The 57,671-nt window shown below is 67.3% G+C and carries 50 protein-coding genes, 2 tRNA genes and 1 riboswitch (2 of these 53 running past the window's edge); of the genes, 29 read left to right on the top strand and 23 right to left on the bottom strand.

Going from position 1 to position 57,671, the window contains the following annotated elements; translation table 11 throughout:
* The 4 genes from J2S73_RS10930 to J2S73_RS10915 all read right to left on the bottom strand — a co-directional run.
* A protein-coding gene (locus J2S73_RS10930; protein ID WP_306885557.1) for an adenylate/guanylate cyclase domain-containing protein crosses the window boundary here: on the bottom strand, positions 1-267 show its start. It extends 966 nt beyond the left edge of the window; only the first 267 of its 1,233 coding nucleotides appear in the window; the start codon lies at positions 265-267; its stop codon lies off the left edge, out of view.
* 53 nt (positions 268-320) lie between these two features.
* Positions 321-406, bottom strand: a tRNA-Leu gene (locus J2S73_RS10925).
* 56 nt (positions 407-462) lie between these two features.
* Complete coding sequence (locus J2S73_RS10920) at positions 463-1,677, bottom strand: GGDEF domain-containing protein (RefSeq protein WP_306885556.1); 1,215 nt, start codon at positions 1,675-1,677, stop codon at positions 463-465.
* Positions 1,678-1,833: 156 nt separating this feature from the next.
* Positions 1,834-2,265, bottom strand: coding sequence for a MarR family winged helix-turn-helix transcriptional regulator (locus J2S73_RS10915; RefSeq protein WP_306885555.1), 432 nt, complete (start codon positions 2,263-2,265; stop codon positions 1,834-1,836).
* Between the two features lie 284 nt (positions 2,266-2,549).
* Between J2S73_RS10915 and J2S73_RS10910 the strand changes: the two genes are divergently transcribed.
* From J2S73_RS10910 to J2S73_RS10890, 5 genes are all read left to right on the top strand, one after another.
* Positions 2,550-4,325, top strand: a complete 1,776-nt coding sequence (locus J2S73_RS10910) for an N-acetylglutaminylglutamine amidotransferase (protein WP_306885554.1) — start codon at positions 2,550-2,552, stop codon at positions 4,323-4,325.
* A gap of 16 nt (positions 4,326-4,341) precedes the next feature.
* Positions 4,342-6,147 (top strand): N-acetylglutaminylglutamine synthetase, encoded by a 1,806-nt coding sequence (gene ngg / locus J2S73_RS10905; protein ID WP_306885553.1) that lies wholly within the window; start codon positions 4,342-4,344, stop codon positions 6,145-6,147.
* Complete coding sequence (locus J2S73_RS10900) at positions 6,135-7,289, top strand: osmoprotectant NAGGN system M42 family peptidase (protein ID WP_306885552.1); 1,155 nt, start codon at positions 6,135-6,137, stop codon at positions 7,287-7,289. Before ngg ends, J2S73_RS10900 begins: the two co-directional genes overlap by 13 nt.
* A gap of 74 nt (positions 7,290-7,363) precedes the next feature.
* The gene (rnd, locus tag J2S73_RS10895) at positions 7,364-8,641 is read left to right on the top strand and encodes a ribonuclease D (RefSeq protein ID WP_306885551.1); all 1,278 of its coding nucleotides are present in this window, start codon (positions 7,364-7,366) and stop codon (positions 8,639-8,641) included.
* Between the two features lie 280 nt (positions 8,642-8,921).
* A complete protein-coding gene (locus tag J2S73_RS10890) occupies positions 8,922-10,118 on the top strand; it encodes an amidase (RefSeq protein WP_306885550.1) in 1,197 nt (398 codons plus the stop codon).
* Between the two features lie 24 nt (positions 10,119-10,142).
* Here the strand turns inward: J2S73_RS10890 and J2S73_RS10885 are convergent, their stop codons facing one another.
* The 5 genes from J2S73_RS10885 to J2S73_RS10865 form a co-directional block, all read right to left on the bottom strand.
* The gene (locus tag J2S73_RS10885; RefSeq protein ID WP_442320080.1) at positions 10,143-11,654 is read right to left on the bottom strand and encodes a Ppx/GppA phosphatase family protein; all 1,512 of its coding nucleotides are present in this window, start codon (positions 11,652-11,654) and stop codon (positions 10,143-10,145) included.
* 34 nt (positions 11,655-11,688) lie between these two features.
* Positions 11,689-13,884, bottom strand: coding sequence for an RNA degradosome polyphosphate kinase (locus J2S73_RS10880; protein WP_306885548.1), 2,196 nt, complete (start codon positions 13,882-13,884; stop codon positions 11,689-11,691).
* 202 nt (positions 13,885-14,086) lie between these two features.
* Complete coding sequence (locus J2S73_RS10875) at positions 14,087-14,725, bottom strand: HdaA/DnaA family protein (protein WP_306885547.1); 639 nt, start codon at positions 14,723-14,725, stop codon at positions 14,087-14,089.
* A gap of 80 nt (positions 14,726-14,805) precedes the next feature.
* On the bottom strand, positions 14,806-15,951 hold the full coding sequence (locus tag J2S73_RS10870; RefSeq protein WP_306885546.1) for an AI-2E family transporter: 1,146 nt from the start codon (positions 15,949-15,951) through the stop codon (positions 14,806-14,808).
* Positions 15,948-16,517, bottom strand: coding sequence for a CDP-alcohol phosphatidyltransferase family protein (locus J2S73_RS10865; RefSeq protein ID WP_306885545.1), 570 nt, complete (start codon positions 16,515-16,517; stop codon positions 15,948-15,950). The genes J2S73_RS10870 and J2S73_RS10865 overlap by 4 nt, the downstream gene beginning before the upstream one ends.
* 148 nt (positions 16,518-16,665) lie before the next feature.
* Here J2S73_RS10865 and purM point away from each other — a divergent pair, with 148 nt between their 5' ends.
* Both purM and purN read left to right on the top strand, forming a co-directional pair.
* The gene (purM, locus tag J2S73_RS10860) at positions 16,666-17,745 is read left to right on the top strand and encodes a phosphoribosylformylglycinamidine cyclo-ligase (RefSeq protein ID WP_306885544.1); all 1,080 of its coding nucleotides are present in this window, start codon (positions 16,666-16,668) and stop codon (positions 17,743-17,745) included.
* Positions 17,742-18,410 carry a phosphoribosylglycinamide formyltransferase gene (gene purN, locus J2S73_RS10855; protein ID WP_306885543.1) on the top strand — a complete coding sequence of 223 codons (669 nt, stop codon included), beginning with the start codon at positions 17,742-17,744 and terminating at the stop codon, positions 18,408-18,410. Before purM ends, purN begins: the two co-directional genes overlap by 4 nt.
* 22 nt (positions 18,411-18,432) lie before the next feature.
* Here the strand turns inward: purN and J2S73_RS10850 are convergent, their stop codons facing one another.
* Positions 18,433-18,762, bottom strand: coding sequence for a hypothetical protein (locus J2S73_RS10850; RefSeq protein ID WP_306885542.1), 330 nt, complete (start codon positions 18,760-18,762; stop codon positions 18,433-18,435).
* Between the two features lie 35 nt (positions 18,763-18,797).
* Positions 18,798-20,888, bottom strand: coding sequence for a molybdopterin-containing oxidoreductase family protein (locus J2S73_RS10845; RefSeq protein ID WP_306885541.1), 2,091 nt, complete (start codon positions 20,886-20,888; stop codon positions 18,798-18,800).
* 206 nt (positions 20,889-21,094) lie between these two features.
* Here J2S73_RS10845 and J2S73_RS10840 point away from each other — a divergent pair, with 206 nt between their 5' ends.
* Positions 21,095-22,156: a TerC family protein gene (locus J2S73_RS10840; protein WP_306885540.1), complete on the top strand. Its 1,062-nt coding sequence runs from the start codon at positions 21,095-21,097 to the stop codon at positions 22,154-22,156.
* Between the two features lie 14 nt (positions 22,157-22,170).
* Here J2S73_RS10840 and J2S73_RS10835 read toward each other — a convergent pair whose 3' ends face one another.
* Both J2S73_RS10835 and pcaD read right to left on the bottom strand, forming a co-directional pair.
* Complete coding sequence (locus J2S73_RS10835; protein ID WP_306885539.1) at positions 22,171-22,671, bottom strand: Lrp/AsnC family transcriptional regulator; 501 nt, start codon at positions 22,669-22,671, stop codon at positions 22,171-22,173.
* Positions 22,672-22,772: 101 nt separating this feature from the next.
* Positions 22,773-23,561: a 3-oxoadipate enol-lactonase gene (pcaD, locus tag J2S73_RS10830; RefSeq protein WP_306885538.1), complete on the bottom strand. Its 789-nt coding sequence runs from the start codon at positions 23,559-23,561 to the stop codon at positions 22,773-22,775.
* 170 nt (positions 23,562-23,731) lie between these two features.
* On the opposite strand from pcaD, the gene J2S73_RS10825 reads away from it, so the two are divergent.
* From J2S73_RS10825 to J2S73_RS10810, 4 genes are all read left to right on the top strand, one after another.
* A complete protein-coding gene (locus J2S73_RS10825) occupies positions 23,732-24,652 on the top strand; it encodes an AAA family ATPase (protein WP_306885537.1) in 921 nt (306 codons plus the stop codon).
* Positions 24,653-24,662: 10 nt separating this feature from the next.
* Complete coding sequence (locus J2S73_RS10820; protein WP_306885536.1) at positions 24,663-25,913, top strand: vWA domain-containing protein; 1,251 nt, start codon at positions 24,663-24,665, stop codon at positions 25,911-25,913.
* A gap of 221 nt (positions 25,914-26,134) precedes the next feature.
* On the top strand, positions 26,135-26,494 hold the full coding sequence (locus tag J2S73_RS10815; protein ID WP_306885535.1) for a DUF1127 domain-containing protein: 360 nt from the start codon (positions 26,135-26,137) through the stop codon (positions 26,492-26,494).
* 311 nt (positions 26,495-26,805) lie between these two features.
* A complete protein-coding gene (locus J2S73_RS10810; RefSeq protein WP_306885534.1) occupies positions 26,806-27,963 on the top strand; it encodes a PepSY-associated TM helix domain-containing protein in 1,158 nt (385 codons plus the stop codon).
* A gap of 174 nt (positions 27,964-28,137) precedes the next feature.
* On the opposite strand, the gene J2S73_RS10805 is transcribed toward J2S73_RS10810, so the two are convergent.
* Positions 28,138-29,154 carry an LLM class flavin-dependent oxidoreductase gene (locus J2S73_RS10805; RefSeq protein ID WP_306885533.1) on the bottom strand — a complete coding sequence of 339 codons (1,017 nt, stop codon included), beginning with the start codon at positions 29,152-29,154 and terminating at the stop codon, positions 28,138-28,140.
* Positions 29,155-29,392: 238 nt separating this feature from the next.
* Positions 29,393-29,620, bottom strand: a complete 228-nt coding sequence (locus J2S73_RS10800; protein ID WP_306885532.1) for a BrnA antitoxin family protein — start codon at positions 29,618-29,620, stop codon at positions 29,393-29,395.
* 289 nt (positions 29,621-29,909) lie between these two features.
* On the opposite strand from J2S73_RS10800, the gene J2S73_RS10795 reads away from it, so the two are divergent.
* The 4 genes from J2S73_RS10795 to J2S73_RS10780 all read left to right on the top strand — a co-directional run bounded on the left by J2S73_RS10795 (position 29,910) and on the right by J2S73_RS10780 (position 34,532).
* The gene (locus tag J2S73_RS10795) at positions 29,910-31,325 is read left to right on the top strand and encodes a carotenoid oxygenase family protein (protein ID WP_306885531.1); all 1,416 of its coding nucleotides are present in this window, start codon (positions 29,910-29,912) and stop codon (positions 31,323-31,325) included.
* Between the two features lie 207 nt (positions 31,326-31,532).
* A complete protein-coding gene (locus J2S73_RS10790) occupies positions 31,533-32,300 on the top strand; it encodes a hypothetical protein (RefSeq protein ID WP_306885530.1) in 768 nt (255 codons plus the stop codon).
* A gap of 331 nt (positions 32,301-32,631) precedes the next feature.
* Positions 32,632-33,021: a DUF983 domain-containing protein gene (locus J2S73_RS10785; protein ID WP_306885529.1), complete on the top strand. Its 390-nt coding sequence runs from the start codon at positions 32,632-32,634 to the stop codon at positions 33,019-33,021.
* A 134-nt stretch (positions 33,022-33,155) separates the two neighbouring features.
* Positions 33,156-34,532, top strand: coding sequence for an aminotransferase-like domain-containing protein (locus tag J2S73_RS10780; protein ID WP_306885528.1), 1,377 nt, complete (start codon positions 33,156-33,158; stop codon positions 34,530-34,532).
* A 138-nt stretch (positions 34,533-34,670) separates the two neighbouring features.
* Here the strand turns inward: J2S73_RS10780 and J2S73_RS10775 are convergent, their stop codons facing one another.
* Positions 34,671-36,485, bottom strand: a complete 1,815-nt coding sequence (locus J2S73_RS10775) for a DEAD/DEAH box helicase (protein ID WP_306885527.1) — start codon at positions 36,483-36,485, stop codon at positions 34,671-34,673.
* A 552-nt stretch (positions 36,486-37,037) separates the two neighbouring features.
* Positions 37,038-38,813, bottom strand: coding sequence for an aspartate--tRNA ligase (aspS, locus tag J2S73_RS10770; RefSeq protein WP_306886300.1), 1,776 nt, complete (start codon positions 38,811-38,813; stop codon positions 37,038-37,040).
* Between the two features lie 393 nt (positions 38,814-39,206).
* On the opposite strand from aspS, the gene secG reads away from it, so the two are divergent.
* From secG to kdsA, 5 genes are all read left to right on the top strand, one after another.
* Positions 39,207-39,671, top strand: coding sequence for a preprotein translocase subunit SecG (gene secG, locus J2S73_RS10765; RefSeq protein ID WP_306885526.1), 465 nt, complete (start codon positions 39,207-39,209; stop codon positions 39,669-39,671).
* A gap of 101 nt (positions 39,672-39,772) precedes the next feature.
* Positions 39,773-41,401 carry a CTP synthase gene (gene pyrG, locus J2S73_RS10760; RefSeq protein ID WP_306885525.1) on the top strand — a complete coding sequence of 543 codons (1,629 nt, stop codon included), beginning with the start codon at positions 39,773-39,775 and terminating at the stop codon, positions 41,399-41,401.
* Positions 41,402-41,417: 16 nt separating this feature from the next.
* Positions 41,418-42,305 (top strand): VOC family protein, encoded by an 888-nt coding sequence (locus J2S73_RS10755; RefSeq protein ID WP_306885524.1) that lies wholly within the window; start codon positions 41,418-41,420, stop codon positions 42,303-42,305.
* A gap of 106 nt (positions 42,306-42,411) precedes the next feature.
* Complete coding sequence (locus J2S73_RS10750) at positions 42,412-43,254, top strand: class I SAM-dependent methyltransferase (protein ID WP_306885523.1); 843 nt, start codon at positions 42,412-42,414, stop codon at positions 43,252-43,254.
* Between the two features lie 60 nt (positions 43,255-43,314).
* Complete coding sequence (gene kdsA / locus J2S73_RS10745; RefSeq protein ID WP_306885522.1) at positions 43,315-44,187, top strand: 3-deoxy-8-phosphooctulonate synthase; 873 nt, start codon at positions 43,315-43,317, stop codon at positions 44,185-44,187.
* Positions 44,188-44,216: 29 nt separating this feature from the next.
* On the opposite strand, the gene J2S73_RS10740 is transcribed toward kdsA, so the two are convergent.
* Together J2S73_RS10740 and J2S73_RS10735 are read right to left on the bottom strand one after the other, a co-directional pair.
* Entirely contained in the window at positions 44,217-44,924 is a 708-nt protein-coding gene (locus J2S73_RS10740) for an anti-sigma factor (RefSeq protein WP_306885521.1), read from the bottom strand.
* The gene (locus J2S73_RS10735; protein WP_306885520.1) at positions 44,921-45,505 is read right to left on the bottom strand and encodes a sigma-70 family RNA polymerase sigma factor; all 585 of its coding nucleotides are present in this window, start codon (positions 45,503-45,505) and stop codon (positions 44,921-44,923) included. Before J2S73_RS10735 ends, J2S73_RS10740 begins: the two co-directional genes overlap by 4 nt.
* A gap of 190 nt (positions 45,506-45,695) precedes the next feature.
* Between J2S73_RS10735 and J2S73_RS10730 the strand changes: the two genes are divergently transcribed.
* From J2S73_RS10730 to J2S73_RS10720, 3 genes are all read left to right on the top strand, one after another.
* Positions 45,696-46,478: a DUF4394 domain-containing protein gene (locus J2S73_RS10730; RefSeq protein WP_306885519.1), complete on the top strand. Its 783-nt coding sequence runs from the start codon at positions 45,696-45,698 to the stop codon at positions 46,476-46,478.
* 255 nt (positions 46,479-46,733) lie between these two features.
* Positions 46,734-46,809: transfer RNA gene (locus J2S73_RS10725), tRNA-Lys, on the top strand.
* Positions 46,810-46,934: 125 nt separating this feature from the next.
* A complete protein-coding gene (locus J2S73_RS10720; protein WP_306885518.1) occupies positions 46,935-48,230 on the top strand; it encodes an NAD(P)/FAD-dependent oxidoreductase in 1,296 nt (431 codons plus the stop codon).
* Positions 48,231-48,295: 65 nt separating this feature from the next.
* Here the strand turns inward: J2S73_RS10720 and J2S73_RS10715 are convergent, their stop codons facing one another.
* Positions 48,296-48,679 carry a RidA family protein gene (locus J2S73_RS10715; RefSeq protein ID WP_306885517.1) on the bottom strand — a complete coding sequence of 128 codons (384 nt, stop codon included), beginning with the start codon at positions 48,677-48,679 and terminating at the stop codon, positions 48,296-48,298.
* 383 nt (positions 48,680-49,062) lie between these two features.
* Here J2S73_RS10715 and J2S73_RS10710 point away from each other — a divergent pair, with 383 nt between their 5' ends.
* Positions 49,063-49,653 (top strand): VC0807 family protein, encoded by a 591-nt coding sequence (locus J2S73_RS10710; protein ID WP_306885516.1) that lies wholly within the window; start codon positions 49,063-49,065, stop codon positions 49,651-49,653.
* Here the strand turns inward: J2S73_RS10710 and cobD are convergent, their stop codons facing one another.
* A complete protein-coding gene (cobD, locus tag J2S73_RS10705) occupies positions 49,654-50,694 on the bottom strand; it encodes a threonine-phosphate decarboxylase CobD (RefSeq protein WP_306885515.1) in 1,041 nt (346 codons plus the stop codon).
* Between the two features lies 1 nt (position 50,695).
* On the opposite strand from cobD, the gene cbiB reads away from it, so the two are divergent.
* On the top strand, positions 50,696-51,679 hold the full coding sequence (cbiB, locus tag J2S73_RS10700) for an adenosylcobinamide-phosphate synthase CbiB (protein WP_306885514.1): 984 nt from the start codon (positions 50,696-50,698) through the stop codon (positions 51,677-51,679).
* Here cbiB and J2S73_RS10695 read toward each other — a convergent pair.
* Together J2S73_RS10695 and cobO are read right to left on the bottom strand one after the other, a co-directional pair.
* On the bottom strand, positions 51,657-53,123 hold the full coding sequence (locus J2S73_RS10695) for a cobyric acid synthase (protein WP_306885513.1): 1,467 nt from the start codon (positions 53,121-53,123) through the stop codon (positions 51,657-51,659). The genes cbiB and J2S73_RS10695 overlap by 23 nt on opposite strands.
* A 64-nt stretch (positions 53,124-53,187) precedes the next feature.
* Entirely contained in the window at positions 53,188-53,796 is a 609-nt protein-coding gene (cobO, locus tag J2S73_RS10690; protein WP_306885512.1) for a cob(I)yrinic acid a,c-diamide adenosyltransferase, read from the bottom strand.
* 131 nt (positions 53,797-53,927) lie between these two features.
* Positions 53,928-54,130: riboswitch (cobalamin riboswitch) on the top strand.
* Between the two features lie 147 nt (positions 54,131-54,277).
* Here cobO and J2S73_RS10685 point away from each other — a divergent pair.
* The 3 genes in view from J2S73_RS10685 to cobN are tightly spaced (at most 21 nt apart) and all read left to right on the top strand, a layout consistent with a single transcriptional unit that may run on beyond the window.
* Positions 54,278-54,688, top strand: coding sequence for a DUF1636 family protein (locus tag J2S73_RS10685; protein WP_306885511.1), 411 nt, complete (start codon positions 54,278-54,280; stop codon positions 54,686-54,688).
* Entirely contained in the window at positions 54,688-55,740 is a 1,053-nt protein-coding gene (gene cobW, locus J2S73_RS10680) for a cobalamin biosynthesis protein CobW (protein WP_306885510.1), read from the top strand. Before J2S73_RS10685 ends, cobW begins: the two co-directional genes overlap by 1 nt.
* A 21-nt stretch (positions 55,741-55,761) precedes the next feature.
* On the top strand, positions 55,762-57,671 hold the 5' portion of the coding sequence (gene cobN / locus J2S73_RS10675; RefSeq protein ID WP_306885509.1) for a cobaltochelatase subunit CobN. Its footprint extends 1,900 nt past the window's final position; the window shows 1,910 of its 3,810 coding nt (coding positions 1-1,910); the start codon lies at positions 55,762-55,764; its stop codon lies beyond the right edge, outside the window.

Raw genomic sequence — 57,671 nt, 5'->3', positions numbered from 1 at the left:
GCGCCACCGCTCATCGTTCTCGCCCCCGTCGCCGGTGCGGCCGTACTCGACGACCGGCAGAAGCTCGCTCTCGCCGCGCCGCCAGCGGAACACCCGCCCCTCGTAGATCGGATGCAGGGTATCGATGAGGAGATTGGCCTCCGCCAGCGGAATCCCGGCCCCGCCCAAGCGCTCGCAGAATCCCCGGAGGATCTCCTGCTCGGCCACGCCGTCGAGCGTGGCACTCACGAGCCAGGCGGAGATGTCGAAACAGATGTCGCGTTGCATCGGCTGCATCCTGGGCTTCGCCCCCAAGGGCCATCTTGTCGCCGGGAACCCAGTGGTGCGGGCGGCGGGACTCGAACCCGCACGGCCAGAGGCCTCAGGATTTTAAGTCCTGTGTGTCTACCGGTTCCACCACGCCCGCATCGCCGGCCAGGCCATGTGCCACAGCTCACGGCCCAAGCGCCAGACCGTTCTCTCTCAGCCCTGCCCCGCGCAAACGCCGGCGAAGAAGCCGCTCTCGGTCTGTCCCGCCCCTGCCGGTTGCACGAAAACCGCTCGGTTCCGCCCCTCCGCCTTGGCCTGATAGAGCGCTGCATCGGCGCGGTCGAACCAGATCGGATAGGCTTCGTTGTCGCGTCGCATTGCGACGCCCATGCTGGCCTGGATCGGCGGAGCGCCTTCGGGCAGCGCGAAGTCGGCTGCTGCCATCGCTTCCTGCATGCGGCGAACGAATCCCTCCGCCTGGGCGAGCCCCTGGTTCGGCAGGAGCAGCGCGAACTCCTCCCCGCCGATCCGGCCGAGCACGTCGCCCTTCCGGCAAATGCTCTGCAGGAGACTGCCGATGATGCGCAGCACGTCGTCGCCGACCCGGTGGCCGTAGGTGTCGTTCACGCGCTTGAAATGATCGAGATCGCAGAGGATCAGGACCATCGGCGGAGCCCCCGCCTTCGCCATCAGCGCTGCCGCATGCTCCTCGAAACCGCGCCGGTTGAGCACGCCGGTCAGCCTGTCGAAGTCCCGGTCCCTGCGCAGGTCGTCCATGTGTTCGGTCAGAACGGCCACCAGGAAGAACAATCCGAGCGCCGTGGCGAACACCGCGGTGGAGAGGGTCGCAACCTGCCAGAAAAGCGGATGGTCGAAGGCCGCCTGGGTCCCAGCCTCCACCGGCAGGGCAAACAGGACCGTCCGCGGAAACAAAAAGATCCCGTAGGCGAGCATCACCCAGAACACGGTCCGATCGGTCGTGCGGCCCCGCGTGGCCCGTTCCGACCGGAGTGCGGCAGCGATGAAATACCCGCCGCAGAAGAAGTTCACGAGAAAGGCCCGGGCGTGAAAGTTCGGGTCCACGAACCAGAAATAGGCCAGAAGCGCACTTGCGACGGTCAAGAGCACGAGGTCGACAGGCACGCCGATCTGGCTGCGATAGCGCCGCGCCATCCCTTCCGCGGCCAGGATCGAGGCGCCCATGAACAGCACCCCGGAGGCAACGGTCGTGAACCCCTTGTTTTCCGGCTCCGCCAGAACCTGGAACAACGCCCCCGGCAACGGCAGCAGCATCGCGGCGGCAATGACCAGCAGATAGCGGTGCCGCCGGCTGGTGAGCGCCCAAGTCCAGATGTAGGCAACCGCAAAGATCGCGATCGTCGCCGGCCCGAGCACGCTCAGAAGGAAAGGCTCCGTCTGGCCATTCATGGCTCGAGGGTCCCAACAGCTTTTGAATTGATCCGCCACACGCCCGGAGGTCTCGGCGCAGGCGGCTGGCAGGGGCAGTGTACACGCGGATGTGTTGCAGGACTTATGCCGACACGGCTCTTATCTGTCGAGATTTCATCCGAAAATGACAGATACCTAGCTCTCGACCAGCCAGGTCGTATCCTTGCTGGCGCCCGCTTCCATCATCTGGGCGATGTCCTCGAGCGCGTCGAGAAGGGCGTCCTGACGCTCGGCATCCAGCCCCTCGAAGCTGCGAACGAAGCTCTCCTGCAGCAGCGGCGGCGCCTTTTCGAGCGCGTCCCGGCCCTGATCCGTGAGCCGGGTGTGCACGACCCGCCGGTCGCTCGCGCTTCGGTAGCGCTCGACCAGTCCGCGGCTCTCCAGCTTGTCCAGGATCGTCGTGACCGTCGCCGGGCTCAGCGACACGTGGGACGACAGCACCGTCGAAGTCACCTCCCCGAGGTCGCGGACCGCATGCAGTGCGATGAGTTGCGGAATCGTCAGCCCGACCGTGCGGGCCACCTGACGCGACTGCAGGTCGACGGACCGAATGATTCGGCGAAGCACGATAAGGACGGATCCGCTCCGACCGGAGAGTGACGGTGATGCCGCCTGCTTGGTTTTTTCCATCGTTTGGTGCCGGGTTTGCATGCTGTCATGCGTACGCAATCTCGAACCGGGATCCAGCGAATGCGACTGGCACAGAACCACCCGCCGACCGTCGGTCGTTCGAAGCCGCTCCGACCCGATGGAACCTATTTGACCTCAAATCTTTTGAGCTGTAAATATCAGTCGATGTTTTAATAGTGGCTGAACGCGCCACGGAACAGAAAGATCCGGAGGAACTGCATATGTGCGGAATTTGCGGCGAGGTCACATTCGACGGCTCGATGGCCTCGTCGGCGGCTCTGGGTCGGATGACGGAAGCGATGGCGCGCCGTGGGCCGGATGCCGAGGGCATCGTCGGGCGCGGACGCGTCATGTTCGGGCATCGGCGGCTGTCGATCATCGACCTCTCCGCCCGTGCCGAACAGCCGATGGTCGACAACGGCCTCGGCCTCACCATCGCGTTCAACGGCTGCATCTACAACTACGGCGAGCTTCGCCAGACCCTCGAGGCGGACGGCTACACGTTCTTCGCCCATTCCGACACGGAAGTGATCATCAAGGCCTACCACAAGTGGGGAACGGCCTGTGTCGAGCGCTTCCACGGCATGTTCGCCTTCGCCATTCTGGAGCGCGACACCGGCCGTGTGGTCATGGCGCGCGACCGGTTCGGCATCAAACCGCTCTATCTCGCCGAGACGCCGGGCCGGATCCGCTTCGCCTCCTCCCTGCCCGCCCTGCTCGCCGCCGGCGACGTGGACACCGACATCGACCCCATCGGCCTGCATCACTACATGTCGTTCCACGCGGTCGTTCCGGCCCCGCGCACCATCCTGAAGGGCGTCAAGAAGTTGCCGCCGGCAACCATCCGCGTGATCGAGCCCGACGGCGAGATGAAGGATCACGTCTACTGGCAGGTCAGCTACGAGCGCACCGACGACGAAGTGAACATGCCCGCCGATGTCTGGCGCGAACGGGTGATGGCGGCGATGCGGCGCGCCGTCGACCGGCGCATGGTCGCTGACGTGCCGGTCGGGGTGCTGCTGTCCGGCGGCGTCGATTCCAGCCTGATCGTCGCGCTGCTGGCCCAGGCCGGTCAGAAAGACCTCAAGACCTTCTCCATCGGTTTCGAGGACGCCAACGGCGAGGTCGGCAACGAATTCGTCTATTCCGACATCATCGCCAGGGAATTCGGGACCGATCACCACAAGATCCACGTTCCCTCGGCCGACATGATGGAGGCCCTTCCGGGTACCGTCGCCGCGATGAACGAGCCGATGGTCTCCTACGACAATGTCGGCTTTTACATGCTCTCCCAGGAAGTCGCGAAGCACATCAAGGTCGTGCAGTCGGGCCAGGGCGCCGACGAGGTCTTCGGCGGCTACCACTGGTATCCGCCGCTGGCCCAGACCGACGATCCGCTGGCGGAATACGCCCGCGTGTTCTTCGACCGCGACCATGCCAGGATGGCCTCACACATCTCCGCGGACTACATGGTCGACGAGGACCCGAGCTTCGCCTATGTCCGCGACCACTTTGCCATGCCCGGCGCGAGCGATCCGGTCGACAAGGCGCTGCGCATCGATTCCACCGTCATGCTGGTCGAGGATCCGGTGAAGCGGGTCGATTCCATGACCATGGCCTGGGGTCTGGAGGCGCGCGTGCCGTTCCTCGATCACGAGTTGGTCGAGCTGGCCGCCCGCATTCCGCCGGACCACAAGCTGCGCGAGGGCGGCAAGGGCGTCCTGAAGGACGTGGCCCGCATGGTCGTGCCCGCCGAGGTGATCGACCGCAAGAAGGGCTACTTCCCCGTCCCTGCCCTCAAATACATCAGCGGCCCGGCCCTGGATCTGTGCAAGAACGTGCTGACCAGCGACCGGGCGAAGGAACGCGGGCTGTTCAGACAGGATTACCTGAATCAGCTGTTCGCCGATCCGTCGGAGCACATCACGCCGCTGCGCGGCAACGAGCTCTGGCAGGTCGCCCTTCTGGAGATGTGGCTCCAGACCCAAGGCGTGTGACGAAAGAAGGACCAGCATGACCATTTCGCACAGCCAGCGACGGGACCGTACCCAGTCCTACCGGTTGCGTCGTATGCGCGAACAGGGCGCAAAGCCGCTCCGCAACCGCGAGGGCCACGGCCCGTCCGCCTCGGACGGGCTCGGGGTCTCGGTGGATTGCGGCTGGGGCAACCTGCATTTCGCGCAGACGTTCGAAAGCCCGACGGCGCTCGCCGAAAGGATGCGCAAGGAGGGACCCGGACGGCGTGACATCGCCTTCTATGTCCGCGAACCGCATGTGGCGCTCGCCTCCGCGCCGCAGGAGCTGTTTCTCGACCCGTCCCACACCTACCGTCTGGACCTGTCGACCTACCGCTCGTCCCGCCGCAAACTTCAGGGCTTCACCGTCCGTCGGATGACGAACGAGGAGGACGCCGACGCGGTCAACCGGATCTACGCGGCCCGCCACATGGTCACCGTGCGGCCGGACTTCTTCTGGCACCGCAAGGACCGGGCGCTGGTCTATCTGATCGCCGAGGACAACGCTTCCGGCGCCGTGGTCGGAACCGTCACCGGTGTGGATCACGTGCGCGCCTTCGACGATCCGGAGCGCGGAGCGTCGCTCTGGTGCCTCGCAGTCGACCCCCAGGCACGCCATCCCGGCATCGGCGAAGCGCTGGTGCGCCGTCTCGCCGAGGTTTTCCAGGCGCGCGGCAACGCCTATCTCGACCTATCGGTGCTGCACGACAACGACCAGGCCATCAGTCTCTACGAGAAGCTCGGCTTCTATCAGATCCCGGTCTACGCCATTAAGCGCAAGAACCCGATCAACGAGCGCCTGTTCGCGGGGCCGCGCCCGGAAAGCGATCTCAATCCCTACGCCCGGCTGATCGTCGACGAAGCCCGCCGTCGCGGCATCGACATCGAAGTCGTCGATGCGGAAGGCGGGTTCTTTCGCCTGACCTATGGCGGCCGATCCGTTCTCTGCCGCGAATCGCTCAGCGAGATGACCTCCGCGGTCGCCATGTCGATCTGCGACGACAAGGCGGTCACCCGGCGGATGGTGGAAGCCGCGGGCGTGCGCGTGCCCGCCGAGATGGAAACGGGGAGTGCCGCGGACATTCAGGATTTCCTGGCGGAACACGAGAAGATCGTGATCAAGCCGGCGCGCGGGGAACAGGGGCGCGGCGTCGCCGTGGGCCTGACCGCGGAAGACGACGTCGAAGGCGCCATCGAACGCGCCCAGCAGATTTCCGACCGGGTGCTCGTCGAGGAATTCGTGGAGGGCGAGGATCTTCGCCTGATCGTGATCGACTACCGGCTGGTCGCCGCCGCCATACGCCGGGCCGCCCACGTCATCGGCGACGGGAAGCAGACGGCGCGCCAGCTGATCGAGCGCGTAAGCCGGCGCAGGGCGGCCGCCACCGGCGGAGAGTCCCAGATCCCGATGGATTCCGAAACCGAGCGCGCGCTTCGGGAATCCGGCTACACCCTCGATGACGTGATCGAGGAAGGCAAGGAAGTCCCCGTGCGGCGGACCGCCAACCTCCATACCGGCGGCACGATCCACGATGTCACGGATCACGTTCATCCCGTGCTGATCGAGGCGGCCGTCAAGGCCGCCCGGGCGATCGAAATCCCGGTCGTGGGGATCGACCTCATGGTGAAATCGCACCTGAAACCGGACTACGTGTTCATCGAGGCGAACGAGCGGCCGGGTCTTGCCAACCACGAGCCGCAGCCGACCGCGGAACGGTTTATCGATCTTCTCTTTCCGCTCTCAATCCCTCATGCTGCGCGGCAGGCAAGCCGCAACGAACCGGAGGAGCCGTGCCCCGCCTGAACATCGACACCGAGTATCTGAAGGATACCCTCGCCGAGTTGCTGTCGATCGCCAGCCCCAGCGGCTACACCGACACCATCGTGCGCGCAGCCGTCACCGAGTTGCGCCGCCTCGGACTTGAGACCCAGATCACCCGTCGCGGTGCGATCCGGGCGCGGATTCCCGGCAAGCAGCAGCAGCCGGCCCGGGCCATGATCGCCCATCTCGACACCCTCGGTGCCCAGGTGAAGGCGCTCAAGGAGAACGGCCGGCTCGAACTCGTGCCCATCGGTCACTGGTCAGCACGCTTCGCGGAGGGGGCGCGCTGCACGATCTTCACGGAGCGCGGCGCCTATCGCGGCACGATCCTGCCGCTCAAGGCCTCCGGTCACACCTTCGGCGACGAGGTCGACGAGCTTCCGGTGGGCTGGCGCTATGTCGAGCTCCGGGTCGATGCCATGGCGACCCGCCCCCGCGACCTCGAGCGGCTCGGCTTTTCCGTCGGCGACATCGTCGCGATCGACCCGCAGCCGGAGTTCATCGACAACGGCTTCATCGTGTCCCGGCACCTGGACGACAAGGCCGGCGTCGCGGTCCTGTTCGCCGCCATCGAGGCGCTCCAGCGCGAGAAGCCGGAACTGCCGGTCGACACGCTGTTCCTGTTCTCGATCGCGGAAGAGGTCGGCAACGGCGGATCGTCGATCCTGACCCACGACATCGCCTCGATGATCACCATCGACAACGGCACGACGGCACCCGGCCAGAACTCCAGCGAGTTCGGGGTCACCATCTCGATGGCCGACCAGACCGGTCCGTTCGACTGGCACCTCACCAACAAGCTGGTGCGTCTCTGCAAGGAGCACGACATCCGCTACCAGAAGGATGTGTTCCGCTACTACCGGTCCGACAGTGCCGCGGCGCTGGAAGCTGGTGCGGACGTCCGCACGGCGCTCGCCACTTTCGGCGTCGACGCCTCCCACGGCTACGAGAGGATCCACCTGCACGCGCTGCGCTCGCTGGCGGAACTTGCGACCGCGTACGTGACCAGCCCGGTGGAGATCCAGCGCGACGCCAATCCGGCGGGCTCGCTGCTCGGCTTCCCATCGCAGCCGATGGAAGACGCCGCACCGACGAACTCGGACCCCAGCGATCCGATGATATGATCACGGTTCGCTGATTCGTCCCGCCGCGCCGACCGCGCGGTCCCCTTCACCTTTCTCGCGCATCGCCGTTCTCGATGAACCTCATTACGACCACCTCGGACCTGGAAGCCGTTTGCGAACGGCTCGCCGACAGTGACTTTGTCACCGTCGACACGGAATTCATGCGCGAGACGACGTTCTGGCCGAAGCTCTGCCTGATCCAGATGGCGGGGCCGGACGAAACCGTCATCGTCGACCCGGTCGCCGGAGAGGACCTGGATCTCGCGCCGTTCTTCCGCCTGATGGCGGACGAGAGCGTGACGAAGGTGTTCCACGCCGCCCGCCAGGACATCGAGATCGTCTTCCATCTGGGTGGGCTCGTGCCCCATCCGGTGTTCGACACCCAGGTGGCGGCGATGGTCTGCGGCTTCGGCGATTCCATTTCCTACGACCAGCTCGTCCAGCGCGTGACCGGCGAACGCATCGACAAGTCGCACCGTTTCACCGACTGGGCGAGGCGGCCGCTGTCGGAGCAGCAGCTCACCTACGCGCTCGCCGACGTGACCCATCTCAGGGAGGTCTATGCCCATCTGCGCGCCGCGCTGGCCGATCAGGGGCGCGCGGAGTGGGTGCAGGAGGAAATGGCCACCCTCACCTCGCCCGACACCTACCAGATGGAGCCCGATCAGGCCTGGACGCGGCTGAAGATGCGGGTGCGTCAGCCCCGCGACCTGGCCGTCCTGCGTGCGATCGCGGCATGGCGCGAACGGGAAGCCCAGAGCCGTGACGTGCCGCGCGGCCGCGTCCTCAAGGATGAGGCGCTGTACGAGATCGCCGCGCAGAAACCGAAGGACGAGGCCGCGCTCGCCCGGCTGAGGACCATTCCGCGCGGCTTCGAGCGGTCCAAATCGGGCCGCGACATCGTCGCGACCGTCGTTCAGGCCCTCGACAGCCCGAAGGAGAGCTGGCCGGAAGTACCGAAGGGACGTCAGGCGCCGGAAGGCGCCGGAGCGGCCTCGGAACTCCTGAAGGTGCTTTTGAAGAAAGTGGCTGAAGCCAATGGCGTCGCAGCAAAAGTGATCGCCACCTCCGACGACCTGGAGCGGATCGCCGCCGGCGAGACGGACGGAATTCCCGCGCTGACGGGGTGGCGGCGGGAGCTGTTCGGCAATCAGGCACTTGCGCTCCGGGAGGGCCGGCTCGCTCTGAGTTTCGACGGCCGGCGAGTGGTCACGTTCGAGTCCGACACGCCGTTCGTCGAGGCCCCGACCAGGCGCGGGTCGCGGCGCAAGCGCGGCAAGGGTGGACCGGCGAAGACCGGCAGCACCGACGCGCAGGCCCCATCGTCGGAAGACACCGAAGCCACCAACTGATTGGGAATCGTTATCGCGACCGGAACTTTGTTGCGAGCCCGGCGGTTTTGAACGGCCGAACCATTGGGCGTGGCGGTCCAATGGATCCGCCTCGACGAAGCGAACCGATTGGCGCGCGGCAGCGTTGCGTACCCGATGACGCGGGCGCAGACACCGCCCGTACTCGACCGTGACGATGTGATCGACAGACTGCCACGCCGTTTCGCTCGGTCTGCGTCCTCGTGGACACGTGACCAGGCCGGACCGCAAAAGCACCGACAGCAAGAAAGGCCGCGCCTTCATGACGGATCTGAAAACGGACGCCGTCACGGACTATCGCTGCTTCTGCGACTATCCGCACGTCGCCGTCCCGCACGCGGAAGAAGGCCCGCTTTCCGGACTGACCTTCGCCGTGAAGGATCTCTTCGACGTCGCCGGTTACCCGACCGGATGCGGACATCCGGACTGGCCCGGCGCAGGGCACGCGGCGGAGACGACGGCGCCCCTTATTTCACGGCTGCTCGACGCTGGCGCCGAGTGCGTCGGCAAGGCCGTTTCCGACGAGATCGCCTACAGCCTGACCGGCCGCAACGCCCACTACGGCACGCCGCTCAATCCGGCCGCACCCGACCGCCTCCCCGGCGGTTCGTCGAGCGGCTCGGCCGTCGCGACGGCGGCCGGTCTCGTGGATTTCGCCATCGGGACCGACACCGCCGGATCGGTGCGCATTCCGGCAAGCTATTGCGGTCTCTACGGGTTCCGACCGACTCACGGCGTGCTGTCGCTGGAGGGCTGCATGGAACTGGCCCGCAGCTATGACGCGGCCGGCTGGTTCGCCCGCAGCGGCGACATGCTCGCCCGTGTCGGAAACGTGCTCATCGATCCCGCCCTCGAAGCCAACGCGCCACAGTGCCTGCTTCTGGACGCCGCCTTCCAGCTTCTGCCGGCCGAGTTGCGCCCGCCGATGGACGCTGCGGTCGCCCGAATCTCCAAAGGCTTCGAGCGGGTCCTTTCGGTCCCGGACATACCCGCGATGGAAGAGGACTGGGGCCTGACGTTCCGGATCACCCAGGCGGCCGAAGTCTGGACCGCGATGTCGCCCTGGATCGAAGCCGCGAAGCCGACCTTCGGACCCGGCATCCGCGAGCGGCTGGACTGGGCGGCGAACCTTCCTCAGGCGGAAGTCGACTTCCACAAGCAACGCCGTGAGATGATCCGCACCGCCCTTCTGGCCCAGATCGGACCCGATACGGTGCTGTGCCTTCCGACGGCTCCCGATGCCGCGCCCTCCGTCGACACGCCGGACACCGATCTCGGTGCCCACCGGGAACGGATCATCGCGCTCACATGCCTCGCCGGGCTCGCCGGACTGCCCCAGGTGACGCTGCCGCTCGCCACCACGCCGGACGGCGCGCCGATCGGCGTGTCCCTGATCGGCGGAGCCGGGAGCGATCGCACCCTGCTGGCCCTCGCCCGCGACATCGACGGATCTGCCTGACCGGATGGGTGACGGACGGCGGCGTCAGGACACCACGACGGTGCTGGCCTGATCGGCCAGGTCGGCGAGCTGGTCCAGTCGCCTGCGGATGACTTCCCCGTCCAGGGCCGCCAGTTCGCGCGGGATATGCAGGACGATTCTCTCGCCCTCCCGCACGACCGTGGTGCGCGGGATCACGCCGGGCATGGACGCCGAAAGCGTGTACGCCAGCCGCATCGCCGCTCCCAGCAGCCGCGCCCTGTATTTGAGCCGCGACGGCACCAGCCGGTGGATCACCGGGAGCTGTTCCTCGCTGCTCGAGCCTGCATAGCGGTGGAAGATCGACAGGGCGAGGTAGCCGCGTCCGGGATGATCGACCCCGATGAAGGCGCCGTTCGCGATCATCGCCACGGCCTGTTCGCCGCGATAGTCGGGATGGGCCCGCCAGGCGATATCGGCCAGAAGGCAAGCCGCGACCCGCAACCGCGCCTCCTCCTGGGTCTCGTCGACGCCCAGCGCCTGAAACACCTCTCCGGTCCAGGGCCCGAGTTCGCGGCCGTGCCGCGGCGAACGGGAGCGCAGGTCGCACAGCTCGCCTGCGGCATCCAGCAGCCCGTCCTCCGCCTGGATCTCCGGCGGCAGCGATTCGTAGAGATGGCCTTCGCGCAGCCCCAGCGCGGACAGCACGATCTCGCTCGGTCGTCCGATCTTGATGACCTGTTCCAGCACCGCCGCGCCGAACGGAAGCAGCGGTCGGCGGGACCTGGAGACCGTGTCGATCCCCTCGATCTGCGCCGGATCCGAGCGGACGATCTTGCGGCAGAACTCGAACGCCTCGTCCGCCGGGATCGTATAGTGATGCATGATGCGCAGCGGATAGTCCGTCAGGTGCATGTGCAGATGCGCGAGCGCGCGCCAGGTTCCACCGACGGCGTAGAAGGCCCGCCCCTGAGCGGCCTGAAGGCCTTTTGAGGCCGCCAGCGCCTCCGCGGCGACCTTTCCGGCCTTGCGCGCGGATCCCTTGGAGGATTCCGAAAGGCGCAGCCCGCCGAGCGGAAAGGTCTCACCTTCGCCGAGCCGGTCGATGTCGACCTCGATCAGCTCCAGGCTGCCGCCGCCCATGTCGCCGACCACACCGCTCGGCCGCCAGAAGCTCGACACCACGCCCAGCGCGGCCATCTTGGCTTCTTCCTTGCCGGACAGGACCTGCAGCCCGTCCCCGCAGATGCCGGTCACCGCATTGATGAACGCCTGCCCGTTGGAGGCGTCCCGGACCGCTGCGGTCGCAATCACGTCGAGTTTGCTGGCGCCGGACTGGTCCGCCAGCTGCCGGAAGCGCCGGAGCGCGGCGAGCGCGGTCTCGATCGAATCGTCCCTGAGACGCCCGCTCTCCGAGAGCCCCTTGCCGAGACCGGCGAGCACTTTCTCGTTGTAGAGCGGCGTCGGCGCTCGGGAGGAGCGCTCGTAGAGAACCAGGCGAACCGAGTTGGAGCCGATGTCGATCACGCCGATCGGGCCGAAGCCCGGGAGGCGACCGAGCGGCGCCTCCTCGTTCAGTTCGAAATCGGGGTCGGACTCCGCTGCCACTGTGTCAGTGCTGACGTTGGATCGGCGTTGCGAAGGTGCGGGGTGAGTCAGTTTGAATCGATTGTCCACGGCCTGACAGCGACGGATTGGTCATGAAATATTCGTGGGCGTTGAAGGGTTCTTCGCCCGCGGCCGGGATGATCCGCTGGTGTCCACCGTTCGCCAGGAGCTCCCAGCTCTGCTGGTTGTCGGTGATGTTCGCGACCATGATCTGATCGAGGATCTGGGCGTGGACGGTCGGATTGTCGATGGGGGACATCGCCTCGACACGACGGTCGAGATTGCGCGGCATCAAATCGGCCGAGCTGATATAGATGATCGCCTGCGGCGAGGGAAGTCCGAACCCGTTGCCGAAGCAGTAGATGCGGCTGTGCTCCAGGAAGCGGCCGACGATCGACTTCACCCGGATATTGTCCGACAGGCCGGGCACGCCGGGCCGCAGGCAGCAGATTCCCCGCACCACGATATCGACCTCGACCCCCGCCTGGCTTGCTTCGTAGAGCGCGTCGATGATCCTGCCGTCGACCAGCGAGTTGCACTTCAGCCAGACCTGCGCCGGGCGACCGGCCCTGGCGTGCTCCATTTCCGCCTCGATGTGCTCGATCAGGCGGTCGCGCAGGGTGACCGGCGACACCGCCATGCGCGAGAGCTCGGCGGGACGGGCATAACCGGTGATGAAGTTGAAGATCCGCGCCACGTCCTGGGCCATCACCGGGTCCGCGGTGAAGAAGGATAGGTCCGTGTAGATCTTCGCCGTGATCGGATGGTAGTTGCCGGTGCCGATGTGGCAGTAGGTGGCCAGTTGACCACCCTCGCGCCGGACGACCATCGACAGCTTGGCGTGGGTCTTCAGCTCGATGAAGCCGAACACGACCTGCACGCCCGACCGTTCCAGGTCGCGCGACCAGCGGATGTTGGCTTCCTCGTCGAAGCGCGCCTTCAGCTCCACCAGCGCGGTGACGGACTTGCCGGCTTCCGCGGCCTCGCCGAGCGCCTTAACGATCGGGGAATCGTTGGAGGTCCGGTAAAGCGTCTGCTTGATCGCGACCACGTCGGGATCGCGCGCGGCCTGGGACAGGAACTGCACCACCACGTCGAACGATTCGTAGGGGTGATGGACGATGATGTCCTTCTGCCGGATGGCGGCGAAGCAGTCGCCCCCGTGCTCGCGGATCCGCTCCGGGAATCGCGGGCTGTAGGGCTTGAACTTCAGGTCCGGCCGATCCAGCCCGACCAGCTGCGACAGGTCCTTCAGCGCCAGTCGCCCGTTGACCAGGAACATCTCGTCGCCGGAGACCCCCAACGCGGACGCCACGAACTGGCGCAGCGGCTCGGGCGTCGAGCCTTCGATCTCCAGCCGGATCACCGACCCGCGCCGGCGCCGTTTCAGGGCGCTCTCGAAGGTGCGGACCAGATCCTCGGCCTCTTCCTCGATTTCCAGATCGGAATCGCGGATGACCCGGAACGCACCCTTGCCCTTCACCTCATAGGCCGGAAAAAGCTTGGGGATGAACACCGCGATCGCGTCTTCCAGCGCGACGAACCGGGCCGCACCGTCGCTGGCGGGCAGGCGGATGAAGCGCTCGACCTGGGCCGGAACGCGGATCAGCGCGATCATCGGCTCCGCGCCCGGCGCATCCAGATGGAACACCAGCGAGAAGCCCAGATTCGGGATGAACGGAAACGGATGCGCCGGGTCGATGGCGAGCGGGGTCAGAACCGGAAAGACGTGGCTCAGGAAGTAGCGCTCAAGCCACTCCGCGTCGTCGCGGGACAGGGTTTCCGCATCGCACAGGCGGATGTCGTTGCGGTCGAGTTCGCGCGCAAGTTCGGCCCAGCGGCGCTGCTGCGCATGCTGGAGCTTGCCCACGGCCTCGCCGATCCGGACCAGCTGCTCGGTCGGAGTGAGGCCGTCGACGCTGCGCGTATCCACCCCTTCGCGCTGCATGCCCTTGAGGCCCGCCACGCGCACCATGAAGAACTCGTCGAGATTGTTCGCCGAAATCGACAGGAAGCGTAGACGCTCCAGCAGCGGGTGGCTGACGTTCTCCGACTCCTCCAGGACGCGGACGTTGAACTGAAGCCAGGACAGCTCGCGGTTGACGAACCGCTCGGGCCGGTCGCGCAAATCCTCGCCCGAAAACCCTTCAACGCTTCCGCTTTCCGCAGTTGCCGCTACCTGTTCCGTGGTCGCGTCCATCGGCCTCTCCCTGAATCACGGCTGTGGCGACGTCTGCGCCAGCCCTGTCGCCGTGATTGATCTTCATGTGCCCCGAAGCGGGTTCAGGAACGGAGTTCGCCCCTTGCCCGGATATCATCGCGCGGTCCTACACCCCGAGTATGACGGAATTTTCTCTGTGTCACGCGAAGGTTCGGCGAAAACCTGAAGGCGCAGCGGCGACCTAGCTTGCCGTATCGTCCGGATCGTCGTCGCCGCCGAAACCCTCCGCCTCCAGAACCTCGCCGGCCATGCGCCGTGTCACCGGACGGCGGCGGGCGAGTGCTTCCCGGTCCAGCAGGTCCACCAGGCGGTTCGCCGCCCGGAACGAGCGCTCGATCCGCCGGACGAGATAGCTCGCCACGGTCGGCTCGACCGTCAGCTGCCGGTCCGCGAACAGCTTCGCCAGCACCCGCTCCAGCAACTCGTCCTCCGGGACGCCGATCGTCAGCGGCGGGATCGCCCGCAGGCGCGAAGCAATGTCCCGTGTGCTGATGCGCCACTCAGCCGGCGGGATACGGGCCGTCAGCAGCAGATGGGACCCAGCCGCCTGGACCGCGTTGAGCAGATGAAACAGAACCGGTTCGTCGAGCGTGGCGCGATCGCAGTTCTCCACGCACAGGGGGCCCGCCTGGACCAGGGAAACCGGATCGGTATCGGTCAGGTCGCCGGCCCCGATGATCCGGGCGCCGCTCCGCTCGCGCCAGACGGCGGCGAGATGGGTCTTACCGGTCCCCTCGGCGCCGATGATCAGCGACGTCCTGTGCGGCCAGTCGGGCCAGGCCATGATCGCCGCCCACGCATCGGCGTTGGAGGCGCCCACCACGAAGTCTTCAGGTCGATAGGATGGATCAACGCGCAAGCTGAGCGGCAGCTGCCGCGGGCGGCCATCCTGCCCGCCACTCACGCGCTGCCTTTCGGCCGAGCGCCAGAGCCGTCCGGCACCTGGGGCGGTGGCGACGGCACCGGCTCGGGCGGGGAGCCGCCCTCGTGGCCCTGATAGATCCGGCTTTCCCGGTAGCGCTGCAGAAAGAAGCGCACCAGCACCGCGACGGCGGCCGATGCCGGAACGGCGATCAGCATGCCGGCGAAGCCGAACAGATAGCCGAAGGCGAACAGGGCGAAGATCAGCCAGACGGGATGAAGCCCGACGCGGCCGCCCACCAGCTTGGGCTGCAGAACGTTGCCCTCAAAGAACTGGCCGACCAGGAAGATCGCGACCACCAGCCCGATCATCAGGCTGTCGGGCCAGAACTGGTTGAGCGCCACGCCGACCGAAACGACGAATCCGAGCCCGGAGCCGAGATAGGGCACGAACGAGATCAGTCCCGCCATAAGACCGATCGTGAGACCGTGATTCAGACCGACCGCAACCAGGGCCACGGCATAAAACAGGCCGAGCAGAAGGCAGACCGAGACCTGCCCGTGGATGAAGCCGGAGACCGCCCGGTCCATGTCGCCCAGGAGGCCGCGGATGGTCTCGGCGTGCTCGCGCGGAAGCAGGTCGTCCAGCGACCGCATCATCCGCTCCCAGTCGATCAGCAGATAGAACGCGATCACCGGCGTGATGACGACGAGCGAGAGCACGGAAATGACCGCCTGGCTGCCGGACCACACCGACTTGACCACGCTTCCCGCCCAGCTCGAACCCTGACTGACCAGGTTGGTGGCGGCGGACTGGAGCTCGCTGGTGTCCACTCCGAGCACGTCCGCAATCCGGTTGGTCTGGGCGTGTTCGTTGAGGAAGGCCTGAAGCTGGGAGATGTAGCCGGGCACCCGCTCCAGAAATCCGATGAGCTGGTTCGCGATGAGCGGAACCACCACGACCAGCGCCAGAATCACGAAAACGACGAAGACAATCAGGATCAGGCTGGTGGCGAGCACGCGGTTGAGGCCATGGCGTTCGAGCCAGCGCGCGACCGGATTGAGCAGGTACGCCAGGAACAGACCCGCCACGAACGGCAGCAGGATGCCCTGGAACAGGCGCAGCAGCAGCAGGAACGCCACCGCTGCAACGACCCAGAAGATGATCTGCCGACCCAGCGTCACGTTAGAGGGTCCTCTCCCGGGAACTCGGTAACCGGCGGCTCGCTCATGTGCCGCAACCAGGTGACGAGATAGGCTGCGGCCGAGATGACAGTCAAGCCGGCGACGATCAGCGTGACGGCCGCGCGTTCGCGCAGGAGATCCAGCCCGAAGGCGAGGTCCGCCAGCACCAGAGCGACGAGCAAGATCTGGACCACTGTCGTTACCTTGCTGACCAGCAGCGGACGGATCGCGATCGCCCGGCCCATCAGGCTGGACAAGACCACCGCCCCGACGATCAGGACGTCCCGGGCCACCACGATGCCCACCAGCCAGACCGGCAGTTCGCCGGCCACCCCCAGCGCGACGAAGATGGAGACCAGCAGCGCCTTGTCGGCGAGCGGATCCAGATAGGCGCCAAGCTGGCTCGCCATCGCCCACCGCTTGGCGATGAAGCCGTCTATACCGTCGGTCAGGCCGGCCACCACGAACACGGCGAACGCGATCACGTTCTGGTCCGAGGAGATAGCCCAGATCACGACGGGGACCAGGGCGAAGCGCAGCATCGTCAGCAGATTTGGAATGGTCACGGCGCCGCCTTCTCGTCGACAGCTGTTGTTTGTGCGCGATTTATGACACGGAGCGGGGGATGACGCATCGACCACTTCCAAATCCCGATTGCAATCGGCACAACGGGCGGATTGGATGCCGACCGCATCCGACCGGAGCGCCAGCCAGATGACGAACGACCCGAACCGACCTGCCGTAACCTATGCCGATGCCGGCGTGGACATTTCCGCCGGCAACGCCTTCGTGCGCGCCATAGCTCCGCTCGCCGCCGCAACGGCGCGACCCGGCGCGGACGCTGCACTTGGCGGCTTCGGCGGGCTGTTCGATCTGAAGGCGGCGGGCTTCACCGACCCACTGCTTGTGGCCGCGACCGACGGCGTCGGCACCAAGCTCAAGCTCGCCGGCGATTCGGGCATCCACACAACGATCGGCATCGATCTGGTCGCCATGTGCGTCAACGACCTGATCGTCCAGGGCGCCGAGCCCCTCCTTTTCCTCGACTATTTCGGCTGCGGCCGGCTGGAGACCGGCGTTGCGCGCGATGTCGTGGCGGGCATTGCCGAGGGCTGCCGGCAGGCGGGTGCTGCGCTCATCGGCGGCGAGACGGCGGAGATGCCCGGCATGTACGCGCCCGGCGACTACGATCTGGCCGGCTTTGCGGTCGGGGCCGTCGAGCGCGGTGAAGTGCTGCCGCGGTCCGACGTCGCCGCGGGCGACCGTCTCCTCGGCCTCGCCTCCGCCGGCGTCCACTCCAACGGCTATTCGCTGGTGCGCCGCATCGTGGAGGCGTCCGGCGTCGCTCTCACCGATCCGGCTCCGTTCGATCCGGACCGGTCGCTGGCCGAAGCGCTTCTGACGCCGACGCGGATCTATGTGGCAAGCCTCAAGGCCGCGCTCGCCGCGCATCGGCCGGCGATCAAGGCGTTTGCCCACATCACCGGCGGCGGCCTGACGGAGAACGTGCCGCGGGTGCTGCCCAAGTCCGTGTCCGCCACGATCGATCTGAACCGAATCGCCCTGCCCCCGGTGTTCTCCTGGCTCGCCGATACCGGACCGGTCGAGGAGGCGGAGATGCTGCGGACCTTCAACTGCGGCATCGGCATGGTGGCTGTCGTCTCGGCCGAGAGCGCCGCAGCGGTCACCGAGACGCTCGCGGCCGCGGGCGAAACAGTGGTCGATCTCGGCGAAATCCTCGATGGCGACGGCGAGGTCGCCTACACCGGCGCGCTGGCCACGAGCACCCGATGAGCGCGCGGCGCGTTCCCGTTGCCGTGCTCATCTCGGGGCGCGGCTCGAACATGGCTGCCCTCATCGAGGCAGCCCGGGACCCGGCCTACCCGGCAGAGATCGTCCGGGTCATTTCCAACCGGCCGGGCACCCAGGGCCTGCAGACCGCCACCGATGCCGGCATCGAAACGGCCGTGGTCGATCACAAGGCCTGTCCGACCAAGGCGGAGTTCGAAACAGCGCTTGCCACCGCGATCGAGGACAGCGGCGCCGAGCTGATCTGTCTTGCCGGCTTCATGCGGGTGTTGAGTGCGGATTTCGTGGCCCGGTTCGCCGGCCGGATCCTCAACATCCACCCCTCGCTATTGCCGGCCTTCACCGGCCTCGACACCCATGAACGCGCGCTGACGGCCGGCGTCGCCGTTCACGGCTGCACCGTTCACATCGTCAACGCCGAGCTCGATGCCGGCCCGATCCTGATCCAGGCCGCGGTTCCCGTGGCCGCCGACGACACCGCCGCCAGCCTCTCCGCCCGGGTCCTTGCCGAAGAGCACAGGATCTATCCGGCGGCCCTGGCCGCCGTGGCGCGCGGAGATCTGAAACCGGTCAACGGCCGGATCGTCAGGAAGGGGCTGGCGGACCTGCCGCCCACGCTGGTCTGGCCGGATTTCCCGAACGGCGGGTAAGGCGATCCGGAGCCGAGGCGGTCTACCGGCAGGCGGCCAGCGCCTTGTAGACCTCGTCGCGGACGTCGCCGGTGAGCGGCACGCCGATCTGCAGTCGCTCGATCTGACGCGCCTGCAGCGACGGAGCGGCGCGGCGAGCCGCGCACTTGCAGGCGCTGGCGACGCCTTCGCTCGATCCATTCCGGCGGAACTGGTCGTAGACACACACATCCATCAGCTTGCGGCCGAGCGCCGCGTTGCTGGCGCTGTCGCTCTGCGCTGCGACCGAAGCCGGCATTGCTGCCGCGACAGCCGTAAGAAACGCTCCGATCGCGGAGCCCCTGACCGGTACCACCACACTGCCGAGCCGCATCCAGCTTCCCCGAGTTAATTGTCCCTGATGCCGACTTAGGCCAGGGGCTGCGCCGGGGCAAGAGAGATGCGGGTGTCGTGGAAGGCCACGCCGCCATAGGGCGCGATCGGCTCGGCCGAGGTCAGGGTGTTGATGCCCTGCCCGTCTTCGAAGGCCTCGTTCGGCCACAGGCCTTCGGACACGACCACGCCGCGCCGGATGCCGTCGAACAGGCGCGCCCGGACGACCACGGCGCCCTGATCGTTGGCGAGACGCACGCGCATCCCCTCGCCGATCCCGAGCGGGCCTGCGTCTTCGGGATGGACGAACACGGTCGGATGTCCCTCCTTCTTGAGCGATCCGGGCGTCTCGTTGAAGGTCGAGTTGAGGAAGGAGCGCGCCGGCGCCGTCACCAGACGGAACGGATGGGCGTCGGTCGCCGCGTCGATCACGTCCCACTGGTCGGGCAGCGCGGGGATCGCCTCCCAGGGTCCCATCGGCCCATTGTTGTTGGCCTTCACCTTCGTCCAGTCGGGCTTGAACCGGAACTTTCCGTCCGGATAGGCGAACCCGTCGAGATAGTGCGCCTTCTCGAAGGGCGGCTGGCAGTCGATCCAGCCCGCCGCTTCCAGTTCCGCGAGCGAGCCGCGTCCGGAGTTCCGCAACATCCAGTCGATGTGCTCCCGCTCGCTCATGCCGAAGCCCTTGTGCTCGGCGCCGAGCCGCTTCGCCAGCTCCACATGAACCTCATGGTTCGAGCGGCAGTCTCCGGGCGCCTCGACCAGCTTCGGACCGAGCAGCAGATACTGATGGCCCCCGCCCTTGTAGATGTCGTCGTGCTCCACGAACATCGTCGCCGGCAGCAAGATGTCGGCCATCCGGGCGGTCTCGGTCATGAACTGCTCGTGCACGCAGACAAACAGGTCGTCCCGGGCGAAGCCGCGCTTGACCAGCTCCTGCTCCGGACAGACCGAGACCGGATTGGTGTTCTGGATCAGCATGGCCTTCACCGGCGGGCCGCCGAGCAGTGCGTCCTCGTCTCCCGTCAGGATCGCGCCCAGCCGGGACTGGTCGAGCCGCCGCGTCGTGTGATCGACGGCGTCGGCGCCGGTCACCATGGCCATGTTGAGTTCGTAGATCGCGCCGTTGTTGTGGAAGGCGCCGCCGCCTTCGTACTGCCAGAGGCCGGCAACGGTCGCGATCGAGGCGGCCGCGTGCATGGCGATCGCGCCGTTGCGCTGCCGGGTGAAGCCGTAGCCGAGCCGCAGATAGGTCCGATTCGTGGTCCCCACGAGCTTCGCGAAGGCCTCGATGTCCTCGACGGCGAGCCCGGTGACCGATGCGGCCCAGTCCGGCGACCGGTTGGCGACGTGGGCTTCCAGCTCATCGGGACAGTCGGCGAACTTCGCCATGTAGGCGCGGTCGGCGTAACCATCCCGGAACAGGACGTGCATCACAGCGCAGGCCAGCGCCGCATCGGTGCCGGGCCGCAGGATCAGCTTCAGGTCCGCCTGCTTGACCGTCTCCGTCTCGTAGACGTCGACGGCCACGATGGTGGCGCCGCGGCTCTTCCGTGCCGCGACCGCATGGGTCAGCACGTTGATCTGGGTCGCGGCGGCGTTGGTGCCCCAGATCACGACGCAATCGGAGCTGTCGATCTCGCGGGGATCCGGCCCGGCCAGCCGGCCGGTTCCGGCAATGAACCCGGTCCAGGCCGGGTTGGTGCAGATCGTGTCGAACTGGCGAGAGTATCCCTTCACGTGGCGCAGCCGGTGGATGCCGTCGCGCTGCACCAGCCCCATCGTGCCGGCATAGTTGTAGGGATAGACGCTCTGGGCTCCGAACTCGGCCTCGGCGGCCACGAACGCCTCCACGACCCGGTCGAGCGCCTCGTCCCAGCCGATCTCGGCAAACTGCCCCGATCCCTTGGGGCCGGTCTGCACCAGCGGGCGCGTCAGCCGGTCGGGATGGTTCGTCCGCTCGGCATAGCGGGCGACCTTCGCGCAGATCACGCCGTCAGTGTAGGCGTTGTCCTTCGCCCCGCGCACGCGTCCGATCGTTCCCGAATCGACGACGTCGATCTCCAGCGCACAGGTGGATGGGCAATCGTGGGGGCAGGCCGAACGGCGGGTGAGCGGCTTGGTCATGGATCAACTCTGGCCTTGGCATCTTGGGGCGGCATGGCATCCGCCGCGCCCGCATTCTGGAACGATCCCAGTCAACGCGAGCGCCGCGTCATTGTCGACGCCCTCTCTTGCATATCGTTTCGCCCGCCACGATCTCCCATGCAGACCTCGACAGTGATGCGTGTCGCGGATTCGCGCCGACGAGGTCCCCGAACTCACGGTCGATTATGCTTTCTCCCGCAGACTCCGTCAGCGTACCGCCCCTTTTCTGGGTGGTTTTTCTCTCTCTCGTCGCCCTGATCCTCATCGTCGATCTCGGAGTGCTCCACCGCCGTGCCCACGTGGTCGGCATGCGCGAGAGCCTGCTCTTGGCCAGCGGCTATGCGGGTCTGGCGGTCCTGTTCGGGATCGGCGTGTGGCTGATCCTCGGCATCGATGCCGGCGCCAAGTTCTTCACCGCCTACATCGTCGAGCAGAGCCTGTCGTTCGACAACGTGTTCGTGATGTCGGTGGTCTTCGTCTATTTCGGCATTCCCCGCGAGCACCGGCACCGCGTGCTGTTCTGGGGCATTCTCGGCGCGATGGTGTTCCGCGCGATCCTGATCGGCACCGGCGCGGCCGTCCTGCACGAGTTCGAATGGCTGCTCGTCTTCTTCGCGGCGCTTCTGATCTTCACCGGCGTGAAGCTGCTTCTCCACGACGAGGAAGAGAGTGTCGACATCGCCAACAACCGCGCCTTCCGCTGGCTGTCGCGCCGGCTTCCCATGACGCCGCGGATCCACGGCCCTCGTTTCCTCGTGCGCGAACCGAGGGCCGACGGCCGCGGCACCATGCTGATGGCGACGCCCCTGCTTTTCGCGCTGATCGTCATCGAGGTCTCGGATCTGATCTTCGCCGTGGACTCCATCCCGGCCGTGCTCGCGATCAGCCACGATCCGTTCATCGTCTACACCTCGAACGTGTTCGCGATCCTGAACCTGCGGGCCCTCTATTTCGTGATTGATGCCCTCGTCGCGCGCTGCAGCTATCTCAAGCCGGCGCTCTCCGCCGTCCTGATCTTCATCGGCGGCAAGATCCTCTGGGACATGTTCATCGGCGAAACCGAAGCGCTGGTCAGCCTCGGCGTGACGGTGTTCCTTATCGGTGGCGCCATCATCCTGTCCTTCGTGTTTCCGAAGGAGGCAACCTGTACCGAGGAGATCGGCGAGCGGATGCGGACCCGGGACGGCACCAGCTACGGCCACCGGGACCCGATCGAACTCGATCCCGATACCCAGCATCCAAGATAGACCGGGGAACCCGGTCAGGCGGACGCCCGCCCCTTCTCCTTATCCAGCGGGATGAAGCCGAGCGGCAGTTCCGTGGTCGACTTGATCTGCTCCATCGCGAACGTGGTGGAGACGTCGGCCACGTCGATCTTGGCGATCAGCTTCTTGTAGAACACGTCGTAGGCTTCGATGTCGGCGACCACGACCCGCAGCAGATAGTCCACCGAGCCGGCCATCCGGTAGAATTCCACCACCTCCGGGAACGTCTTGATCGCGCTGGCGAAGCGGTCGAGCCAGTCCTCGGTGTGCTGGTTGGTCACGATCGACACGAACGCCGTCACCTTGGCGTTCACCTTCGTGGCATCGAGAAGCGCCACGCGCTTCATGATGACCCCCTCCTCCTCCAGCCGCTGGATCCGCCGCCAGCAGGGCGTCGTCGACAGCCCGACCCGGCGGCCGATCTCGGCGACCGGCAGCGTGCAGTCCTCCTGCAGGATGGAGAGGATCTTCTTGTCGGTCCGATCGAGGGTCGTCATCGAGGTATCCGTTTGCTCAAAAAGCCGCCATAAAGCGGCGCTTGCGCAAACTCATACCGCAAGAGCGGGTCTCACGAAACGTCATTTCGCAGGCGATCTGCCTACAGATCAGCCAGGAACGCCGGGACCCGATCGTTGAAGCGGGCTTCCTGCTCGATATTGGACAGGTGCGCGCACTCGGGGAACACATCCAGTTCCGCCCCGGACACGGCGGCCGCGATGGCTTCGCCCTGCTCCGGGGGCGTCGCCGGATCGTCGGCGCCGGCGACGACCAGCACCGGAGCCGAAATCCGGCGCAGGTCCCGGGTCTGGTCCATGTCCCGGATCGCCGCGCAGCAGCCGGTGTAGCCGGCCGGGCTGGTCGAAAGGAGCATCGCGCGGATCCGGTCCACGGTCTCCGGTGCGCGCGCCTGGAACGGCTCGGTGAACCACCGCGCCACCACCTGGTCGGCGATCGCCGCCATACCATGACTGCGCACCGTACCGATCCGCGTCTGCCACATGTCCGGCGGCCCCAGCTTCGCGGCCGTGTTGCACAGCGCCAGTCGCGTCACCCGCTCGGGCGCGTGAGCACCGAGCCACATGCCGATCATCCCACCCATCGACACGCCGCAGACGGCCGCCCGCTCGATTCCGATCCCCTTCAGCACGCAGACGGCGTCGCGCCCGAGGCGGCTGATCGTGTAGTCCCCGTCCGGTCCCTCGCTCTCGCCGTGGCCGCGCGGATCGTAGCGGATCACCTGGAAATGCCGGGTCAGGATCTCGATCTGGCCGTCCCACATGCCCAGATCCGTCCCGAGCGAATTGGACAGAAGCACGGAAGGCTTACCCGGATCGCCATCCAGCCTGACATTGAGCTTCACGCCGTCGTCGGTGGTGATGGTCGTCATTGTCCCCCTCCCAGGCCGTGCTGGCCGATCTGTCCTTGCCGCGCGCACGTTAGTTTCCGAAACCGAGTCGGAAAAGGCCAAGGTCACCGCGATCTTGATGTCCCCGGCCCGGGATTGCATCTTGCGGGTCCCGGCGGCCACGCGCCCGCACCCGTATCCGGAGTATTCAGATGACGACGACACCGGTTCCCGGCTCCATCGACGCCACGCTCGACCTGCTCGGGCAACAGGACTATGTCGCGGACCGGTCGCTCGCCACCGTCCTCTATCTCGCCCTGAAGATGCGCCGGCCGCTGTTTCTCGAAGGCGAGGCCGGCGTCGGCAAGACCGAGATCGCCAAGGTGCTGGCCAGCGGCCTGGGCCGCAAGCTGATCCGGCTGCAGTGTTATGAGGGTCTCGACGTCTCCACCGCCGTCTACGAGTGGAACTATCCCGCCCAGATGGTGGAAATCCGCATCGCCGAGGCAGCAGGCCAGACCGACCGCGGCGAACTCGCCTCCGACATCTTCTCCGAACGTTTCCTGATCAAGCGTCCGGTTCTCGATGCCCTGGAACCCGATCTTTCGGGCCCGCCGGTGTTCCTCATCGACGAGCTCGACCGCGCCGACGAAGCCTTCGAGGCGTTCCTGCTGGAAGTCCTCTCCGACAGCCAGGTCACGATCCCCGAAATCGGCACCATCAAGGCCGAAGAACCTCCGATCGTCATTATCACCACCAACCGCACCCGCGAGATCCACGACGCGCTGAAGCGTCGCTGCCTCTACCACTGGGTCGACTACCCGAACGCCGAGCGCGAACTCGATATCGTGCGGCTCAAGGTGCCCGGCGCCTCCGAGCGCCTTGCGGCGGAAATCGTCGCCTTCGTGCAGGCGCTCCGGGATCAGGAGCTGTTCAAGGCGCCCGGCGTCGCGGAAACACTCGACTGGGCCACGGCGCTCGCCGAACTCGACCAGATCGCGCTCGACCCGGCTACCGTGTCCGACACGATGGGCGTCCTCCTGAAGTATCAGGACGACATCGCCCGAGTGCAGGCGAGCGATCTGACCAAGCTGATCAGCTCCCTCAAGACCGACACCATGATATCCCTGTGAGCACGTCCCGATGAGCGCAGCGCCGCCCGACGAGCCCACCGCGCACGACCGGAACGTCGGCGATCCGTCCGGCAAACTCGTCGACAACATCACCCATTTCGCCCGGGTGCTGCGGGACGCGGGCATGCCGGTCGGGCCGGCCCGCGTGGTCGAGGCGGTGCGCGCCGTGGAGACCGCCGGCATCGAGCGGCGCGACGACTTCTACTGGACGCTCCACGCCGTTCTCGTCTCCAAGCGGGAACATCACATCCTGTTCGATGCGGCCTTTCACCAGTTCTGGCGGCCCCGCGGGCTCCTGGAGAAGATGATCGAGCTCCTGTCGCCGGTGGCGCCGCCGCGCGCGCCCGAACCCGCCAAGAAGGCCGGCGCGCTCCGCGTCTCCAAGGCGCTCCAGTCCGGGCGCGAGGAACGCAGCGAGCCGGAGACGCCCGAACTGGAGATCGATGCGCGCCAGACGTCGTCGGGCCGCGAAATCCTCCAGAAGAAGGACTTCGCCCAGATGACGGCGGAGGAGATCGCCCAGGCCAAGGCGGCGCTGCGCGATCTTGTCCTGCCGCTGGACACGGTGAAGACCCGCCGCTTCACCCCGGCCGCCCACGGCCGCCGGATCGACATTCGCCGAACCATTCGCCAGAGCCTGCGCGGCGGCGGCCAGTCGATGACGCTGGCCTTCCGCAAGCGCAGGGAAGTGGCGCCGCCGATCGTCGCGCTGTTCGACATATCCGGCTCGATGAGCCCCTACAGCCGGCTGCTGCTGCACTTCCTCCACGCCCTCGGCGAGCGTCGCCGCGTCACCACCTTCCTGTTCGGCACCCGGCTCACCAACGTGACGCGTCAGCTGCGCATGAAGGATCCGGACGAGGCGCTGGCGGCCTGCGCGGACAGCGTCGAGGACTGGTCCGGCGGCACCCGCATCGCCGCCGCCCTGCACGACTTCAACAGGAAATGGTCGCGCCGGGTCATGCACGGCGGACCGATCGTGCTTCTGGTCACCGACGGGCTGGAGCGGGAGAGCGACGACGACCTCGCCCACGAGATGGACCGTCTGTCGCGCTCGTGCCGCCGGCTGATCTGGCTGAACCCGCTGCTGCGCTACGACCAGTTCCAGGCCAAGGCGCGCGGCATCCGCGCGATGCTGCCCCATGTCGACGAGTTCCGCTCGATCCACTCGCTGGACACGATCGCCGACCTGGTTACCGCCCTCGGCCGAGACCGGGGCACGGCGGAGACCGATCCCCGCCGCTGGATGGACGCGGCCTGACCCGGCGGAGCCGATCCCGCACCGCACACCCGCAGCCCGCGCAAGGCCGCTATGCGCCCACGGAGCAGCGCGCGCGATGCATTGCTGCGTTGCAACAATACCCGGTACTGCATGGCTCCGGACGGGGTTATCTCAGGGACCAGACGGGACGCACCCCTTGAGGGGACGCCCCGGTGTCCGGTCCGCACGATGCGGACGCCCCGAGATAAAGACCGAGTACGATGACAACTTTCCCGAATCCGACTTTCGACACCGCCCGCATCGAAGCCGAAGCCCGTACGCTGCGCTCCAAGGAAGTTGCGCGCGTCGCCGGCAGCGTCGGCCGCTCGATTGCCAACACGGTTCGCAACGTCTTCGAGAGCATCGCGGAAGCCCGCCGGATGCAGACCACCTACAACGAGCTGTCGGCTCTCTCCGACCGCGAACTCCGTGACATGGGCCTGGTCCGCTCCGACATCACCGCTGTCGCTGCCGGCGTCATGCAGCGCCCGGTGGAGCTGACGGCGATCGACGGCAGCAAGGCGGCCGACAAGGCCCCGGCTCCGGTGGCGGCCCAGGACGACGTTCGCCTCGCGGCCTGATCAGCCCACGCGGCATCTGGTTTCCACTGCGCTCCGGTTCCCGGCTACTCCTCCCGGCCGGCGATCGGCGAGTGGACTGCCCTCTCCTCTGGAGACGGGCACATCGGGCGCACCTTCGGGTGCGCCCCTTTTTTTGTCCGCTGCCGCAGCCTTGCGTGGCCGGACGGAGAACGGCAGGCCCCCTGGTGTTGGATCTCTCCGAGATTTGCGCGGCCGTGCGTAGGAAAGCCGGCCATCCGGCGTTGGAGACATAGTCCTCCAGGCCGCAGGCTCCCGCCGGCCGCGCCGACTTCCAACGCGAAGATCCCGCCATGCCTTTTCGCCGTCTCGTCTTCTGGTCGCACCTGATCGTGGCGACCGTCACCGGCCTCGTGATTCTGTTTCTTGCCGTCACCGGCCTGCTTCTCACCTACGAGCGGCAGATCGTCGCCGCTGCGGAAGCCCGGGCCTTCACTGTTCCGGCAGACGGCCGCCCGGCGCTTTCCGCCGACGAGCTTGCCATCCATGCCGCCGGCGCGCTCGGTCCGGGGTCTTCGCTGGTTTTCGGCAGGGACCCGCAGGGGCCCGTCAAGGCGACCGCAGGACGTGGCAAGCAGGTCTTCCTCGATCCTTTCACCGGCGCCGTGCTTGGAACCGGCGCAGAGCGGATCGAGGCCTTTTTCGGCACGGTCGAGCATCTGCATCGCTGGTTCGCACTTGATGGCGATGCGCGTGCGGCCGGCCGCGCGGTCATCGACGCGGCAAACCTCGCCTTCCTGTTCATCCTGATGTCGGGGGTCTATCTCTGGTGGCCACGGCGCTGGCGATGGCCGCTCCTGAAAACCCATCTGACGCTGCGCCGGAACCTGCCGACTGCCAAGGCGCGTGACTACAACTGGCACCATGCCTTCGGGATCTGGGCGGCTGCCCCGCTGCTTCTGATCGTGGTGTCGGGTGTCGTCTTCTCCTATCCGTGGGCGAACCGGCTGGTGTTCGCTCTCTACGGGGAAGAGGCGCCGCAGGGTCGTCGCGGTCCGCCCGTTCCCGCGCCGGTGCAGCCGGCCAATGCCGGGGCCCCCGCCGCTCCCGTCTCTCTGGACACAGTGCTAGCGGCGGCAAAGACAGTCGATCCCGACTGGCGCACGATCACGCTCGGCCTGCCCGCCCCGTCCGACAGCAGCGTTCGGGTCACAATCGACGCCGGCAACGGTGCCCAGGCGGATCTGAGAACCGACGCCGTCATCTCGCGGAACGCCGGGCACATCCTGTCCACCGCGGGCGCGGACCAGCTCTCGCCCGGACGCCGGGCGCGGGTCTGGTTGCGGTTCATTCACACCGGAGAAGTCTACGGCATCGTCGGCCAGACCGTCGCCGGCCTGGCCTCGCTGGCAGCCGTCCTTCTGGTCTGGACCGGACTTTCGCTCGCCTGGCGGCGGCTGATCTGGCCGTTGACGCGGCGCAAGGCGAGGCAGGCGGCCGCGGTCCGCTGACCAAGGCCCTGAACCGGCTCTCCGTCTCCTGAGAGCCTCAGCGAACGACCGTCCGCCGGCCGGTCAGGCCGCCCGTACGGAGCCCGTGCGTGTCAGCGCACTCGGCGTGAGCAGAAAAGGCTCTGTCCCCGCGCTTCCAGCGGAAAACCGGTTCCCACTTTTCCTGGAAGCGCTTCAGCGCCAGCCCAGCTCCGGCGCGACGTGGGTCAGGATCGCCTCCAGCATGTGGGCGTTGTACTCCACGCCCAGCTGGGTCGGCACGGTCAGGAGCAGCGTATCGGCCTCGGCAATCGCCTCGTCGGCCTTGAGCTGCTCCACCAGCCTGTCCGGTTCGGCCGCATAGGTCCGCCCGAAGATCGCGCGCATGTTGTCGATGATGCCGACCTGGTCGCTGTCCTGGCCGCGGCCGAAATAGGCCCTGTCACGGTCGTCGACGAGCGCGAAGATCGAGCGCGACACCGACGTGCGCGGCTCCCAGTCGTGTCCGGCCTTTGCCCAGGCTTCCCGATAGCTGCGGATCTGCCTGGCCTGCTGGACGTGGAACGGCTCGCCGCCCTCGTCCTCCTTCAGGGTCGAGCTCTGCAGGTTCATGCCGCGCTCGGCCGCCCACACGGCCGTCGCGTTGGAGGCCGAGCCCCACCAGATGCGCTTGCGCAGGCCTTCCGAATGCGGCTCGATGCGCAGCAGTCCGGGCGGATTCGGAAACATCGGGCGCGGATTGGGCTCGGCGAACCCCTCTCCTTTCAACACCTCCAGCAGGACATCGGTGTGCCGGCGCGCCATGTCGGCGTCGGTTTCGCCCTCGGCAGGCTGATAGCCGAAATAGCGCCAGCCCTCGATCACCTGCTCCGGCGAGCCGCGCGAAATGCCGAGCTGAAGCCGTCCGCCGGAAATCAGATCCGCCGCGCCGGCATCCTCCGCCATGTAGAGCGGGTTCTCGTAGCGCATGTCGATAACGCCGGTGCCGATCTCGATCCGGCTGGTCCGCGCGCCGACGGCTGCCAGCAGCGGGAACGGCGAGGCATACTGACGCGCAAAGTGATGCACCCGGAAATAGGCGCCGTCGGCGCCAAGCTCTTCCGCCGCCACCGACAGGTCGATTGCCTGGAGGAGCGCGTCGGAGGCCGAACGCGTGCCGGAATGCGGCGTGGGCGACCAGTGGCCGAAGGACAGAAAGCCGATCTTTTTCATGGGAAGAGAACCCTGAGAGGAAACTTGGACCCTCGGCGCGCTCAGCACCGGTCCGGTTGATCCTCACATAAGCCTCTCCGTGGCCTCATGCACGGCCCCGGGCGTTTCCGAACCGCGAACGGTCCGTCCCGGATCGGGCGACCCGGGCCTGCCGACTGCGCACCGCGCCGATTCGTTGGTCCACAAATCCCTGCGAAAGCCGGAGGGAAAACCGGTTCCCACTTTTCCTGGCGTTGCTCTAGAGCCCCGCCGCCTTGCGCAGCGCGGCGTTGATGCGGTCCTGCCAGCCCGGCCCCTCCTCCTGGAAATGGGCGAGCACGTCCCGGTCGATCCGGAGCGCCACCATCTCCCGGCCCTTCGGGACCTCGTTCGTGGCAGCCGGCTTTGCTTCCGGCTCAGCCTTCGGCGCCTTCGGTTTGAACATGGCCTCGGCGGCCGCGCGATAGTCGGTGGGACGTCGGGCCATCAGGCCGCTCCTTTTCCGGTATGGGGGAGCACTGTGCGGCCGTCTGGACGCGCCGACTCTGCAACTCCTCCCTGTAGCTATACAGGAAATCCGGGCTGCGCGCCTCCCACGGCGTGACGCAGCCGCCGACGATTGCGCCCGTTACACCCGCTCAGTACGCTGACCCGTGGCTGAACCGCATCGATATGTCCGCAGCCTCGGTCATCGGATGCACATGCCGCGTGAGTACACCGTTCCTTGCAGTGGCAGACAGACACGCGTTCCGCCCGTTCAGCCGAAAGACCCGCCGATGACCGATGCGCCGCGCCCCGAAGACCCGTCCTGGCACTCCGACGACCCGCACCTCAGCGGCGTCTTCACGCCGGTCGCGCGCGAGGTCGACGTGGCCGACCTCACCGTCGTCGCCGGCCGCATCCCGGAGGATCTGTCCGGCGCCTACATGCGCAACGGCCCGAACCCGCTCTTTCAGCCGCTGTCCTACACCTACCCGCTCGACGGCGACGGCATGATCCACGCCGTCTATTTCGACAACGGCCGCGCCCGCTACCGCAACCGCTTCGTGGAGACCCGCGAACTGACCGTCGAACGCCGCGCCGGGCATGCCGTCTGGGGCGGGCTGATGGCGCCGCGGCCGATCGATCCCGCGCTGTTGGAACCGGGTGCTGCCGCCTCCCCCTTCAAGAACGGCGCGTTCATCAGCGTGCTCGCCCACGGCGGCCATCTCCTGGCGCTCGGCGAGGCGGAAGCGGCCTACGAGATGACCATGGAGCTGGAGACCGTCGGCGAATGGACCGCCGGCACCGAGAGCCCGCTGCCGATCGGCGCCCACAACCGCCACCATCCGACCACCGGCGACCTCTTCGCCATCGCCTACGATCCCGGCAGCCCGGACGTGCAGGTCCGCCGGATCGACCCGTCCGGACGCCTCGCCGACAATTTCGCCGTGCGGCTCCCCGCCTCCAGCATGATCCACGACTTCGTGCTCACCGAGAAACACGTCGTCCTGCTGGTCGGTCCCGCCATCTTCGACTTCGAGGCGGCCCAGCGCGGCGGCCCGATCCTCGCCTGGCGGCCGGAGCTCGGCACCACCATCGCCGTCATGGAGCTCGACGGCAGCGCGCCGACCATGCTCGAGGCCGAGCCCTTCTTCGTCTACCACTTCGCCAACGGCTTCGAGCGTGGCGGCTCGATCGTGATCGACTATGTGCGCCACCCGGAATTCAGCCTGGGTCCCGACGGCGACGACGGCGCGCCGCACCTGCACCGGCTCGTGCTCGATCCGGCGACGCACCGGGTCCGCGACATCCCGCTTGCCGACTTCTCCACCGAATTTCCCCGGGTCAACGACCGGCTTGAGGCGCGCGCGACGCGCTTCGTCTACGTGCCGCGCCTCACCGGGTCCCTGACCCGCGGGCCGCACCCGTCGGCCACCTTCAACACGATCGTCAAGGTCGACACCGAAAGCGGCACCGCCCTCGCCCACGATCTCGGCGAAAAGGTCGCGGGCGAGCCGGTCTTCATCCCGAAGCCCGGCGCCTCGGCCGAGGACGACGGCTACCTCGCCGTGTTCGCCACCGACCCCACCGCGATGACCAGCGATCTGGTGCTTCTCGACGCCACCGACCCGAGCCGCGAGCCCGTCGCCGTCATCCGCATGCCCCAGCGCGTGCCCCAGGGCCTGCACGGGACCTGGATCGGGAGGTAGGGTTTTCTAGCGCTGGGTGATCCACACATCGGCTACGGGACGCACTTTATTTGCTTTGTCGCCAAAACGCACGCTCCTGCAGTTTGTAGAAATAATTAGCCCAGCAATAAAAAAACCTAGAATATCCAGCTGACCAAACCGTTGGAATGGCCCGCAAGCACGAGAAGGCCATACGATCAAAGAAAACCCACAACACGGCCATACACAATGCCCATAAACAACAGCAGTGAATTTATTTCCCAGATTCGGCGAAATCCAGAGAATTTCTATATAATTCACTATTCATGCCAGAGTCTATACGATGACAACGATGGATTGCCCCCCCGCATAACATCTATTGCTATTTCACACTTCGCAACCGAACAAGCAGTCAGCTTCTCAACACACTCAATCGCCGAAGAGCTTCACATCTCAAGAGAGAATGTTCGTGATGAATTTGATAATATTGAGAAAAAACTTCTAATTGATTTTTACGAATTTGTACGAAACCGCCGGGACAAATACTGGGTACACTGGAATATGAGAAATTTGACTTACGGATTTGAGCACCTTGAGCATAGATACAGAGTCCTTGGCTCAGATAATGCTCCAGTTATCCCAGTAGAGCGGAGAATAAATTTGAATGATTTATTGTCTGATAGATATGGCTCCGAATATGCACCTCATCCAAAATTGACTTCTCTAATGGATCTCAATGGCGGCATTCATCGCCATGCTCTCACGGGCAAAGAGGAGGTTGAAGTCTTCGAAAAGAATGAATTCATTAAGATGCATAACTCAACCTTGGCCAAAGTCGGTTTTTTCCATCTGGTGATCAAAAAACTAATTCACGGAAAATTACGAACAGCAGCACGGAGCTTTGGAGTTAAACTGGACCGACTCTTCGAAAGTCGACTCGCGAAAATGGTTGGACTCATCGCAACAACACTGACTATAATTGCAGTAATTAGACAGATAATAATGTATTTCATTTAAGCTGCAAGTGGGGGACCACGGACAGCGAGATGGCTATCAATACAAGGGCAAAAGACGGGCCGTCAGCCCCCTGACCCACGTGGCGGGCGGTCCGTTTTGAGGACAGTCCGGGCAAGATAGTGGCCCCTAGGCGATCTTCGATGTCGCGGGGAAGATGCCTCAGCGGCACCTGCCGCCCGTGAAATGGCCCCAACCATCGATCCATACACCTGCCAATTAACCCATACATTTTGTCGCATTGTATGGCTCTACTTCTACTGACATTTGTGGAGCACGGGGTTCGCCGAAGCGGCATCCCGGTACAGGCACCGCAAACCGAAGGCACGGACCCATGGCAGGCAAAACCGCAAACTGGCCCCCGCTGGAGCCTTGGCGCGTCGGGATCAGAGGCCGGTGCCCCCGCTGCGGGCGGGGACATCTGTTCAGCGGCTTCCTCAAGCTCGCATCCGGATGCGAGGTGTGCGGCCTGAGCTACGACTTCGCGGATCCGGCCGACGGTCCCGCCTTTTTCGTGGTGTGCTTCTTCTGTGTGCCGTCGGTCTTCTTTGCCGTTTGGGCGGAAGTGGCGTTTCAGCCGTCGATCTGGTTCCACATATTCGTGTCCATTCCGATCATTCTCCTGACGTGCATCCCACCGCTTCGGCCCTTGAAAGGCTGGCTCGTCGCCAGCCAGTTCTACTACAAGGCGGAGGAAGGGAAGCTGGTCGGCACCGACGAGTAGCCATCCTTGCCGAGCGGCCCGCAGCTCCAGTGCACAGCCGGACGCGGCAGACAGCCTTTGTATGGAAAAATCGACCGGATCAAGCCATACAATACGTGACATCTCGCTCAGCATGCACACGGAAGAGAAGCTGAATGTGGACACCGCGCCTGGCCGGGACGGCTCGGAGAAAGTATCTGGGCATCGTCGAGGCGCTCGAAGACGACATCCGGGCGGGGCGCGTCGCGCAGGGTGAACGGTTGCCGCCGCAACGTGCCATCGCCGAGGCGCTTCAGGTCGATCTGACCACGGTGACCCGGGCTTTCAACGAAGCGCGCAACCGGGGTCTCGTTGCGGCTCAGCCCGGCCGCGGCACCTTCATTCGCGGCGGTCTCGGAGACGATCGCGGCGACACCGGGCGCGGTCAGCTCGACCTCAGCATGAACATTCCCTCGCAGCCCGCCGACGTCGCCTTCGACAAACTCATCCCAGAAGGGATCGCGGACCTGCTGGGCGGCGCGCGGGGGCTCATGAACCTTCACTATCGCCCGAGCGCCGGAGCCGAGCCCGAGCGCGAGGCCGGCGCAACGTGGCTCGGAAGCCGGATCGAGGGCGCCACACCCGAGCAGACAATCGTGACGGCAGGCGCCCAGAGCGCGCTTTACGCCGTTTGCGAGCTGCTGCTTCGGCCCGGTGACACCCTTGCCGCCGGTGCCATGACCTACCCCGGCCTCAAGGCGATCGCGCTGCAGAAGGGTCTTGCCCTGACGCCCCTGGAGATGGACGAAGACGGCATCCGGCCGGAGGCGTTCGAGACGCTGTGCCGGAAGAGCGCGCCGCGGGCGCTCTATCTCACTCCCAGCATCGACAATCCGACGACGGCCACGCTTCCGGACGCGCGGCGCCGGCAGCTTGCGGAGACGGCCCGCAATCATGGCGTGGCTCTGATCGAGGACGACCCCTACGCGCCGTTGAGGTCGACGGGAACGGTCGCGCTCGCGGACCTGGCTCCGGAGATCACCTGGCACATCGCGACGCTGTCCAAATGCGCCACGCCGGCGTTGCGGGTTGCCTATGTTCTCGCCCCGACCGCGGTCCTGGCGGATCGGCTCGCGGGCGTCCTGCGGTCCACGGTCCTGATGGCGCCGCCGCTGATGTCCGCGCTGGCCGGCCGCTGGATCGCAGACGGCACCCTGGACCAAATCACGGCCTCCATCCGGGCGGAGAACGCAAGCCGCCAGCAGCTCGCCCGGACGATCCTCGCGGATCTCGACTTTGCCGCCGATCCGCATGGCCATCATCTCTGGCTGCGCCTGCCGGAGCCGTGGCGGGCCAGCGATTTCGCCGGCTACGCCGAGCGCGCCGGAATTTCCATCGTGCCCAGTTCGGCCTTCGCCACCTGTCCCCATCCGGAGGAAGCGGTCCGGCTCTCCCTCGGCGTGGCGCGCGATCGAAGCGACCTCGAAGACGTCCTGCTCAGGCTCGTGGACCTGATCCTGCAGCCATCCCCCGGCGCGACGTTCGTCGTGTAGCGGCGACTTTGGGTCTCGCCCGACCGTCCGGTCCACGGGCCGCAGCCTCCCCGCACCCCCCAGGCCGGTCGTTCGATCGGCGCCCGTGGCCAACAAAAGCAGCGCTTCAGCCGCCCTACGGCCCAAACCGCCCCCGAATCAGTCGGGGCGCTTCGGTTTGCGGCCCTTGTGCTTCGGCGGTTTGCCGCGATCGGCCGACGGGGCCTGGTGCTTATGACCCGGCTTTTGGCCCGGCTTGCCGCCCGGCTTGAATTTCGGTTTCGCCGTCTTGGGCTTCTCGTTCGCCTCGCCCACCGGCGCGATCTTGATGCCGCGCTCGAGGCTGCCCGGCTGCCTGAGCTTTTCGGCAAAACCGGCGGCCTTGTCGGCGGCGATTTCGAACCGGGTTTCCGTGGCGTCGATCCGGATTGCGCCGACATCGCGTTTCGTCACGCCGCCGGCGTTGCAGATCATCGGCAGCAGAAATTTCGGATCGGCGCGGTGCTTGCGCCCGAGCGAGATGGTGAACCAGACGCCGTTCTGCATGTCCGGGCCGCGCGGCTCGCGCGCCGATGCGGGCTTGTCCGCGGACCTGCGGTCGCGACCGGACGCGCCGGTCCTGAGGGCTTCGGGGGGAAGCGGCCGGAGGTCCTCGGGAACCGGATGGGCAGCGTGTTGCTGGCGCAGGAACGCCGCCGCAATGCGCTCCGGCCCCACCCGGTCCAGCAGTTCGGCAACGAAGTCGGCCTCCGCGTCGTCGGGTTCGGCGGCGGAGACGGCGGCATCGAGGATCCGCCGGCGGGTGCGCGCCTCGATATCGGCGATGCCGGGTGCCGCGCGGACGGTCGCCGTCAGCTTCGCGAATCCAAGCACGCGCTGAGCAGCCCCTCGCCTGTTTTCCGGAACGATGAGCACGCAGACGCCCTTGCGCCCGGCGCGGCCGGTCCGGCCGGACCGGTGCAGCAGGGTCTCCGGGTTGCTCGGCACGTCGGCGTGGATCACGAGGTCGAGGTTCGGAAGGTCGATGCCGCGCGCCGCGACATCGGTCGCCACGCAGACCCGCGAACGCCCGTCGCGCATGGATTGCAGCGCGTTCGACCGCTCCGACTGCGCCATGTCCCCCGACAGGGCGACCACCGCGAACCCGCGATTGGCAAGGCGCGCGGTCAGATGGCGAACCGCTTCGCGGGTGTGGCAGAACACCAGGGCGCTCGAGCTGTCGGACTCCAGCAGCGTATTGATGATGGCGTGCTCGCGCTCGTCGCGCCGCACCAGCATCATCTGGTAGTCGATGTCGGCGTGCTGCTCGGTGGACGCGGTCGTCTCGATGCGCACCGCGTCCTTCTGCACGGTCCGCGCGAGCTCCGCGATGCCGCGCCGCACGGTGGCGGAGAACAGAAGCGTGCGGCGCTCCTCCGGCGCGGCGCCGAGAATGAACTCCAGATCGTCGCGAAAGCCGAGATCCAGCATCTCGTCGGCTTCGTCGAGCACCACGGCGCGCACGGCGCTCAGGTCCAGCGCGCCCCGGGTGATGTGGTCGCGCAGGCGTCCGGGCGTGCCGACGACGAGATGGGCGCCGCGCTCGAGCGCACGGCGTTCGGTCCGCATGTCCATGCCGCCCACGCAGGTCGCGATCCTGACCCCGGCTCCCGCGTAGAGCCAGTCGAGTTCCCTCTGGACCTGGATGGCGAGTTCACGGGTCGGCGCGATGACCAGACCGAGCGGTGCGGCGGCGACGTCGAACCGCTCGCTGCTTCCAAGCAGCGTCGGCGCGATCGCGATACCGAAGGCGACTGTCTTTCCCGAGCCCGTCTGCGCGGAGACCAGGAGATCGGCCTCCCCGTGATCTCCGGTCGTCATCGCCAACTGGACCGGCGTCAGCTCGCTGTAGCCCTTCGCCGCGAGTGCGGAGGCCAGCGCCGGATGGATGCCGGCGATCGGGGAATAGTCGTTGGAGTCTTTATCTGGCGTCATCGTCACCTTCTCTGCAAACCGCCAGATAGCATCATGTGGGCGCTGTGGGCAGGGATAGTCTGCCGGGAACTCCGCCCTTGGAAGGCTGGGCTACCCAGGACACCACGCGAGGCCGGGTGTGGGGCATGGGCGGGGAGCACCGTTCCGTCCTCCCGCCACATTCCGCGCGCGGGCTTTCTTCTCCGCTCATCCCCGCGAAAGCGGGGATCCATACTGACTCGCCAAGCGGAAGGTCGAAATGACTTCGCCTCCATGGCGGCAGTGTCCTCCAACTCTCATTCCGCACAAGCCCGCTGTAAGGCCCTATGGATCCCCGCTTTCGCGGGGATGAGCGGAGCGTGAGGCTGCCACGGAAAGAACCCGCTTCCGCCGTGCCATACTGCATTCAGCGACGGACGACCGTCCGCCGCCGGTCAAGAGGCGCGGAGCGAAGCGACCGGGAGGCAAGAAACGGCCGCGCCCCGCGCAGCCGCGACAGTCAGCGAGCTGGCGCGAGCGGAGAGACACCAGCTACAGCCCCGGTGTTCGCCGGGACAAGCCGGTGCCGAGAAATCACTCCGGCAGGTTCAGCCGGATGTGCAGTTCGCGGAGCTGCTTCGGGCCGACCTCCGAGGGCGCGCCCATCATCAGGTCTTCGGCGCGCTGGTTCATCGGGAACAGGGTCACGTCGCGCAGGTTCTCCGCCTCGCACAGAAGCATGACGATGCGGTCGATGCCCGGCGCGATGCCGCCATGGGGCGGCGCGCCCATCTCCAGCGCCCGGATCATGCCGCCGAACTTCTCCTGCAGCACGTCCTCGCCGTAGCCGGCGATGTCGAACGCCTTGCGCATGATCTCCGGCTTGTGGTTCCGGATCGCGCCCGACGACAGCTCCACGCCGTTGCAGACGATGTCGTACTGGAACGCGTTGATGGTGAGCGGATCCTGGCTCTCCAGCGCCTCCAGCCCGCCCTGGGGCATGGAGAACGGGTTGTGGGAGAACTCGATCTTCTTGTTCTCCTCGTCCCACTCGAACATCGGGAAGTCGACGATCCAGCAGAAGGCGAACTGCTCCTCGTCGACCAGACCCAGCTCGAAGCCGACCTTCTGGCGGGCGCGGCCGGCGAAGTCGACGAAGGTCTTCGGCACGCCGCAGACGAAGAAGACGGCGTCGCCGGCCTCCAGGCCGAGCTGGGCGCGGATGGCGGCGGTGCGCTCCGGACCGATGTTCTTGGCGATCGGGCCGGCGCCCTCCTCCTCGCCCTCGCGGAAGAAGATGTAGCCGAGGCCCGGCTGTCCCTCGCTCTGAGCCCAGGAGTTCATCCGGTCGCAGAAGGCGCGGCTGCCGCCGGTCTTGGCCGGGATCGCCCAGACCTGGACGCGGTCGTCAGCCTCGATCTGGCGGGCGAACACCTTGAAGCCGGAGCCGGCGAAGTGCTCGGTGACCTCGGACATCTGGATCGGGTTGCGCAGGTCCGGCTTGTCGGAGCCGTAAAGCCGCATGGACTCGGCGTACGGGATCATCGGGAATTTCTCGGTGACCCGCTTGCCGCCGCCGAACTCGATGAACAGGTCGCGCAGCACCGGCTCAACGGCGGCGAACACGTCCTCCTGCTCCACGAAGCTCATCTCGATGTCGAGCTGGTAGAACTCGCCCGGCGAACGGTCGGCGCGGGCGTCCTCGTCGCGGAAGCAGGGCGCGATCTGGAAGTAGCGGTCGAAGCCGGCCACCATGATCAGCTGCTTGAACTGCTGCGGCGCCTGGGGCAGCGCGTAGAACTTGCCCGGATGCAGGCGCGAGGGCACCAGGAAGTCGCGCGCGCCCTCCGGCGACGACGCCGTCAGGATCGGCGTCTGGAACTCCATGAAGCCGGCGTCGGTCATGCGGCGGCGGATGGAGGCGATGATCTGGGAGCGCTTGACGATGTTGGCGTGCATCGTCTCGCGGCGCAGATCCAGAAATCGGTAGGTGAGCCGGGTGTCCTCGGGATAGTCCGGCTCGCCGAACACCGGCAGCGGCAGCTCGCCCGCCGTGGACAGCACCTCGATGTCGCGCGCGAAGACCTCGATGCGGCCGGTGGGCAGCCGATCGTTCACGGTCTCCGCCGTGCGCGCCTTGATCTCGCCGTCGACGCGAATCACCCACTCCGCGCGGACCGTCTCGGCGGTCTTGAAGGCGGCGGAATCGGGATCGGCGACCACCTGGGTGATGCCGTAATGGTCGCGCAGATCGATGAACAGAAGCCCGCCATGGTCGCGCACGCGGTGGACCCAGCCGGAGAGCCGGACGCTCGATCCGACATCGCTCTCGCGGAGCGCGCCGCAGGTGTGGCTTCTATAGCGGTGCATCGACTTGGCCTCGATATTTTCGTCGTTTACGCAGAGTGCCGGTCCGCCGCGCCGGTCGCGGGTGCGGACGGTCCACGGCGCGCCGCCCGGTCGTCCCTGAACGCGCGCATGGGAAAGCGCGGCGACACAGGACATGCAGGGCGTGCCTTGTCAAGCAGAGCGCCCGCGCCCATTTTCGAAACGGTGCGCGATTGACGGGCTTGGCGGAGCGCCTTTCGATCGTGTATCACCGCGCGCATCGTGCGGCTCGCCACGGGCCGCCATCGGGTGTCACATGCCGCCGGTCGCGGCGCCCGTCCCGTTGATCCGCCTCCCGGTGGGGCCGTTTCGGCGATCGTTCCTTCAGTCAGGTGCGGCGCCGCGAACACGTGAACAAAGAAGCCGAAGGACGCGATGGAAACCGTTCTCATCGTCATTCACCTCATGGTGGTCATTGCCCTGATCGCGGTGATCCTGCTGCAGCGCTCCGAAGGCGGCGCGCTCGGGATCGGCGGCGGCGGCGGTGGCGGATTCATGTCCGCCCGCGGCTCCGGCAACGCGCTGACCAAGGCCACCGCCATCTTCGCGTTCGTCTTCTTCGCGACCTCCATCACGCTGACGATCATCGCGCGTCAGCAGGAGGCGCCCTCCTCGATCCTGGACGATCTGAACCAGCCGGCCGGTCAGACCGCGCCGGGCGGCAGCGATCCGACCCGCGGCAGCGGCCAGGGCATCCTGGACACGCTGGAAGGCATGAGCAGCGGCAGCGGCACCTCCGGCGCGGCAGCGCCCGGCGGACAGTCCGGCGCCCAGGCGCCCGTCGCGCCGGCCGCCCCCGAGCAACCCGCCGGCGGGCCGCAGGTCCCCACCTCCCAGTGAGGCCTGCCGCCGCCCTCGCGGCGATAAAAACCGGGGACAGCGTCCGCTGCCCCCATTTCCCCTCTCCCCTTGCGCCGCTTGGTTGCTAGGATACCGGCCCGATGGCACGCTACGTCTTTATCACCGGCGGCGTGGTCTCCTCCCTTGGCAAGGGACTGGCCTCGGCGGCTCTCGGCGCATTGTTGCAGGCGCGCGGATATCGCGTCCGCCTGCGCAAGCTCGACCCCTATCTGAACGTTGATCCCGGCACGATGTCGCCCTACCAGCACGGTGAGGTGTTCGTGACCGACGACGGCGCTGAAACCGACCTCGATCTCGGCCACTACGAGCGCTTCACCGGGCGCCCGGCCAACCGGATGGACAACATCACCACCGGCCGGATCTATCAGGACATCATCGCCAAGGAACGGCGCGGCGACTATCTCGGCGCCACCGTGCAGGTGATCCCGCACGTCACCGACGCCATCAAGGAATTCGTCGTCACCGGCAACGAGGACTTCGACTTCGTGCTGGTGGAGATCGGCGGCACGGTGGGCGACATCGAGGGCCTGCCCTTCTTCGAAGCGATCCGCCAGCTTTCCAACGACCTGCCGCGCAACGACACCATCTTCATCCATCTGACGCTGGTGCCGTTCATCAATTCCGCCGGCGAGCTGAAGACCAAGCCGACCCAGCATTCCGTGAAGGAGCTGCGCTCCATCGGCATCCAGCCGGACATCCTGCTGGTGCGCTGCGACCGGGAAATCCCGCCGGCCGAACGGCGCAAGCTGGCGCTGTTCTGCAACGTGCGCGAAGAGGCGATCATCCCGGCGCTGGACGTGGAATCCATCTACGACGTGCCGATCGCCTACCACAACGAGGGTCTCGACACCGAGGTGCTCGAGGCCTTCGGCGTGACCGGCGCGCCGCCGCCGGATCTGGAGCGCTGGAGCGAGATCTCCCGCCGCGTTTCCTCGCCCGAGGGCGAGGTCACCATCGCCATCGTCGGCAAGTACACGGGGCTGAAGGACGCCTACAAGTCGCTGATCGAGTCCCTCGTCCACGGCGGCATCGCCAACAACGTCCGGGTCAAGATCGACTGGATCGAGTCGGAGGTCTTCGACAAGGAAGATCCCGGTCCCTGGCTGGAGAACGTCAACGGCATCCTCGTTCCCGGCGGCTTCGGCGAGCGCGGCGCGGAAGGCAAGATCGCAGCGGCCAGCTTCGCCCGGCGGCACAACGTGCCCTATTTCGGCATCTGCTTCGGCATGCAGATGGCAGTCGTTGAAGCGGCGCGGAACCTGGCCGGCATCGAGAACGCCAGCTCCACCGAGTTTGGCCCGACCTCAGAACCGGTCGTCGGCCTGCTCACGGAATGGATGCGCGGCAACGAGCTGGAGCAGCGCTTCCCCGACGGCGACCTGGGCGGCACCATGCGCCTCGGCGCCTATCAGGCGAAGCTCGCCGAGGACAGCCGGATCGCCGCGATCTACGAATCGACCGACATCTCCGAGCGCCACCGCCACCGCTACGAGGTCAATCGCGCCTACATCGATCGGCTGGCGGCCAAGGGCATGCGCTTTGCCGGCATGTCGCCGGACGGCCTGCTGCCCGAGACGATGGAGCTGGTCGACCACCCCTGGTTCATCGGCGTGCAGTATCATCCGGAGCTGAAGTCGCGGCCGTTCGAGCCCCATCCGCTGTTTGCCTCCTTCATCCACGCGGCCATGGAGCAGAGCCGCCTGGTCTGAGGCCGAAAGGGCGACCATGAGCAGCATCCACGGGATCGACCACACCGTCGTGATGGCCGAAAGCCTCGAGGAAGCGGCCCTCACCGCGCATCGGCTCGGTTTCGTCACCACGCCGGCCGCGCGCCACCCGTTCGGCACCGGAAACGTGCTCGTCCAGCTCCAGGGCAGCTATCTGGAATATCTCGCCCTCCTCGACGAGAGCCTGTTTCCCGAAGACGCCCCAGGCCGGTTCTCGTTTCCGAGCTTCAACCGGGACTTCCTGATCGGCGAAGGCGCCGGCATTTCCATGCTGGCCCTCAAGACCGGCGACCCGGAAGCGCTCCAGCGCGAATGGGCCCAGACCGGACTCTCCACCGTCCCGCCCTTCTCCTTCGAGCGGACCGCCCGGGCGCCTGACGGCCGCGATCTGCCGGTCTCCTTCACCCTCGCCTTTGCCAGCCACGCCGACCTCGTGCGCGCGGGCGTTTTCGCCCTCACCCATCATCATGCGCCGGAGAATTTCTGGCATCGCGAATACCAGACCCATCCGAACACCGCCGTCCGGATGGCGGGCGTGACAATGGTCGCACCCGATCCGGAGCGGGCGGCCGCCACGCTTTCCGCGCTCGTCGGCGGCTCCGTCGAGCCGGCGGCAGACGCCCTCACTCTTCCTCTGTCGGATGGCGCCGTTCTGGAGGTCATGGGACCGGCCGCTTTCGCGGCCCGCTTCGGGTCCGACCGGTTTGGCGACACCCGCATTCCCCGCTTCGCCGCAATGACGATCGCCGTCGCCGATCCGGCCGCGACCCGCGCCGTGCTCGAGCGGAACGGTATCGCTGCGTCGGAGACCGGAAACGGCCTCACCGTTCCGCCGGAGGAAGCCGGCGGCGCGGGCTATCGCTTCGTTCCGGACGACGCCGCCTGACGCCTGCGGATCCCGTGCCGCCTGTCGACACGACCGCACCATAATCTCGTCGTTCACTTGGGGCGGAAGGTTCCTTTCCGGACAGGGGGCTGGAGCATTGGCGGTCGTGCGGTCGCGTGAGCTGGGTCTTCCCGGCGTCTCCGGCACCCTTCTCGTGCCGCTGTGTGCCCGTGCGCTCGCCCGCCGCTCCTATTCCTTCACCGGCTTCGAGGATCCGGCGGCAGAACGCATCGTCGCCGACCTCGGCATCGATCCCGCCCGCATCATCTCCGATCCGGCCAGCATTCTCGGCTTCATCCGACGCTCTCAGATCTTCGACCGCGCCATCGCGGACTTCCTGACCCGCCATCCGGACGCGATCGTCATCGATCTGGGAGCGGGCCTCTCGACCTCCTTCGAGCGCCTGAAGACGCCGCCGCATCTCTGGTACGACGTCGACCTGCCTCCCGCGACCGACCTCCACCGCCGCGTCATCGCCGGCGATCCGCGACGCGCGCTGATCGCCGCCTCCGTGGATCACGCCGGCTGGCTGACGGAGATGGCGCTTCCCGACGGTCCGGTGCTGGTGCTGGCGGAGGGATTGTTGCCCTATCTTGCGCCTGAGGCGATCACCCGGCTGCTTGCCGATCTGGCTGACGGGCTCGCCGGACGCACCGTCGAATTCGTCTATGACGCCTTCTCCTTCCTGATGATCGGAACGGCGCGCGCGCATCCTGCCATCGGCGCTCTGGCCCGGGCGGATCGCTCCATCGAGTTCCGCTCCGGTGTCCGGACCCGGGCCGACTATACCTGCGGCGACCCGCGCTGGCGGCTGGAGCGGATCGATGACGTGGTGGCCGGACTGCCGCCGCCCTGGATGATGGGCGCGATTGCCTTCCGGGCGGCATTCGGCGTGCCGCTCTACGCCATCGTCCGTCTGCGTCTCGACGCCGGCGGCGAGCCGCGATAGGAGACGGCAGCCGTGCGGACGCGCGCGTCCCGGCCCCCGACCGTCAGGAGTTTTCCCGCAATGACCGCCCCTTCCGCCGCCTCCCCCCGTCCGAGCCTCGATATCGGCAAGGTGCGGTTCGCCAACGACGCACCGCTGTCGCTGATCGCGGGCCCTTGCGTCCTGGAAAGCCGGGCCCATGCGCTGGAGATGGCGGCGGCGCTGAAGGAGATCACGAGCGAACTCGGGATCGGCTGCGTCTACAAGACCTCGTTCGACAAGGCCAACCGGACCAGCCGCACCGGCGCCCGCGGCCTCGGTCTCGACCATGCCCTGCCGATCTTTGCGGAAATCCGGGAGGCCTTCGGTCTTCCGGTCCTGACCGACGTCCACGAGAGCGCCCAGTGCGCCGAGGTCGCCAAGGCCGTCGACGTCCTGCAGATCCCCGCCTTCCTGTGCCGGCAGACCGATCTCCTCGTCGCCGCCGCGGAGACCGGCGCGGCGGTCAACGTCAAGAAGGGGCAGTTCCTGGCGCCCTGGGATATGACCAACGTCGTTGAGAAAATAACGTCCGCCGGTAACGACCGGGTGATGGTCACCGAGCGCGGGGTCAGCTTCGGCTACAACACGCTGGTCAGCGACATGCGGGCCCTGCCCGTCCTGGCGAAGACCGGCGCCCCGGTGATCTTCGACGCGACCCACTCCGTGCAGCAGCCCGGTGGCCAGGGCACCGCGTCCGGCGGCGACCGGCGCTTCGTGCCGGTCCTGGCGCGCGCCGCCGTGTCGCTGGGGATCGCCGGCGTCTTCATCGAGACCCATGATTCGCCCGAGACCGCCCCTTCCGACGGACCCAACATGGTGCCGCTCAAGGACCTGCCGGCGCTCCTGAAGGACCTGATGGCGTTCGACCAGCTCGCCAAGTCGCGCCCGCTGGACGCCTCCACCTTCGGCTGAGGCCGCTCAGGCGCTTCCGGCGTCCGGGATCAGATCTGCGGCGCGGCGAAGCCCTTGGCGATGATCGGCCCGGTCGGCCGGCCCGTGGGCGAGCCGCCGGCCTGCTCCAGCGTGATCTCGTAGAGCTGGTTGTCGGAGGGGCTCGGAAGCTCCGGGCCGCGCAGACGTGCCTGCCGCGCGGCATCGACAAGGCCGAGCGAAACCGGCCCGCGCTCCTGCGACGGCAATGTCCAGACTTCCATCACGCGGCCCGCCGGGACCTGCACGTCGGCGAGAAACCGGATCTCGGCGGTGTCGTTTCCGAAATCCTCCACCACGGCCGTGGGCGTCCCCGTCTCGTCCAGAAGGACGGCGATGACGACCGGCTCCTGGACGAACACCTCGCGCCCGAGCCCGAGCCCCACCACGAACGCGACGACCGCGGCGGCAGCCGCCATCCGCCAGCGGCGGCGCGGCGCGGGCTTGTTCTCGTTCGCCGCTGGAGGCACGTCCGCCGGCGCCTCCGGCGCATTGTCCTCCCCGGCTCCAAGGGCCGCGTCCACCCGGTCGGCGAAGCCCGACGGCAGATCCACCGGTTCCGCCGCCAGATCCAGCGCGAGATAGCGATCCCGCGCGGTGGCCACGGCCTGCGCAAGCGCCGGATCGCGGTCCATCCGGTGCTCCACGTCTTTTGCCTCCTGCGCGTCCAGCAGGCCCAGCACGAATTCGTCCGCGAGTTCTTCCACCGGCCGGGTCATGAGAGACACTCCCGCAGGCTGGCGAGCCCGCGCCGGATCCACGATTTGGCGGTTCCCAGCGGAAGACGGCGGATCGCGGCGATCTCGCCGTGGCTGTAGCCCGATATGTGGGCAAGCAGGATGCACTGGCGGACGTCGTCATCCAGCGCCTCTAGGCAGGCACGCAGCCTCTGGGACGTCGGGATGCGCTGCCAGCTGTCCGGGTCGGCCGCCTCCTGCCGCGCATCCTGCATGGCGGTCAGGTCCTCGGGAGACACCAGGCTGAGGCGCCGGTCGTCGCGCAGAATGTTCAGGCAGCGATTGCGCAGGACGGCATAGATCCACCCGCGGGCCGATCCGTCGTCGGCCCGGAACTGGGATGCCTTTCGCCAGATCTGGACCATGGCGTCCTGCAAAGCCTCTTCCGCCAGCTCGTTGCGCTGAAGCATCCGCCGCGCCACGCCGAGAAGCTGGCGCCCCTCCACCGCCAGGATCTCGCCGACGCCCGACCGGTCGCCGCGCGCGCACGCCACAAGGGCGGCCCGGAGCCTGGCTTCCGCCGATTGGGCACTGTCGGTCGGAGAAGGATCTGGCGGGTTCATGTCCGGACCTATCGCACGGCTGTCTTTCACACGTCCAGGTTCCTGGTGCGCGTCTCTTCACCGTCAATGACACGCCGGCTTCGCAAACGGATGCAGATTTTTTTGCAGGGTCTGCATCCACCGGCCCTTCTGCCGTGTCCTTCGAGTTGGTGCCGCAATCGTGCAGCTCCGAAACCTGGAGGATTTTGTCATGACCCGTTTCGCGCTCCTGACGACGACCGCACTCTTCGCTTCGACCGCCGCCCTCAGCGCGGCGCCGGCCATCGGCCTCAGCGGCGACAGGACGCTGGTCAAGTTCGACACCGACACGTTGACCGTGTCCGACATGATGGAGGTCACCGGGGTCGACAGCCTGGTCGGCATCGACTTCCGGCCGGCGAACGAGACCCTGATCGGCGTCACCCCGGACAACGTTGTCGTCACCATCGACCCGGCCACCGGCAAGGCGACGAAGCTGTCCACCATGAAGACGCCGCTTCCGAAGTCCGAGGCGCCCGTCATCGTCGACTTCAATCCGATGGCCGACCGTCTGCGCTACATGACCGGAACCACCAACCACCGGGTCAATGTCGACACCGGCGACGTGACCGTCGATGGCAGCCTGGCCTTCGAGCAGAAGGACATGCATGCCGGCGAAGCGCCTGAAATCGTGGCGGCCGCCTATATCAACAGCTACGGCAAGCCGGACACGACGGCGATGTACGACATCGACGCCACGATCGTCGCCCTCATCCAGCAGACCTCGCCGAACGACGGCACGCTGGCTGCCATCGGCAAGCTCGGCGTCGAGGATCCCGGCGCCTCCTACGCCTTCGACATCGCCACCAACGCCGACATGGAGAACACCGCCTGGCTGGTGAACGGCAACATGCTCTACGAAGTCAGCCTGGAGACCGGCAAGGCAACCGGAAAGGGCATGATCGAGGGCGCCGTCGATCAGATCCGCGACATCACGGTCATGCCGGCGATGTGATCGGGTCCACGACCATCCGAGGCTTCCGGGCCTCTTCAGCAGGGGGCAAGCGCCCCCTGCACGCCCGCCCTGCCTTTGCCTTTGCCGTCCCGCAAATGCGCCATGGGCGACGCTTCAGCCCGGCCGTCGCGGTTGACGGGAGCCGCCAAACCCACTACCCGACTGGCACGCGCGGCACCGCCGCGCCCGACGGTCGGACCCTGGTCCGCTCCGTCCCACGAGCCCCCGCCCGATGTCGCGGCAAAGGGGCTCCGGGTGCCCGTAGCTCAGTTGGTAGAGCATTCGACTTTTAATCGAATGGTCCTCGGTTCGAGTCCGAGCGGGCACACCAACCTTTTCGTAACAAGTACCCGGGAAGTTGGCCCTGTCCCTCGATCCCAGCCCGAACTCGGCGCAGCTTGGCGTCACTTCGGGTGCGCGAGCCGGCGCACCCGATCCAAGATGAAGACACCCACCATGCGTTCCGACACCCTCCTGCAGGACACCCTCTGGCGGCGCACTGCCCGCGGCCGGTTCGACGCCGACGCAGCGCTGCCCGACCGGGCCCAGGCGGTCGTGATCGGCGGGGGGTTCACCGGCATGACCGCCGCCCTTCACCTGGCGCGCGCCGGACACGACGTGGTTGTCCTGGAAGCAGGTCCCCTGGGGGAAGGCGCGAGCGGCCAGAACGCCGGGTTCGTGGTGCCCAACTTCGCCCTGATGGATCCCGATGCGGTGGTCGCCGCCCTGGGGGAGGAGCGCGGACGCGCCCTCCTCGACCTGGTGGGCGCAGGCGCCGACACCGTCTTCGGCATCATCCGCGACGAAGGCATCGTCTGCGACGCCGAGCAGCCCGGCTGGCTGAATCCCGCAGCCAGCATCATGGCGGCCGACGCCCTCGCCGCGCGCGCCCGCAAGTGGCGCGCCCTCGGCCGGCCCGTCCGCTTCCTGACCGCCGACCAGACCCGCGCCCAGACCGGCATGGATCTTTATCACGGCGCGCTTCTGGACGAGAGCGGCGGCATGCTGCATCCGCTCGACTACCTGTTCGGCCTCGCCAATGCCGTCGTCCGCCACGGCGGCCGGGTGGTCACCGGCAGGCCCGTCCAGCGCTTCTCCGAGCACGGCGGCGGCTGGCGGATCGCCCTTTCGGACGGGCGCGAGATTTCCGCGGACAGCCTGCTCCTGTGCACCAACGCGTTCACCACGGGAGCCGCGGCGCGGCTTGGACGAACCACGGTCCCGCTGCGGGTCTATCAGGTCGCGACCGATCCCCTGGACGCGGCCACGGTCGCCCGGATCGCGCCGGATCGGCGTCCAGTCGGCGACACCCGCCGCAATCTCTTCACCTATCGGCTGGACCGGGACAATCGGCTGATTTCCGGCGGCATGGCCGTCGTGCCCTGGGGTGCGAAGGAGCGGCTCGGCCGGGCGATCGTCGAGCGGCTGGCCTCGGAACTGGCTCTGCCGAGGGTTCCCGAACCGGCGGCGGTCTGGACCGGCGTCGCCGCGCTGACGCCGGATTTCCTGCCCCGCATCCATCGGCTCGGCGCCACCGGTTTCGCCGGGATCGGCTGCAACGGCCGCGGCGTCGCGATGACCGCCCAGCTCGGCCGCGTGCTGGCCGACGCGGTCATGGGCGCGCCAGCCGAGACGCTGCCTGTCCCGCTCCGCCCGTTGCGGCGCATTCCCTTGCACCGGCTGACGCCGCTGGCCGCCTCCGCCGGACTGGTCAAGGCCCGGCTGACCGATGCCCTCAGCGGAAGAGACTGACCCGACCGCCTTCGCAGCCCGGGCACCGTCCCTCCGGCCGCTGCGGGTAGGTCACATGCTCGAATTCAGCCAGCCGACTGCAGCCGCGCGGTGACCTCGATCTCCACCTTGATCTCGTCGTTGACGAACCCGCAGATGACCGTCGTGTTGGTCGGGCGCGGGTCGTCGAACACCGTGCCGAGGTGCTTGGCGATGGGGAGGATGTCCTCGCGCCGGGCGACATAGACACGCAGCGCGACGATGTCCTTCAGCGTACCACCGGCCTGTGCAAGCGTGTCCTCGATGATCCGCAGCGCGCGGACGGTCTGGGCGACGGCGTCGTCGGCATCGACCTCGCCTTCCACATAGCCCGCGGTCCCGGAGATGAAGACCCAGTCTCCGTCGACAATGGCGCGGCTGTAGCCGGCAATCTTCTCGAACGGCGATCCGGAGGTGATGGCTTGGCGCACGCAAGGTCTCCCGAGTGATGAGATCAAGTGCTCCATGGAGCGTGTCCCGTTCGGACCGAATCGACCTGAACGAAATGGGCGTCCCCAAGCAGTTGACTCTGTTTGCGATTTCTTGTCGCTCAGATGTTTCCATGTGAGCGGAACAGGCTCTAGCAAACGCTCCCACGGCGCACAATGCTGCGACATGGGATGGCAGGGACTGGCTCGGGTCGGCCCCGTGGGCCAGCCTGCTTGCCAGCAGGTCATGCGAGCGTGCGATCTCTGCCGCCATCGCGCTTGTGACGCCCAGGGCGCTGCTGTCGATTCCCGCTGACTTTCGCTCTCCCGGCACTTAGGCTTCGCCAGGACCGATCACGAGCGCATCGAAGCGGGGAAATCGACGCGTGAAGAAAGAACTGATCGTCAACGTCGCATTGCCGTATGCCACCTACCTGCTGCTGCACCACTATTTCGGCGTCGCCAACGTCCCGGCTCTGGCCGCCGGGGCCGTCTTTCCGATCGTGTCGATCATCGTCACCTTTCTGCGGGAACGGCGGCTGCAGCCGATCGGCCTGATCGTCCTTGTCGCGACCTCCGCCTCCATCGCGGGCTCGTTCCTTCTCGACAGCCCGACCCTTCTCCTCGCCAAGGGGTCGCTGATCACCGGCACGGTCGGGCTCGTGTTCGGACTTTCGCTCCTGTGGAAACGGCCGCTGGTCTACTACATCGCCACCGCCGACCCGGACGACCGCCGCGAAGGCGAGGCATTGTGGCCGACGACGCCGCGCTACCGGCAGATGATGCGAACCATTACCATTGCCTGGACCGTGGCGCTGATCGCGGAAGCCCTGCTGCGGCTCGCCCTGATCCCGCTGCTGCCGATCGAAATCTTCCTGCCGATCAGCGAGACCATGTGGATCGCACTCTTCGTGCCGATGACGGCCTGGAGCTGGCGCTACGGACAGCGGACGATGAGCGAGATCAAGCCCGCCTGATCAGACCGGGCTGTCGGTTCGGATCTCGGTACAGGCGGCCTCCAGACGCTGCCACTCCGCGTCCGTTCCCGGCAGACCGAAGCGCAGCAGATCCGGATCGCGGGCGAAACGGCGCGCCCAGATCCCCGCCTGTCCGAACCCGTCGAACACCGTCGCTGCGGCGGTCGATCGGAAGGTCCGATAAAGCACCGTGCCGCCGATCGGTGGCCCGAGAAGCGGCGTCAGCAGCCCATCGAGCCGCTCGGCGTCGAGGCTCCGGGCCAGCCGCGCCTCTTCGATCCAGATCCGGTCGGAGAGCGCCCGGCGGCCGAGCGAAATCGCCGGTCCCGACACGGCCCACGGCCCCATCCGCGCGCGCACCTCACCAGCCACGTCGGCCGCCGCTGCCAGAAAACCGAGCCGGACACCCGCCAATCCGAACGTCTTACCGAAGGAGCGAAGAACGATAACGTTTTCAGGCATCTGCGGGACGATGCTCATGTCCGAATCGAAGTCGGCGAACGCTTCGTCCACGATCAGCCATCCGCCCCAGTTCGCGACGCGCGTGGCAACCGCATGAAGCTGCTCCGCCGCCGTCACGCGCCCGTCCGGGTTGTTCGGATTGACCACCACGACCACGTCGGCGGGCCGCGCCTCGTCCAGCTCGCTCACCTCGCCGACGCTGTGGCCGGCCTTGGCCCACGCGTGGGCGTGTTCGCCATAGGTCGGGCCGACGATGGACACCCGGGAGGTACCGCGCAGGCGCGGCAGGAGCTCGATCAGCGCCTGGGTCCCCGGTGCCGCCACGACGCCCGTGGCCGGCGGTGCACGATAGAGGCTGCGGGCGGCGGCTTCGAGCTCCGAGAGTTCCGAGGGCGACGGCAGGCGATGAAACGCACTTAACGGCAGCTCGCCGAGCGGATAGGGAACCGGATTGATCCCGGTGGACAGGTCGATCCAGGGCGCTGGGGCGTCCGGAAACAGGGCCCGGGCCTCGGCGAGATCGCCACCGTGCTCGATCGACCCGCCCGCGTCGGGCTGCTGTTTCGCGAGGTTTGACACGGTGTTCCTGTCCGCCTTCCTGGCCGTCGTGCTGGTCGCCCTCCTTGTGGAGGCGGTGTTCGGCTATCCCGACAAGCTGTACGCCAGGATCGGCCATCCCGTCACGTGGGCGGGCGCATTGATCGCGCGCCTCGACCGGCGGATGAACCGTCCGAATGCCTCGGAGGGGACCCGGCGGCGGGCCGGCACGGCGGCGCTGGCGATCCTGCTGGCCGCAACGGTCATTCCGGCATGGGCAGTGGCAGCGGTTCTGTCCCCGCTCGGGCTGGTCGGACTGTTGGTGACCAGTGCGCTCGCCAGCACGCTCCTGGCTCAGCGCAGCCTGTTCGATCACGTGGCCCGGGTGGCGGATGCCATGGAAACCGGCGGCCTCGAGGCCGGCCGTCAGGCGGTCTCCCAGATCGTCGGGCGCGATCCGGCGACCCTCGATTCGCCCGCCGTCTGCCGCGCCGCCATTGAAAGCCTGGCGGAGAATTTTTCCGACGGCGTGACTGCTCCCGCAGTCTGGCTCGCCGCCTTCGGACTGCCGGGCGGCGCCGCCTACAAGGCGATCAACACCGCCGATTCCATGATCGGCCACCGTACGCCCCGCCACCAGGCCTTCGGCTGGGCGGCCGCCCGGCTCGACGACCTCGTCAACCTGCCCGCCTCGCGCCTGACCGCCGTGCTGATCGCGCTCGCTGCACCGCTTGCCGGCGGATCCGCCCGCGGCGCCTGGGCGGCCGTGCGCCGTGATGCGCGCCATCACCGCTCGCCCAATGCCGGCTGGCCGGAGGCGGCGATGGCCGGTGCGCTCGGGCTCAGGCTGGCGGGACCGCGCACCTATGGCGATACCGTCGTCGACGACGCCTGGATGGGCGATGGCCGAGCCGCGGCAACCTCGGACGATATCCGCCGGGCGCTGCGGATCTACCGGATCGCCTGCGCGATCCTGTGGGGCTTCGCGGCCGTCCTGCTGGCCCTCATGCTGGCGTTCGGTCGCTGATCCGGGTAAGCGCCTCGATGTCGACATGGCGCTCCAGATGGTCCGCCAGCCGGTCGAGGACCCCGTCCACCATCGCCTCGTAGGCGAGATCGCCAGCCTTTGCGTCGAGGCCGGCCAGCACATGCCGGCGCAGCGCGTCGCCGGCGAACAGGCCGTGCAGATAGGTGCCGGCCACGCGCCCGTCGGCCGACACCGCGCCGTCCAACGCACCGCCCTCCAGAACCGCAAACGGCCGCTCCGCATCCGGGCCGGTCGTCGTCCCGATATGCATCTCGTAGCCGGTGACAGGCACGTCCGCGCCCGCCAGCTTTCCCGCAACGGAGACGAGCCGCTTGTCGCCGCCCATCCGGGTGTCCACGTCGAGCAGTCCGAGCCCGTCGACCTTGCGGGGCGCCCCCTCGATGCCGTCGGGGTCGTCGATCGTGCGGCCGAGCATCTGGTAGCCGCCGCACAGGCCCAGCACCCGCCCGCCGCGTCGGACATGGGCGGCGATGTCGATGTCCCAGCCCTCCCCGCGGAGGAAAAGAAGATCGTCGATGGTCGCCTTGGAACCGGGCAGAAGCACCAGGTCCGCCTCCGCCGGAATGGGCGTGCCGGGATGGATCAGCCGCACCTCGACGCCGGCCTCCTCACGGAGCGGGTCCAGATCGTCGAAGTTGGAAATGCGCGGCGTCACGGGAACCGCGACCACAGCAGCCCCATCCCTGGGCGCCGAGCCTTCCAGCCCCAATATGTCCTCGGCCGGCAGCCGCCGGGCCTCCTCGAAATGCGGGATCAGCCCCAGCGCTGCCCAGCCGGTGCGCTCGGCGACGGTCGCCATCCCGTCAGCGAAGAGCGCCGGGTCGCCGCGGAAGCGGTTCACCAGAAAGCCCCGGATCATCGCCGCGTCTTCGGGTTCCAGCACGTGCCGGGTGCCCACCAGGCTCGCGATCACCCCGCCCCGGTCAATGTCGCCGACCAGCACCACCGGCGTGTTCGTCGCGCGGGCGAAGCCCATATTGGCGATGTCGCCCCTGCGCAGGTTGACCTCCGAGGCCGATCCGGCGCCTTCCACGATCACCAGATCCGCCTCCGCGCCGAGCCGGGCGAAGCTGTCGGTCACCGCCTGCATCAGGCGCGGCTTCCAGTCCTGGAACTCCCGCGCCTTGGCGGTCCCGATGACGCGCCCCTGCACCACCACCTGGGACCCGATCTCGCTCTGGGGCTTCAGCAGCACCGGGTTCATGTGGACCGTCGGCGCCACCCCTGCCGCCCGCGCCTGCAGCGCCTGGGCGCGGCCGATCTCGCCGCCGTCCGCCGTCACCGCGGCGTTGTTCGACATGTTCTGCGGCTTGAACGGCCGCACCGCCAGCCCCCGGCGGGCGAACACCCGGCAGAAGCCCGCCACCAGCAGCGACTTGCCCACGTTCGAGCCGGTGCCCTGCACCATGACCGCGCGGGTCATGTGCGAGACCGGCATTCGCGGGCATGAGCGGTCTCTGACCCGTTGCCCCGCAGGATCTCCCCCATCAGAACTCGATGCCTTCCTGGGCCTTCACGCCGCCGGCGAAGTGATGCTTCACCAGCGTCATCTCGGTGACCAGATCGGCCGCCTCGATCAGCTCCGGCTTGGCGTTTCGGCCGGTGACCACGACGTGCAGGTCGTTCCGGCGCGCGGCCAGCGTCGCGACCACGTCGTCCAGCGGCAGATAGTCGTAGCGCAGCGCGATGTTGAGCTCGTCGAGCACCACCAGCCGGATCTCCGGATCGGCCATCAGCGCGCAGGCCTTCTCCCAGGCGGCCGTGGCGGCGGCCACGTCCCGGGCCCGGTCCTGGGTCTCCCAGGTGAAGCCCTCGCCCATGGTGTGCCACGAAATCTGGTCCTCGAACCGCTTGAGCGCCGTGGCTTCCCCGGTCTCCCAGGCACCCTTGATGAACTGGACCACGCCGATCTTCCAGCCGTGCCCCAGCGCGCGCAGGATCAGCCCCATCGCCGCCGTCGACTTGCCCTTGCCCGGCCCGGTGTTGACGATCAGCAGCCCCTTCTCGATCGTCTTGGAGGCGACCTCGCGGTCCTGCACCTCCTTGCGCTTCTGCATCTTCAGCCGGTGGCGGGCGTCTGCATCGGTCTCGGTCACTGGATCGGTCCTTCTTGAAAGCGGCCGGAGCCTAGAGCCTTTGGCCGTTAAGAGGAAACCGGTTCGTCGCCGGAAACGCACCAGCGGGGCCTCCGACCAGGCCCCCACCTTGCGTCGGCACCGCCCGCCCTTTATCCATGTGGGCAGACGGTGCCCCGCTTCGGGGTGAAAAGGGAACGCGGTGCGGAGTGTCCTCCAAGGCCGCGGCTGCCCCCGCAACTGTGAGCGGGTCGTCGTCCGCTTCGACGCCACTGGAGCCGAGCTCTCCGGGAAGGCCGTGGACGACGCGACAAGGCCCGCAAGCCAGGAGACCTGCCGTCATCATGCGCTTCTATGGGCGGATCCGTCGGGGTGAACGGATCCTGCTGTGCCGGGAACCGGAAGGTTCCCCGCTCCGTCCGTAGAAGGTGAGCCGGCCGAAACGCCGCAGACGACGGAGCATTCTTTTGGACCGAGACATCCGACGCACGGACGGTGCGTCATGACCCGACAGCTTTCCCCGACCGACGAGCCGGTGCGGCTGATGGTGTGCACCACCTGCCGCGCACCCGGCATGCCGTCCGACGATCCCGCCCGCCCCGGCGCCCGGCTCCATGCCGCGCTGGAAGACCGCCTGGCACGCGATCCCGATCTCGCCGGCCGCATCGCCATCGAGCCTGTCGAATGCCTGTCGGTCTGCAAGCGCCCGTGCACGGTCGCCGTCTCCGGCCCCGACCGCTGGACCTATGTCTACGGCGATCTCGACGCCGAGCACTCCGCCGACACGATCCTGGCCGGGATCGGCCTTTACGCCGAGACCGCCGACGGGATCGTCCCGTGGCGGCAGCGGCCGACCGAATTCAAGAAGGGCGTCGTCGCCCGCATTCCCCCGATGAAGACTGGAGACGCCTGATGACCGGCTTTGCCAAGATCCCCTGCACGATCGTCACCGGCTTCCTGGGGGCCGGCAAGACCACACTGGTCCGCCACGTCCTGGAAAACGCCAACGGCGCCCGCATCGCCATCCTCGTCAACGAGTTCGGCGACGTCGGCTTCGACGGCTCGTTCCTGGAAGGCTGCGGCATCGAGGGATGCGGCGACGGCCAGGTGGTCGAACTGCCCAACGGCTGCATCTGCTGCACGGTCGCCGACGACTTCCTGCCGGCCCTCGACACGCTTCTGAGCTGGGACACGCCGCCCGACCACATCCTGATCGAGACCTCCGGCCTCGCCCTGCCGAAGCCGCTGGTCACCGCTTTCAACTGGCCGCAGATCAAGTCGCGGCTCACCGTGGACGGCGTGATCGCCGTGGTCGACGGCCCGGCCGTCGCCGACGGCATGTTCGTCGAGGATCCGGAGGCCCTGAAGGCCCAGCGCGAGCGCGACCAGTCGGTCGATCACGACAATCCGCTGGAAGAGGTGTTCGAGGACCAGATCCTCTGCGCCGACATGATCCTGATGAACAAGGCGGACCTGATGGACGACGCCGCCCGCCAGAAGGCGCGCGCGGAGATCGAGGACCACCTGCCGCGCGCGGTGAAGATCGTCGAGACCAGCCACGGCCAGGTCGACCCGAAGCTGCTGCTCGGCCTCGGCGCCGCCGTCGAGGACGATCTGGACCAGCGCAAGACCCATCACGACGGCGTCGAAGACCACGACCACGACGATTTCGACACCGCGGCCATGACGGTCGGCAGCACGGCGAGCCCGGAAGCCCTGATCGAGAAGGTCATGGCGGCCGCCGAGATCGACGGCGTGCTGCGTATCAAGGGCTTCGTGCCCGTCGAGGGCAAGCCGATGCGGCTCGTTGTCCAGGGCGTCGGCCGCCGTGTCGCCCATCATTTCGACCGACCGTGGAAGCCGGGCGAAGCCCGCGACGGCCGGCTCGTGGTGATCGGCCTGAAAGGGTTCGATCAGGCCGCCGTGGAACGCGCCCTGTCCGCCGAAGCGGCCCTCAGCGCGTAAAATCAGGCAGGACCCCCGACGATGCATCTTCTCCCGGTTTCCAGCGTGAGCCTCGACGACGGCGAGACCGCCGTCGATCTCGCGCAGCCGCCGGGAGACATCGTCATCCTCTCGTTCGCCGATTCCGACCTGTCGGCGATCGCCGCCGCCCATGACCGGACCGGCGGCACGGGTCCCTCGCTCCGGCTCGCCAGCCTCAAGCGGCTGCGGCATCCGCTGTCGGTGGACTTCTACATCGACAAGACGCTCTCCCGGGCGAAAGCCGTGGTTGTCCGCTGTCTCGGCGGTCTCGACTACTGGCGCTACGGCGTCGAGGCGGTCTCGGCATGCTGTCGCCAGAACGGCATCAAGCTCGCCGTCATTCCCGGCGACGGACGCGCCGACGCGCGGCTGGATGCCCACTCGACCGTGACCGACGACCTCCGCGCCGAGATCGATGCCCACTTCTCCGCCGGCGGCGTGGAGAACATGGCCGCATTGCTCGGCCTGCTCGGCCGGGAGATCGGCCACGAGGGAGCGGTGGTGTCGCTTCAGGACGTGCCAGCGCTGGTCGGCTGGGACGACGCGCGCGGCATCTTCGATCCGGTCGGTGACCTTGGCGGTTCCCGATCCAGGGACGCCTCTCCCGACCAATCCCCGGATGATCTGGCCAATCAGCGACCGCCCCAAACTCCGCTCACTCCCGCGAAGGCGGGTGTCCATACGGAGTTTCCGGACGCCATTGCAGATGCCCTATGGATTCCCGCTTCCGCGGGAATGAGCGGAGCAAGGGGAAAGGCGCCCCACCAATCTGACCCCGAAGACGCTGGCGGCGCGCCCCTCGCCCTGGTCATTGCCTACCGGTCGGCGATCCTCGCCGGCGAGACCGCGCCCCTGGCGGCCCTTTCCGAAGCTCTCTCCGCCGAGGGGCTGGAGCCGCTGATCCTCGGGGTGACCAGCCTGAAGGATCCGCGCGTCAAGGACGGCCTCGCGCAGCTCATCGAAGCCCGCCGCCCGGACGTGATCGTCTCCACCACCGCCTTCTCCGCCCGTCAGGATGCCGAGTTCGTGCTCGACCGGGCCGACTGCCCCATCCTTCAGGCCACCCCCTCCGGCAGCCGTCAGGAAGCCTGGGAGGCCTCCGATCGCGGGCTCGCCGCCGCCGACCTCGCCATGCAGGTCGCGCTTCCGGAATTCGACGGTCGGATGTCCGGCTATCCGATCTCGTTCCGCGAGGAAGCCGCCGAAGATCCGGCGCTCGCCTTCGCCCGCCGCGTGCAGGTGCCCTACCGGGACGGCATCGAGGCGCTTGCGTCCCAGGCGGCCGGCTGGGTGCGGCTGCGCCGCAAGCCAGCGGCGGAACGTCGCGTCGCCGTCGTGCTCTCCGACTATCCGGCCCGGGCCGGTCGCGCCGGCTTTGCCGTCGGGCTCGACACACCGGCGTCCAGCTGCCGCATCCTCGATGTCCTGGCCGAGGCCGGCTACGCCACGCAGCGGGACTTCGACGGCCAGCAATTGATGCAACTGCTGACAGCCGGCCACGCCGACCGTCCCCATACTCCGGCGATCACGCCTTCGGTATCGGCCTCAGTCTCCGCTCATCCCTGCGAAGGCGGGGATCCAGGGCCCAGCTCCGAAGCGCCAGCGATCACGACTCCGGCATCCGCCCCACTCTCCGCTCACTCCCGCGAAGGCGGGAGTCCAGGGCCGGATAACGGGTGGCTGCGAGACACGCCCTCGATCCCCGCTTCCGCGGGGATGAGCGGCGTCGGTGGCGAGGCTGCGGCAAATACCGAAGCCGATCCTCACTCTCCGCTCCCTCCCGCGACAACGGGAAGCCAGTCTGAGCGCCCCGGCAGTGAGCTCGCCATCCCGCTCGCCGACTACCGGGCCTGGCTGGACACACTCCCCGCCGACCGGCGCGATGCGCTGCTGGACCGCTGGGGCGAGCC

Origin of the sequence: Amorphus orientalis (genome assembly GCF_030814015.1) — a bacterium.
GTDB lineage: Bacteria > Pseudomonadota > Alphaproteobacteria > Rhizobiales > Amorphaceae > Amorphus > Amorphus orientalis.
This window is presented reverse-complemented; position numbering and strand designations above follow the sequence as displayed.

Excerpts from the sequence above, each read along its gene's own strand:
- J2S73_RS10790 (WP_306885530.1), top strand. The coding sequence starts at position 31,533 with ATGCCCATAAACAACAGCAGTGAATTTATTTCCCAGATTCGGCGAAAT.
- ngg (WP_306885553.1), top strand. The coding sequence starts at position 4,342 with ATGACCATTTCGCACAGCCAGCGACGGGACCGTACCCAGTCCTACCGG.
- J2S73_RS10720 (WP_306885518.1), top strand. The coding sequence starts at position 46,935 with ATGCGTTCCGACACCCTCCTGCAGGACACCCTCTGGCGGCGCACTGCC.
- J2S73_RS10685 (WP_306885511.1), top strand. The coding sequence starts at position 54,278 with ATGACCCGACAGCTTTCCCCGACCGACGAGCCGGTGCGGCTGATGGTG.
- J2S73_RS10740 (WP_306885521.1), bottom strand. The coding sequence starts at position 44,924 with ATGACCCGGCCGGTGGAAGAACTCGCGGACGAATTCGTGCTGGGCCTG.
- J2S73_RS10730 (WP_306885519.1), top strand. The coding sequence starts at position 45,696 with ATGACCCGTTTCGCGCTCCTGACGACGACCGCACTCTTCGCTTCGACC.
- J2S73_RS10910 (WP_306885554.1), top strand. The coding sequence starts at position 2,550 with ATGTGCGGAATTTGCGGCGAGGTCACATTCGACGGCTCGATGGCCTCG.
- purN (WP_306885543.1), top strand. The coding sequence starts at position 17,742 with ATGAGCGCGCGGCGCGTTCCCGTTGCCGTGCTCATCTCGGGGCGCGGC.
- kdsA (WP_306885522.1), top strand. The coding sequence starts at position 43,315 with ATGACCGCCCCTTCCGCCGCCTCCCCCCGTCCGAGCCTCGATATCGGC.
- J2S73_RS10810 (WP_306885534.1), top strand. The coding sequence starts at position 26,806 with ATGCCTTTTCGCCGTCTCGTCTTCTGGTCGCACCTGATCGTGGCGACC.
- J2S73_RS10695 (WP_306885513.1), bottom strand. The coding sequence starts at position 53,123 with ATGACCCGCGCGGTCATGGTGCAGGGCACCGGCTCGAACGTGGGCAAG.
- aspS (WP_306886300.1), bottom strand. The coding sequence starts at position 38,813 with ATGCACCGCTATAGAAGCCACACCTGCGGCGCGCTCCGCGAGAGCGAT.
- J2S73_RS10850 (WP_306885542.1), bottom strand. The coding sequence starts at position 18,762 with ATGCGGCTCGGCAGTGTGGTGGTACCGGTCAGGGGCTCCGCGATCGGA.
- J2S73_RS10835 (WP_306885539.1), bottom strand. The coding sequence starts at position 22,671 with ATGACGACCCTCGATCGGACCGACAAGAAGATCCTCTCCATCCTGCAG.
- J2S73_RS10755 (WP_306885524.1), top strand. The coding sequence starts at position 41,418 with ATGAGCAGCATCCACGGGATCGACCACACCGTCGTGATGGCCGAAAGC.
- J2S73_RS10840 (WP_306885540.1), top strand. The coding sequence starts at position 21,095 with ATGCTTTCTCCCGCAGACTCCGTCAGCGTACCGCCCCTTTTCTGGGTG.
- rnd (WP_306885551.1), top strand. The coding sequence starts at position 7,364 with ATGAACCTCATTACGACCACCTCGGACCTGGAAGCCGTTTGCGAACGG.
- J2S73_RS10815 (WP_306885535.1), top strand. The coding sequence starts at position 26,135 with ATGACAACTTTCCCGAATCCGACTTTCGACACCGCCCGCATCGAAGCC.
- cobW (WP_306885510.1), top strand. The coding sequence starts at position 54,688 with ATGACCGGCTTTGCCAAGATCCCCTGCACGATCGTCACCGGCTTCCTG.
- J2S73_RS10880 (WP_306885548.1), bottom strand. The coding sequence starts at position 13,884 with ATGGACGCGACCACGGAACAGGTAGCGGCAACTGCGGAAAGCGGAAGC.
- J2S73_RS10735 (WP_306885520.1), bottom strand. The coding sequence starts at position 45,505 with ATGAACCCGCCAGATCCTTCTCCGACCGACAGTGCCCAATCGGCGGAA.
- pcaD (WP_306885538.1), bottom strand. The coding sequence starts at position 23,561 with ATGACGACCATCACCACCGACGACGGCGTGAAGCTCAATGTCAGGCTG.
- J2S73_RS10775 (WP_306885527.1), bottom strand. The coding sequence starts at position 36,485 with ATGACGCCAGATAAAGACTCCAACGACTATTCCCCGATCGCCGGCATC.
- J2S73_RS10920 (WP_306885556.1), bottom strand. The coding sequence starts at position 1,677 with ATGAATGGCCAGACGGAGCCTTTCCTTCTGAGCGTGCTCGGGCCGGCG.
- pyrG (WP_306885525.1), top strand. The coding sequence starts at position 39,773 with ATGGCACGCTACGTCTTTATCACCGGCGGCGTGGTCTCCTCCCTTGGC.
- J2S73_RS10780 (WP_306885528.1), top strand. The coding sequence starts at position 33,156 with ATGTGGACACCGCGCCTGGCCGGGACGGCTCGGAGAAAGTATCTGGGC.
- J2S73_RS10820 (WP_306885536.1), top strand. The coding sequence starts at position 24,663 with ATGAGCGCAGCGCCGCCCGACGAGCCCACCGCGCACGACCGGAACGTC.
- purM (WP_306885544.1), top strand. The coding sequence starts at position 16,666 with ATGACGAACGACCCGAACCGACCTGCCGTAACCTATGCCGATGCCGGC.
- J2S73_RS10845 (WP_306885541.1), bottom strand. The coding sequence starts at position 20,888 with ATGACCAAGCCGCTCACCCGCCGTTCGGCCTGCCCCCACGATTGCCCA.
- J2S73_RS10805 (WP_306885533.1), bottom strand. The coding sequence starts at position 29,154 with ATGAAAAAGATCGGCTTTCTGTCCTTCGGCCACTGGTCGCCCACGCCG.
- J2S73_RS10825 (WP_306885537.1), top strand. The coding sequence starts at position 23,732 with ATGACGACGACACCGGTTCCCGGCTCCATCGACGCCACGCTCGACCTG.
- secG (WP_306885526.1), top strand. The coding sequence starts at position 39,207 with ATGGAAACCGTTCTCATCGTCATTCACCTCATGGTGGTCATTGCCCTG.
- J2S73_RS10785 (WP_306885529.1), top strand. The coding sequence starts at position 32,632 with ATGGCAGGCAAAACCGCAAACTGGCCCCCGCTGGAGCCTTGGCGCGTC.
- J2S73_RS10890 (WP_306885550.1), top strand. The coding sequence starts at position 8,922 with ATGACGGATCTGAAAACGGACGCCGTCACGGACTATCGCTGCTTCTGC.
- J2S73_RS10800 (WP_306885532.1), bottom strand. The coding sequence starts at position 29,620 with ATGGCCCGACGTCCCACCGACTATCGCGCGGCCGCCGAGGCCATGTTC.
- J2S73_RS10795 (WP_306885531.1), top strand. The coding sequence starts at position 29,910 with ATGACCGATGCGCCGCGCCCCGAAGACCCGTCCTGGCACTCCGACGAC.